This is a genomic window from Hymenobacter cellulosivorans, from assembly GCF_022919135.1.
Taxonomy (GTDB): domain Bacteria; phylum Bacteroidota; class Bacteroidia; order Cytophagales; family Hymenobacteraceae; genus Hymenobacter; species Hymenobacter cellulosivorans.
The window spans coordinates 1492305-1549975 of sequence record NZ_CP095049.1 but is presented as its reverse complement, the minus strand read 5'-3'; the positions used below and the strand labels follow the sequence as shown (position 1 = coordinate 1549975).

Annotated in this window: 49 protein-coding genes (2 of these 49 cut by a window edge); 21 read left to right on the top strand and 28 right to left on the bottom strand. The window is 59.2% G+C overall.

Annotated elements, in window-relative coordinates; genetic code table 11:
- From MUN80_RS06665 to MUN80_RS06635, 7 genes are all read left to right on the top strand, one after another.
- Nucleotides 1-441, top strand: partial view of a TonB-dependent receptor gene (locus tag MUN80_RS06665; protein WP_244721326.1) — the end only. The gene continues 2055 nt to the left of window position 1, outside the view; only the last 441 of its 2496 coding nucleotides appear in the window; the start codon falls outside the window, past its left edge; it ends in the stop codon at nucleotides 439-441.
- 128 nt (nucleotides 442-569) lie between these two features.
- Complete coding sequence (locus tag MUN80_RS06660; protein WP_244721323.1) at nucleotides 570-1532, top strand: cation diffusion facilitator family transporter; 963 nt, start codon at nucleotides 570-572, stop codon at nucleotides 1530-1532.
- On the top strand, nucleotides 1529-1861 hold the full coding sequence (locus MUN80_RS06655; RefSeq protein ID WP_244721321.1) for a hypothetical protein: 333 nt from the start codon (nucleotides 1529-1531) through the stop codon (nucleotides 1859-1861). The genes MUN80_RS06660 and MUN80_RS06655 overlap by 4 nt, the downstream gene beginning before the upstream one ends.
- A 49-nt stretch (nucleotides 1862-1910) precedes the next feature.
- Complete coding sequence (locus MUN80_RS06650; protein WP_244721318.1) at nucleotides 1911-3179, top strand: MFS transporter; 1269 nt, start codon at nucleotides 1911-1913, stop codon at nucleotides 3177-3179.
- Between the two features lie 115 nt (nucleotides 3180-3294).
- The gene (locus MUN80_RS06645) at nucleotides 3295-3744 is read left to right on the top strand and encodes a DUF6526 family protein (protein WP_244721315.1); all 450 of its coding nucleotides are present in this window, start codon (nucleotides 3295-3297) and stop codon (nucleotides 3742-3744) included.
- A 145-nt stretch (nucleotides 3745-3889) separates the two neighbouring features.
- Nucleotides 3890-4192 carry a DUF4286 family protein gene (locus tag MUN80_RS06640; protein WP_244721313.1) on the top strand — a complete coding sequence of 101 codons (303 nt, stop codon included), beginning with the start codon at nucleotides 3890-3892 and terminating at the stop codon, nucleotides 4190-4192.
- Nucleotides 4193-4305: 113 nt separating this feature from the next.
- Nucleotides 4306-5559 (top strand): sterol desaturase family protein, encoded by a 1254-nt coding sequence (locus MUN80_RS06635; protein WP_244721309.1) that lies wholly within the window; start codon nucleotides 4306-4308, stop codon nucleotides 5557-5559.
- On the opposite strand, the gene MUN80_RS06630 is transcribed toward MUN80_RS06635, so the two are convergent.
- From MUN80_RS06630 to MUN80_RS06565, 14 genes are all read right to left on the bottom strand, one after another.
- Entirely contained in the window at nucleotides 5493-6020 is a 528-nt protein-coding gene (locus MUN80_RS06630) for a GNAT family N-acetyltransferase (RefSeq protein ID WP_244721306.1), read from the bottom strand. The two genes, MUN80_RS06635 and MUN80_RS06630, sit on opposite strands and share 67 nt — an antisense overlap.
- Nucleotides 6021-6183: 163 nt before the next feature.
- The gene (locus tag MUN80_RS06625) at nucleotides 6184-6423 is read right to left on the bottom strand and encodes a hypothetical protein (protein WP_244721303.1); all 240 of its coding nucleotides are present in this window, start codon (nucleotides 6421-6423) and stop codon (nucleotides 6184-6186) included.
- A 79-nt stretch (nucleotides 6424-6502) separates the two neighbouring features.
- The gene (locus MUN80_RS06620) at nucleotides 6503-8740 is read right to left on the bottom strand and encodes a prolyl oligopeptidase family serine peptidase (RefSeq protein ID WP_244721301.1); all 2238 of its coding nucleotides are present in this window, start codon (nucleotides 8738-8740) and stop codon (nucleotides 6503-6505) included.
- 114 nt (nucleotides 8741-8854) lie between these two features.
- Nucleotides 8855-9532, bottom strand: a complete 678-nt coding sequence (locus tag MUN80_RS06615; protein WP_244721294.1) for an OmpA family protein — start codon at nucleotides 9530-9532, stop codon at nucleotides 8855-8857.
- Nucleotides 9533-9553: 21 nt separating this feature from the next.
- Complete coding sequence (locus MUN80_RS06610; protein WP_244721290.1) at nucleotides 9554-10126, bottom strand: hypothetical protein; 573 nt, start codon at nucleotides 10124-10126, stop codon at nucleotides 9554-9556.
- A 3-nt stretch (nucleotides 10127-10129) separates the two neighbouring features.
- Entirely contained in the window at nucleotides 10130-11587 is a 1458-nt protein-coding gene (locus MUN80_RS06605; RefSeq protein WP_244721287.1) for a hypothetical protein, read from the bottom strand.
- 451 nt (nucleotides 11588-12038) lie between these two features.
- Nucleotides 12039-13628 (bottom strand): hypothetical protein, encoded by a 1590-nt coding sequence (locus tag MUN80_RS06600; RefSeq protein ID WP_244721279.1) that lies wholly within the window; start codon nucleotides 13626-13628, stop codon nucleotides 12039-12041.
- A gap of 26 nt (nucleotides 13629-13654) precedes the next feature.
- Entirely contained in the window at nucleotides 13655-14068 is a 414-nt protein-coding gene (locus MUN80_RS06595) for a hypothetical protein (RefSeq protein ID WP_244721276.1), read from the bottom strand.
- Between the two features lie 34 nt (nucleotides 14069-14102).
- A complete protein-coding gene (locus tag MUN80_RS06590) occupies nucleotides 14103-17573 on the bottom strand; it encodes a hypothetical protein (protein WP_244721273.1) in 3471 nt (1156 codons plus the stop codon).
- 160 nt (nucleotides 17574-17733) lie between these two features.
- On the bottom strand, nucleotides 17734-19182 hold the full coding sequence (locus MUN80_RS06585; RefSeq protein ID WP_244721270.1) for a hypothetical protein: 1449 nt from the start codon (nucleotides 19180-19182) through the stop codon (nucleotides 17734-17736).
- 163 nt (nucleotides 19183-19345) lie between these two features.
- Complete coding sequence (locus MUN80_RS06580; RefSeq protein WP_244721267.1) at nucleotides 19346-19645, bottom strand: hypothetical protein; 300 nt, start codon at nucleotides 19643-19645, stop codon at nucleotides 19346-19348.
- Between the two features lie 198 nt (nucleotides 19646-19843).
- The gene (locus MUN80_RS06575; protein WP_244721265.1) at nucleotides 19844-21217 is read right to left on the bottom strand and encodes a hypothetical protein; all 1374 of its coding nucleotides are present in this window, start codon (nucleotides 21215-21217) and stop codon (nucleotides 19844-19846) included.
- A 390-nt stretch (nucleotides 21218-21607) separates the two neighbouring features.
- Nucleotides 21608-22249 (bottom strand): DUF4272 domain-containing protein, encoded by a 642-nt coding sequence (locus MUN80_RS06570; RefSeq protein WP_244721263.1) that lies wholly within the window; start codon nucleotides 22247-22249, stop codon nucleotides 21608-21610.
- A 92-nt stretch (nucleotides 22250-22341) separates the two neighbouring features.
- On the bottom strand, nucleotides 22342-23340 hold the full coding sequence (locus tag MUN80_RS06565; RefSeq protein ID WP_244721260.1) for a sugar phosphate nucleotidyltransferase: 999 nt from the start codon (nucleotides 23338-23340) through the stop codon (nucleotides 22342-22344).
- 195 nt (nucleotides 23341-23535) lie between these two features.
- Between MUN80_RS06565 and MUN80_RS06560 the strand changes: the two genes are divergently transcribed.
- From MUN80_RS06560 to MUN80_RS25945, 3 genes are all read left to right on the top strand, one after another.
- A complete protein-coding gene (locus tag MUN80_RS06560; RefSeq protein ID WP_244721257.1) occupies nucleotides 23536-24114 on the top strand; it encodes a LemA family protein in 579 nt (192 codons plus the stop codon).
- 63 nt (nucleotides 24115-24177) lie between these two features.
- Complete coding sequence (locus tag MUN80_RS06555; RefSeq protein WP_244721255.1) at nucleotides 24178-24657, top strand: TPM domain-containing protein; 480 nt, start codon at nucleotides 24178-24180, stop codon at nucleotides 24655-24657.
- Nucleotides 24654-25487 (top strand): TPM domain-containing protein, encoded by an 834-nt coding sequence (locus tag MUN80_RS25945; RefSeq protein WP_262922042.1) that lies wholly within the window; start codon nucleotides 24654-24656, stop codon nucleotides 25485-25487. Before MUN80_RS06555 ends, MUN80_RS25945 begins: the two co-directional genes overlap by 4 nt.
- 73 nt (nucleotides 25488-25560) lie before the next feature.
- On the opposite strand, the gene MUN80_RS06545 is transcribed toward MUN80_RS25945, so the two are convergent.
- The 3 genes from MUN80_RS06545 to MUN80_RS06535 all read right to left on the bottom strand — a co-directional run bounded on the left by MUN80_RS06545 (nucleotide 25561) and on the right by MUN80_RS06535 (nucleotide 31538).
- Nucleotides 25561-28035 (bottom strand): T9SS type A sorting domain-containing protein, encoded by a 2475-nt coding sequence (locus tag MUN80_RS06545; RefSeq protein WP_244721252.1) that lies wholly within the window; start codon nucleotides 28033-28035, stop codon nucleotides 25561-25563.
- 109 nt (nucleotides 28036-28144) lie between these two features.
- Complete coding sequence (locus MUN80_RS06540) at nucleotides 28145-28759, bottom strand: 3'-5' exonuclease family protein (protein ID WP_244721242.1); 615 nt, start codon at nucleotides 28757-28759, stop codon at nucleotides 28145-28147.
- Nucleotides 28760-28970: 211 nt separating this feature from the next.
- The gene (locus tag MUN80_RS06535) at nucleotides 28971-31538 is read right to left on the bottom strand and encodes a T9SS type A sorting domain-containing protein (protein ID WP_244721238.1); all 2568 of its coding nucleotides are present in this window, start codon (nucleotides 31536-31538) and stop codon (nucleotides 28971-28973) included.
- A gap of 321 nt (nucleotides 31539-31859) precedes the next feature.
- On the opposite strand from MUN80_RS06535, the gene polA reads away from it, so the two are divergent.
- The gene (polA, locus tag MUN80_RS06530) at nucleotides 31860-34724 is read left to right on the top strand and encodes a DNA polymerase I (protein WP_244721236.1); all 2865 of its coding nucleotides are present in this window, start codon (nucleotides 31860-31862) and stop codon (nucleotides 34722-34724) included.
- A gap of 159 nt (nucleotides 34725-34883) precedes the next feature.
- The gene (locus tag MUN80_RS06525) at nucleotides 34884-35303 is read left to right on the top strand and encodes a DoxX family protein (protein WP_244721235.1); all 420 of its coding nucleotides are present in this window, start codon (nucleotides 34884-34886) and stop codon (nucleotides 35301-35303) included.
- Nucleotides 35304-35401: 98 nt separating this feature from the next.
- Here MUN80_RS06525 and MUN80_RS06520 read toward each other — a convergent pair whose 3' ends face one another.
- Nucleotides 35402-35863, bottom strand: a complete 462-nt coding sequence (locus MUN80_RS06520) for a lipocalin family protein (RefSeq protein ID WP_244721234.1) — start codon at nucleotides 35861-35863, stop codon at nucleotides 35402-35404.
- Between the two features lie 170 nt (nucleotides 35864-36033).
- Here MUN80_RS06520 and MUN80_RS06515 point away from each other — a divergent pair, with 170 nt between their 5' ends.
- Complete coding sequence (locus MUN80_RS06515) at nucleotides 36034-37029, top strand: YpdA family putative bacillithiol disulfide reductase (protein WP_244721232.1); 996 nt, start codon at nucleotides 36034-36036, stop codon at nucleotides 37027-37029.
- Between the two features lie 82 nt (nucleotides 37030-37111).
- Here the strand turns inward: MUN80_RS06515 and MUN80_RS06510 are convergent, their stop codons facing one another.
- From MUN80_RS06510 to MUN80_RS06495, 4 genes are all read right to left on the bottom strand, one after another.
- Nucleotides 37112-37588, bottom strand: coding sequence for a hypothetical protein (locus MUN80_RS06510; protein ID WP_244721230.1), 477 nt, complete (start codon nucleotides 37586-37588; stop codon nucleotides 37112-37114).
- 225 nt (nucleotides 37589-37813) lie between these two features.
- On the bottom strand, nucleotides 37814-39292 hold the full coding sequence (locus MUN80_RS06505) for an SGNH/GDSL hydrolase family protein (RefSeq protein WP_244721228.1): 1479 nt from the start codon (nucleotides 39290-39292) through the stop codon (nucleotides 37814-37816).
- A 21-nt stretch (nucleotides 39293-39313) separates the two neighbouring features.
- Entirely contained in the window at nucleotides 39314-40564 is a 1251-nt protein-coding gene (locus MUN80_RS06500) for an OmpP1/FadL family transporter (protein WP_244721226.1), read from the bottom strand.
- 131 nt (nucleotides 40565-40695) lie between these two features.
- The gene (locus MUN80_RS06495) at nucleotides 40696-41508 is read right to left on the bottom strand and encodes a cyanophycinase (RefSeq protein WP_244721223.1); all 813 of its coding nucleotides are present in this window, start codon (nucleotides 41506-41508) and stop codon (nucleotides 40696-40698) included.
- Nucleotides 41509-41959: 451 nt separating this feature from the next.
- Between MUN80_RS06495 and mgtE the strand changes: the two genes are divergently transcribed.
- From mgtE to MUN80_RS06475, 4 genes are all read left to right on the top strand, one after another.
- Nucleotides 41960-43345, top strand: coding sequence for a magnesium transporter (gene mgtE, locus MUN80_RS06490; protein ID WP_244721221.1), 1386 nt, complete (start codon nucleotides 41960-41962; stop codon nucleotides 43343-43345).
- A gap of 77 nt (nucleotides 43346-43422) precedes the next feature.
- Nucleotides 43423-44361, top strand: a complete 939-nt coding sequence (locus MUN80_RS06485) for a magnesium transporter CorA family protein (protein WP_244721219.1) — start codon at nucleotides 43423-43425, stop codon at nucleotides 44359-44361.
- Nucleotides 44362-44423: 62 nt separating this feature from the next.
- Nucleotides 44424-44960 (top strand): hypothetical protein, encoded by a 537-nt coding sequence (locus MUN80_RS06480; protein ID WP_244721217.1) that lies wholly within the window; start codon nucleotides 44424-44426, stop codon nucleotides 44958-44960.
- Nucleotides 44945-45181, top strand: a complete 237-nt coding sequence (locus MUN80_RS06475) for a hypothetical protein (protein ID WP_244721214.1) — start codon at nucleotides 44945-44947, stop codon at nucleotides 45179-45181. Before MUN80_RS06480 ends, MUN80_RS06475 begins: the two co-directional genes overlap by 16 nt.
- Nucleotides 45182-45184: 3 nt before the next feature.
- Here the strand turns inward: MUN80_RS06475 and arfB are convergent, their stop codons facing one another.
- Both arfB and MUN80_RS06465 read right to left on the bottom strand, forming a co-directional pair.
- Nucleotides 45185-45592 (bottom strand): alternative ribosome rescue aminoacyl-tRNA hydrolase ArfB, encoded by a 408-nt coding sequence (arfB, locus tag MUN80_RS06470; RefSeq protein ID WP_244721211.1) that lies wholly within the window; start codon nucleotides 45590-45592, stop codon nucleotides 45185-45187.
- Nucleotides 45593-45641: 49 nt separating this feature from the next.
- Nucleotides 45642-46070, bottom strand: coding sequence for a hypothetical protein (locus MUN80_RS06465; RefSeq protein ID WP_244721209.1), 429 nt, complete (start codon nucleotides 46068-46070; stop codon nucleotides 45642-45644).
- 274 nt (nucleotides 46071-46344) lie between these two features.
- On the opposite strand from MUN80_RS06465, the gene MUN80_RS06460 reads away from it, so the two are divergent.
- Entirely contained in the window at nucleotides 46345-48402 is a 2058-nt protein-coding gene (locus MUN80_RS06460; protein WP_244721206.1) for a M13 family metallopeptidase, read from the top strand.
- Nucleotides 48403-48587: 185 nt separating this feature from the next.
- Here the strand turns inward: MUN80_RS06460 and MUN80_RS06455 are convergent, their stop codons facing one another.
- Nucleotides 48588-49058, bottom strand: coding sequence for a nuclear transport factor 2 family protein (locus MUN80_RS06455; protein WP_244721203.1), 471 nt, complete (start codon nucleotides 49056-49058; stop codon nucleotides 48588-48590).
- 167 nt (nucleotides 49059-49225) lie between these two features.
- Here MUN80_RS06455 and MUN80_RS06450 point away from each other — a divergent pair, with 167 nt between their 5' ends.
- Nucleotides 49226-49927: a head GIN domain-containing protein gene (locus MUN80_RS06450; RefSeq protein WP_244721201.1), complete on the top strand. Its 702-nt coding sequence runs from the start codon at nucleotides 49226-49228 to the stop codon at nucleotides 49925-49927.
- Nucleotides 49928-50002: 75 nt separating this feature from the next.
- Here the strand turns inward: MUN80_RS06450 and MUN80_RS06445 are convergent, their stop codons facing one another.
- Nucleotides 50003-52819, bottom strand: a complete 2817-nt coding sequence (locus tag MUN80_RS06445) for a PA14 domain-containing protein (RefSeq protein WP_244724842.1) — start codon at nucleotides 52817-52819, stop codon at nucleotides 50003-50005.
- A gap of 439 nt (nucleotides 52820-53258) precedes the next feature.
- Here MUN80_RS06445 and MUN80_RS06440 point away from each other — a divergent pair, with 439 nt between their 5' ends.
- Nucleotides 53259-54257 carry a DUF3667 domain-containing protein gene (locus MUN80_RS06440; RefSeq protein WP_244721198.1) on the top strand — a complete coding sequence of 333 codons (999 nt, stop codon included), beginning with the start codon at nucleotides 53259-53261 and terminating at the stop codon, nucleotides 54255-54257.
- A 1-nt stretch (nucleotide 54258) separates the two neighbouring features.
- Here the strand turns inward: MUN80_RS06440 and MUN80_RS06435 are convergent, their stop codons facing one another.
- Nucleotides 54259-54837 carry a hypothetical protein gene (locus tag MUN80_RS06435; RefSeq protein ID WP_244721196.1) on the bottom strand — a complete coding sequence of 193 codons (579 nt, stop codon included), beginning with the start codon at nucleotides 54835-54837 and terminating at the stop codon, nucleotides 54259-54261.
- 163 nt (nucleotides 54838-55000) lie between these two features.
- On the opposite strand from MUN80_RS06435, the gene MUN80_RS06430 reads away from it, so the two are divergent.
- A complete protein-coding gene (locus tag MUN80_RS06430; RefSeq protein ID WP_244721192.1) occupies nucleotides 55001-55948 on the top strand; it encodes a 3-oxoacyl-ACP synthase III family protein in 948 nt (315 codons plus the stop codon).
- 9 nt (nucleotides 55949-55957) lie between these two features.
- Here the strand turns inward: MUN80_RS06430 and MUN80_RS06425 are convergent, their stop codons facing one another.
- Nucleotides 55958-57671, bottom strand: the 3' portion of a protein-coding gene (locus MUN80_RS06425) for a T9SS type A sorting domain-containing protein (RefSeq protein WP_244721189.1). The gene runs 395 nt beyond the window's last position; only the last 1714 of its 2109 coding nucleotides appear in the window; its start codon lies off the right edge, out of view — the gene reads right to left on this strand; it ends in the stop codon at nucleotides 55958-55960.

Sequence of the window (57671 nt, the reverse complement as noted above, 5' to 3'; positions counted from 1 at the left end):
TTTTCCATGGTACGAGCCCAGCAACTCAACCAGCCTGAAGGTCAGCAGTATCTGCCCTTTATTCCCGCCGACCGGCTTCAGTCAACCGTGCGGGTGAATTTTCGCAAGGTGGGCAATTCCCGGCTGGGCAACCTCTACGCCCGGGCCGGCGTGGAGCACACCTTCGCCCAAAACCGCTTTTTCTCCGCCTTCGAAACCGAAACCCGCACGCCGGGCTACACGCTCGTCAACCTGGGTCTGGGCTCCGACGTGGTGAATGCCCAGGCGAAAACCCTGTTTTCGCTCTACCTGACGGCCAATAACCTCTTCGACGTGGGTTACCAAAGCCACCTGAGCCGCCTGAAGTACGCGGCTTACAACGTGAGCAACGGCCGCCGGGGCGTGTTCAACATGGGCCGCAACGTGAGCCTGAAGCTGGTGGTACCGCTGGCGTTTAACTAAAGCCCGCCGCTGGCTTTAAGCGTCGGATAACTTTGAATCCGGCTCTGAAAGGCACTTTCCCGAATACCCCGCAGTTGGCAGCAAGCAGGTAACTTGCTGCCAACTGCTTTTAAGACTTCCCGCACTGTATGGCTCACTCGCACGACCACCACAGCCACGACCATCACCACTCGCACGCGCCGGCAGAGTTTGGCCGGGCCTTCGCAGTGGGCATTGCGCTCAATATTGTATTCGTCGTCGCCGAGGTTATCGGTGGGCTCTGGGCCAATTCTTCGGCGCTGCTCTCCGACGCGGGCCACAACCTGAGCGACGTGCTGAGTCTGGCACTGGCTTGGGGCGCGGCCACGCTGGCCAAGCGGCGCAGCTCAGCCCGTTACACTTACGGCTACAAGGGCGCCACTATTCAGGCTGCTCTAATCAATGCGGCCTTGCTGTACGGGGCCCTGGGCGCTATTCTGTGGGAAACTATTGAACATTTGCGCCACCCGGAGCCCGTGAATGGCAAACTGGTCATGCTGCTGGCCGGCCTGGGTATTGTCGTCAATGGTTTTACGGCTTGGCTGTTCAGCAGCGGGCAAAAGGGCGACGTAAACGTGCGCGGGGCCTACCTGCACATGCTCACCGACGCGCTGGTATCGGCGGGGGTAGTGGTGGGCGGCGGCCTAGTGTTCTGGACCGGCTGGCTCTGGCTCGACCCGGCCATCAGCTTCGTTATCCTGGGCTTGATTGCCTACAGCTCCTGGGGGTTGTTGCGCGAAACGGTACAGCTCAGCCTGCAGGCCGTACCCGCCGGCATCGACCTGAATCAGGTGCGCACGTTTCTGCTGGCCCAGCCCGGCGTCACGGAAGTCCACGACCTGCACGTATGGCCCCTGAGCACCCAAGACACCGCCCTGACAGCCCACGTAGTGCGGCCCACCGGCAGCTCCGACGCTAACCTTTTTCTCAAAAACCTGCAGCACGACCTAATTCACGAGTTCAACATCGGCCACTGCACCGTCCAGATTGAACAGGACACAGCCGTAGCCGGTCACCACGGCTGCTGCGACGCCGAGGAAGACAGCATCGTCACCACAAAACAATCCGCGTGATACCCAAAGAGCACTTCCGCCAAATTGACGCCGTCGCGCTAAAGCTTGTGGGCGCAATTGAGGGGTACTGCCCGGTACAGGCGGAAGGCACAGTAAATACTTATCCGTTTTACTTCCGGGCCCGCTGGGAGGAATGGGCTTTTTCCATTGCGGAAACTAGTCTTATGGACGTCGTAGACATGCAGTCTTTCGAGGGTGGTGAAGATTATGGCTTCCTAGTTTCTGGCTTGGTTCCAGGTAAGTACGATGCCAGTTGGATGGATTACGACGTAGCCGAAGCCATAATCAAAGACTGTTGCCGCCAGTATCATGAGTTGCGGAGCGCGTAAATCTTTGTAATCTGCATTTCCAATCCTGCTCACTCCGCCCCGTTCCTGCATGGCCATTACGTCCCCCCGCCCCGATTCGGCCCCCAAAACAGCTTCTCTATTCAGCGCCATTGTCATCGTGGCCTCGCTGGGTTACTTCGTCGATATCTACGACCTGATTTTGTTCAGCATCGTGCGGGTGCAGAGCCTCAACGAGCTGGGCATCACCAAAGCCGCCGATGTTACCAACCAGGGCCTGTTTCTGATTAACATGCAGATGGGCGGCATGCTGCTCGGCGGCATCCTGTGGGGTATCCTGGGCGACAAAAGGGGCCGGCTCTCGGTGCTCTTCGGCTCAATTTTGCTATACTCCCTGGCCAACCTAGCCAACGGCTTCGTCCAGACCATCGACCAGTATGCCTGGCTGCGCCTTATTGCCGGCATAGGTTTGGCCGGGGAGCTCGGCGCGGGTATCACGCTGGTGTCCGAAACCCTGCCCAAGGAAAAGCGCGGCTACGGCACCATGATAGTGGCCACCGTGGGTGTATCCGGCGCCATGCTGGCCTACTGGGTAGCCACCTACGGTTGGCGCCCGGCTTATTTCGTGGGCGGCGGCCTGGGCTTGGCCTTGCTGGCGCTGCGGGTGGGCGTGTACGAGTCGGGCATGTTTGAGCAGGTCAAGCAGTCTGAAGCCTCGCGGGGCAACTTCCTGAGTTTGTTTACCAACGGTCCGCGCCTGGCCCGCTACCTCAAGTGCCTGCTCATCGGCGTGCCGCTATGGTTTGTAGTCGGGATTCTGATTACCCTGGCTCCCGAGTTTGGCAAGGCCCTGGGCATTACGGGCGAGGTGACGGCCGGTCTGGGCGTGTTCTGGTGCTACTTTGGCTTGGTCTTCGGCGACTTTGCCAGCGGCACGCTCAGCCAGGTGCTGCATAGCCGCAACCGAGCGCTACAAGTGTTTCTAGTGCTTTGCGGGCTGCTTTGCGCGGTATATCTATTTGCCATCCGCGGCGCTTCGCCTACGGCTTTTTACGGGGTGTGCTTCGTGCTGGGCTTCACCGTAGGCTTCTGGGCGTTGTTTGTGACGGTAGCCGCCGAGCAGTTTGGCACCAACCTGCGGGCCACGGTGGCTACCACGGCCCCTAACTTTGCTCGGGGCTCGGTGGTGTTGCTGGTGCCCATCTTTAAGGCTCTTTCGGGGCTGCAGGTAGGTGGGCAGCCGCTGGGCATTATTGGCAGCGCGGCTATTATCGGGGTCATTTCGTTGCTGGTGGCTTTCTGGGCCGTCAGCACCCTGCCCGAGAGCTACGGCAAAGACCTGGACTACCTGGAAGAATAACCTGCCGGCGCTAACCCAGAGCGGGGCGGGCCGTTAAGCAAGTCAGTACTACACTCCGGCTTTCTGGCCGGAGTGTTTTTTATAACCCTTTCTCTAACCTCTATTCTTCTGCATCATGGCCGATAAGCCTACCAAAAACAAGCCCATGTATTACTCCTGGCACCATTTCGTGCTGGTGCCGGCCGCCCTGGTACTGGCCGGCTACGGGATTCGGCGCTATCTGAACGTGGCCGGCAACGACGACGAAATTTCCCGTCTGTGGTTTACGGTCATGCTGCTGGGCGTCGTTACACTGGGCGGGCTCATCATGCTGCGCCAGCATTATGCGCTGAGTTTGCAAGACCGCCTGATTCGGCTCGAAGTGCGGCAGCGCTACTTTGAGCTGACCGGTCAGAGCCTGCGCCCCTACGAAGCTCGGCTCCAGATAAAGCAGATTCTGTCTCTGCGCTTTGCCGGCGACGCCGAGCTTCCGGCTCTGGTAGCCGCCGCAGCCCAGGAAAACCTGAGCCCAAAAGACATTCAGGCCCGGATTCAGGACTTCCAGTTCGACTACCTACGGGTGTGATTTCGGGGAAGCTGGTGGGGTAAATATTCAAGCAGTTGGATTTTTCCGCCGACTTTTGTGTTAGTCTGTTTCGCCGTGGCTCCGGCTGCGGCTTCCCATTGCCTGAACCTCCGAATCTGCGCTTCTTAGTACCCCAATAACTCATATGATTCTTTACAACGTCACGACCAGCCTGGACCCGGAAATTGCCGAGGAGTGGCTGGTATACATGCGCGACACGCACATGCCCGAAGTAATGGCCACCGGCTTTTTCCTGAGAAGTCAGCTGTGCCGCATGCTCAACGAAGAAGACAACGGCGTCACGTATGCTTCCCAGTACTACTGCGTTAGCATGGAACAGCTCGAAGAATACCAGCAGGTAGCTGCTCCGGCCCTGATTCGGGAGATGGAAAAGCACTTCGGAGGTCGTTACGCGTCTTTCCGCACCATGCTGGAAATAGTAGATTAAGTCCAGCTTGCTGCTAATCAGCCTAGTGAAAGGGGCCGTTCCTGTCAGGAGCGGCCCCTTTTTAGTATATTTCTTTTCCAACCTGCTTCCTCCCACCCTAACTATTCCCACCCATGAGTATCAACCCTATCGTCTTATCCATTCCCATTTATTTCACGCTAATCGGGGTAGAACTGCTCGTCGAGCGGCTGCAGCACACCGAGCGGTACCGGTTTCACGACGCCATTACCAACATCAGCTGCGGGATGACCTCCCAGATTACGGGCGTGCTGCTCAAGGTCGGGGTCATCGGCATGTACGAGCTGCTCTACACTCACTTTGCCCTGTTTCACATTCCGCAGACCTGGGTCTGGGGCATCGTGCTCTTCATCTTGGCCGATTTGTGCTACTACTTTGCCCACCGCTACTCCCACGAAATCAACTTCTTCTGGGGCGGCCACGTGGTGCACCACCAGAGTGAAGATTATAACCTATCGGTAGCCCTGCGCCAAAGCTCGTTGCAGGGCTTTTTCACCTTCTTGTTTTACCTGCCCCTGGCCGTGCTGGGCTTCGAAACTGAGTTTTTTGTCTACGTTTCGGCCCTGGTTACACTCTATCAGTTCTGGATTCACACCGAGTTTATCGGCAAGCTGGGCCCGCTGGAATGGGTTTTCAACACTCCCTCTCACCACCGCGTCCATCACGGCCGCAACCCCAAGTACATCGACAAAAACTACGCGGGCACCTTCATTGTCTGGGACCGGATGTTTGGCACCTTTCAGCAGGAGGAGGAAACGCCGGTCTACGGCATCACTACGCCGGCCCGGTCCTGGAACCCGCTGTGGGTTAATTTCAACCACTATTTCCAGATGCGGGAGCAGCTGCGCGAAACGCCTGGCTTCTGGAATAAGGTGCGCGTCATGTTTGGCCGGCCCGGCTGGCGTCCTGCCGCGTTGGGCGGCCCCTACCAGATTCCGGAAGTCGATGCGGCCACGGTGCAGAAGTACACTACCAGCGCGCCCCGCACCGTCAATTTCTACGTGCTGCTCCAGTACGTAGTGCTGCTGGGTGTGGCAGCCGTGTTCATGTTCACCCAGAAAGATATGGAGCCCGCCGTGCGCTACTCGGTAGCCGCTTGGTGCATGTGGACGGCCGTAGCCTGCGGAGCCCTCTTCGAAGCCAAACGAACCGGCTACTTGCTGGAGCCGGTTCGTGTTGTTGTTTCGTTGGCTTTGCTGTTGTTTGCGTTGCGCAGCTCGGCCTTATTCATGTCCGCCGCAGCCGTCGGCACGGCCTGGCTGGCAGTTTCACTGCTCTGGGCTTACTCGTTCCGCAAGGTGTTTGCCTCCACGGCTGCTACCACAGCCGCGTCGCACGCGTATGCCTGAAGCTGCTCGGCCGAGAGGTTGCCGTTGAACCACTCCGGGTCGAGGTTGGCCCCGATGTGCTTGTAGAAGCCAATGGCGGGCTCGTTCCACTCCAGCACCTGCCACTTCAGGCGGTGGGCCCCGGTGCGCCGGGCTTCGGCCACCACGGCATCAAAGAGCTTCTTGCCGATGCCCGTACCGCGGGCCGCCTCAGTCACGACGAGGTCTTCTAGGAACAGCATCCGTCCTTTCCAGGTTGAGTAGGCGGTGTAAAACAACGCTATGCCCAGAATGCCCTGCTCGGGAGTTTCGGCCACGAAAAAACCGAAGATGGACTCGGGCCCGAACCCGTCGCGGTGCATATCGACCAGCGTGTTGGTGACTTCCTCGGGGGCCCGCTCATAAATAGCCAGCTCCACGATAAGCTCGTGCACGCGGGCCAGGTCGTCGGGCGTACCGCGCCGAATGGTGATGTTTGCCATGAATCAGAAGAGGGTGAACTGGAGTGGAATTATAAAAGAACGTCATTCCGAGCTTGCCGAGGAATGACGGGCAACTGTAAAGCAAAAGCCCTTTACACACCAACGCCCACCTGCTCAGACGAAAGGGCAAGTGGGCGTTGGCTGAAAAGCCCGAAGGCTGAAATTACATCTGAGGCTGCATTTTCTTGATGTCCTCGGTAGCGTTTACCGAGTTGATTTCGCGGGTAGCAGCGTTTTGAGGAGCCGTTTTGCCGCCCGTCGTGTCGGGAGCTGCCGGAATGGGAGGCAACGCTTGGGTGGTTACATCCTCATTGGTTTCGTTATCGGGGTTTTTGCACGAGGTAACGGACAGCGTCAGCAGCGAAGCGCCGGTCAGCAGACCGAGCAGGAACTTTTTGTTCATAGTAAGCCGAAATAAGACAGGCGTTTGGGACTTTGGGGCCGCAAGATACGAAGCGACTCCCGCGAAACCTACCTACGGCTTACCGCCCCATTGGATACGGATTGACGCCCATGTTCTGGAAAGCAAACGACCACACATCGGCCCACTCCTGAATCTGCAGGGCCGTGCTCTTGCCCGCGCCGTGCCCGGCATTCACATCGACGCGAATCAGCTGGGGGTTGGGGCCGGCATTCATTTCCTGCAGCGTGGCCGCAAATTTAAACGAGTGCGCCGGCACTACCCGGTCGTCGTGGTCGGCGGTGGTAATCATCGTGGCCGGGTAAGTGGTACCGGCCCGCAGATTGTGCAGCGGGGAGAATTTGTAGAGGTTCTTGAACTGCTCGAAGTTGTCGGAAGTGCCGTACTCGGGCGCCCAGTTCCAGCCGATGGTAAACTTCTGGTAGCGCAGCATGTCCATCACGCCCACGGCCGGGAAAGCCACGTGGGCCAGCTCGGGCCGCTGGGTCATGATAGCGCCGACCAGCAGGCCGCCGTTGGAGCCACCGGCAATGGCCAAGTGCTTGGCGTCGGTGTAGCTCTGTACGGTGAGGTATTCGGCGGCGGCAATGAAGTCGTCGAATACGTTCTGCTTGTTGGGCGTCATACCGGCCTGGTGCCAGGCTTCGCCGTATTCGCCGCCGCCGCGCAGGTTAGGAATAGCCAGGATGCCGCCGTTTTCGAGCCACAGCATGCGGGCCACGCTAAAGCCGGGCGTCAGGGAAATGTTGAAGCCGCCGTAAGCGTACAGATACGTTGGGTTTTGGCCGTTGAGCTTGATACCCTTCTTGTGCACGATAAACATGGGCACTTTCGTGCCGTCCTTGCTGGTGTAGAATACCTGGGTGGTCACGTAATCCTCGGGCTTCACATCCACCGTCGGGGCCCGGAATACGGTGCTTTGCTTCGAGTCGAGGTCGTAGCGGTAGATGGTGGTCGGGTAGGCAAAGGAGGTGAAGGCGTAGTACACGCTCTTCACGTCGCGGCGGCCACCGAAGCCCGAGGCCGTGCCAATGGCGGGCAGCTCCACATCGTTCTGAAATTCGCCCTTCTCGGAGTAAACCTTGATCTGGCTGCTGGCGTCCTTGAGGTAGGTCACGATGAGGCGGCCGCCCACATGCTCCACGTTTTCGAGCTTATTTTCTCCTTGCTTGATTACCTCTTTCCAGTTGGCCTCCTGGGGCTTTTTGGGGTCAATCAGCACAATGCGGTAGCGCGGCGCCTTATAGTTAGTCAGCACCAGCAGCTGCCCGCCCACGTTGCCAATCACCGAGTTGTTGTGCTCGTAGCTCGAAATCAGCGTCGTAAATTTGGTGGCCTGCTTCGGGTCAGTCAGGTCGCGCACGGCCAGGCGGTTGCCGTCATTCTTGCCGTCGGTGGTGTAGAGCACCAAAAACCGTTCGTCTTCGGTAGTGCCCACCGTGCGGAAGCCCAGGGGCATGGTCTTGTCTTCGTACACCAGCTTATCGGTGCTCTGCGCGGTGCCCAGCTTGTGGTAGTAGACCTTGTGAAACTCGTTTTTGCCCGAGAGCTGGTTCTGACCGGCTTTGGGCGCGTCGTAGCGGCTGTAGTAGAAGCCGTCCTTGCTCCAGGCCGCCCCCGATACTTTCACCCACTGCAGCTCGTCCTTGAGCGGCTGCCGGGTTTTGAGGTCCAGCACCTTAAGCTTTTGCCAGTCGGAGCCGCCGCCCGAGGTGGCGTAGGCCATGTAGCGGTGGTCGTTGGAGAAGTAGGTTCCGGCCAAAGCCGTGGTGCCGTCGGCCGAAAACTTGTTGGGGTCCAGCAGCAGGTCAGGTTGGCCTTCCTGCCCATTTTTCTGCACGTACAGCACGCCCTGGTTTTGCAGGCCGTCGTTTTTGGAGAAATACAGATTCTCGCCTTCTACCTGCGGAATGCCGAACCGCTCGTAGTTCCACATCTTGGTTAGGCGGTTCTTAATCTGGTCCCGGAAGGGGATTTTCTCCAAGTAGCCGAACGTGACCTTGTTCTGGGCCGTCACCCACTCCTTGGTTTCGGGCGAGTCAAGGTCTTCGAGCCAGCGGTAGGGGTCCGTAACAGGCGTGCCGAAATAGTCGTCGGTGTGGTTGGTTTTGCGGGTTTTGGGGTATTCCACGGTGAGTTGGGGCAAGCTGGCCGCCGCGCCGCGTCGGGTGGGGCCATTGGTTTCAGCAGTAGGCAATTCGGTCAGGGGCCGGCGCGCGGCTACGTCGTTGGCCGGTTGAGTCGACTTACAAGAGGCCAGCGCCGACAGCGCCAGCAGCGAATAGGATAGTTTGCGCATACGATACGAAGCGTAGAAAGGAGGATGGGCCCGAATATAAACCCGGAACCCGCAATGCACGCAGATTTAGGCTTTTTGTTTCGGCCAAGCAGTAGCGCGAAGCTCCGCTTTGCGCTACTGCCGCGTTATGCGCCCAATCTTCGGAATCACCTGAATCAGGAAGCGCTTGTTCTGGCCCTCCTGAGCGCCCCGGTAGCGGCCGGTGCCGAAGAAACCGCTGCCGCCGATGATGAGCTCGACGCCGCTGTCCTGGCTGAAGTCGAGGCCATTCTGTTTCCAGAAGTTGAGCAGATTCAGGGCCCGGCGGTAGCTAAGCTGGTAGGTGAGCTGCTCTTCGGCGCGGTTGCGGGCATCATTGCCGGCGTAGCGGGCAGCCATGCCTTCCACAATAACCAAGTAGCGCACCGGCTGCTCGGTTTTGATGGTTTTGAGCACCGAGCGCAGCGTGCGGCCGGCCTGCAGCAGGGCGGGCTTGTAGGCTTCCTGAATTTCGTCGCGGCCCGACTTGAACTGCACCGGCACCAGCAGTTCGTGCCGCTCCAGGGCCGGGTCGTATTTGAAGTAGCGGCCCTCGAGGCGCTTCAGGGAGTTGCGAATCTTGGTAATCTGCTCTAGTTCCTCGGCCTTGGCTTTGAGCTCCCCGTTGGCCGTTTTCAGGTCGTGCTCCCGGTCCTTGAACAGCTTGAAGCTATACACGAACAAGACCAGCATCACCACGAAAAGCGACGTCATCAGGTCCACGTAGCTGGGCCAGAAGAAGTCGTTGGAAGAGCGGTTTTGCGAGTCGTTCATGGTGGGTTATTAGGTGGGCAGCTAATCTAAATTCTGATAGTAGTCATACAGCTTGGCGGCTATTACCTCAGTTTTCGTAGCAGGGCGCAAGGTAGCTGAACCCATATATGTGTCCCCATTTACGCGCCGGCACTGATGCACATCACTGATAACTACTTCGCCTTCCGGTTCCGAATACCAAGCTTCCAGCGGCTCAAGCTGAATTTCCTCCGACCAGCCTACTTTATACACTACCAACTCGTAGAGCGCATCGTTCACGCATTTAATAAAGGTGTGCAAATCACGACCAGCATGCCATAGTAGCTCCGCACTTGCGGTCCAAACCATGACCAACTCATTGATTTTACGCTTGCATTCGGCCAGGGCGTAGGCCGAAACTGGTAAATCCGCTGTTTGCGCTTCCTGAAAAAGCCGAATAAATGTTGTGTGCTCCGGCTGAAGCCTATTCTGGCTATAATGGTCAAGTATACCCTGAACGTGATTTCTAATGCAGCTCTTTAGCTCTGTCAAGAAGGTTTCCGGCTGATCCGTCGTAATAGAGCCCACCGTTTGCAAACAGACTATTGCTTGCTGAATACGAGAACTGATTTGCATTGCTCACTGCGGCCGCACGCCACCAAACAGACTATCCATAAACCGCTGAAACCGGTTCTTGGACGTGGCCTTGACCAGCACCGTGTTCAGGTTCGACAGCTCGGACAAGAGCTTAGCCTGAATCTGGGAGTCCAGCTCGATTTTGCGCAGCAGCTCCCGCTGAGTGGCCGTTACGTCACGGTTCAGGGCTTCTTGCTGGCCGTTGAGGTTCTTGAAGGGCTCCAGGTACTGGCGGATTCGGTCGAAAACGTTGTCTTCGTTGAGCTTCTGGAAGTGCTGCTGCCACTTTTCGTAGGCCTGCTGGGCGTCCCGTTCGTGGAAGCTCAGGCGCTGCTGCATCAGGTCGGTGAGGCGGCCGGTGGCTTCGTCGAAGTATTGCTCGGTGCGGGCCGCCAGGTTGCCCATTTCCTTCTGGTGGCGCTGGAAGAAGTCGAGCTGGGCCTGCACTAAATTGTCGTGCTGTCCAATGTACTGGCCCACGTTGTTGATGCCTCGCTCGAAGCCCACGAGCCGGTCCAGAATGCTGCTCACGGCCCGGGCCGTTTCGGTGCCGTCTTCCAGCATCTGGTTGAGCCGCTCCTGGTAGCCCACAAACTGCCCAAACATCTCGGCCGACTGGCTTACCTTCTCGAATACGGCTACGTTGGCGGAGGCCATCTTATCGAACCCGATTTCGTTGAGCCGCATCAGAAAGTCGCGCTGCACCTTCACGTTTTCCGTGAGCGTGCCAATGACGGGCTCGAACACCGTGACTTTGCTGACAAAATCCTGGTTGAAAGCGTCGAGCACCGCCTTCAGGTTCGACAGACTGCCGGCCATATCCGAGTGCAGAATGGGTAGCAGCCGGGCCTGCAGGAAGGTGTAGTAGTTGTTCTGGGCCTGGTCGAGCTGCTGGTGGGCGTTGCGCACGAGGCCATTGCCGAGCAGCGTAAGCAGCAGGCCTACGAAGGAGCCGGTCATGGCAATCAGCACCCCGGTCAGGAAGGGCGTCAGGGCTTCGTCGTCCGATACGCCGTTGCGGGCAATACCTACGAGACCCAGAATTACGCCCAGAAACGTACCCAGCAAACCCAGGTAGAGCGGGGTAGCCACGTTGGCCTGCACCGCGTTTTCCAGCACCTGACTCTGGCGCTCGGAAATGTCTTTGAGGATGCTGAAGTCGGCCGCGCCCTTGTTGTAGCGCAGGTAGCCGTTGGTGTCGTCGACAATTTCGCGGAAACCCTCCGATACGTTATCAACCTTGATAATGTCAACCAGAAACGAATCGGCTGGCGCGTCGGCGGCGTAATCGGGCAAATCTATTCCAGCCGGCGTTACGAGGCGACGCTCCACACGCAAGGCGTCACGGGCCGGGTAGAGTTGGCTGAGTCGTAGCGCCTGGGCACGGGTTTGCAGAAACGTGCGAATCTGCAGGCCCACGACGATGGCGACGACGACGACTTCGAGGATGATTTCGAGCATGAATACTTGAACGGGAGCGAAATGCAAAGGTCAGCGCAAATGCGCTGACCAGCGAGTCAATATGCAAAAAAGGTATCGTTTGATAACAGCCAATCATCGGGCAAAAAGCCATTATAGGGCCACGCTACGCGGCTAATTTGGCGGCAGGCCCGGGCTTTCTCCCGAATACGTCGTTTTTGATAGAGCTGAATACGTGCTAAATACTGGTTACGCCGACTTTCCAAATCCTGAATAGCCGCCAGCAACGTATCGGCAGTCGGCATTGGCTGAAGGCCTATTCCAAACCGAAGTTGGTAAAACTTCAGCAGTTGCGTTTTATACCAGTCCGGGGGGAGCGGCTGGTGTTGGCCTATCAGCCGACAACAACAAACCAGACAGGAGCGGAACGAGCTTATTCGCCATGCCAGAGGCAAATCAGTACGCCGGGCCCGGTTCAGACTTCCCCGGTAGCTCATTCAAAGTGGATAGCAGCTTTTAGCTCAATCTGCCAGGCTCCGTTGCCTTTAATCAGCGTCCCGGCCTTGTCGGTCACGATGCGCGACACCGGGCCATTCGGCTGCTGGTAGGCACAAGCCTCACGCAACGAATACTGGGCACTTTGAATAGCGTAGGCGTGGACGCTGGTGTTGGAAGTCACCCGGAACGTGGCCCGCTCGGGCACTTTCGGGTCAGGCGTAATTTCGTAGATACTGTCGTGCTGGGGCTGATCCTGTAGGTCGTAGTCGCTAAATCCCCCATTCACGGGCACCTTCACATAGTAGCGTGTCGGGGCAGGCGTAATGGGCGCTGCAGCCACGGGGGCCGGAGTTTCCCAGGTTTCGGGGCCGGGCAGCTGTACCGGTGGCACGAGGCTGTCGAATTCGTCGCGCGGGGCTGAGGCTGGGGAGCCGGATGGAATTGGCTGCGGCGTATGGGCCGTTTCCTGCATCGGCATTGGTGGCGCATACGTTGTCGGTGCCGATTCAATATTCTGAAACTGGTTTTGCGCCGGGGCGGGAGGTGCGGAAGCTACAGGAGCCGGCGCGGAAGCTACCGGACGAGCCGGCGCAGGAGCTTGCGCTGGGGCCGCAGTAACCGGCCGGGCCGGGCCCGTGGCCGGACGAGGTTGAGCGGCTGGCTGCGGAGCGGGTTTCTCCACCTTGGCTGGCTGCGCTGTTGGTTGCTGCTTGGCAAGCTCTTCCGCCACGCGCTGCTGCACAATTCGCTCAATTTCGCGCTGCAACTCCGGCGTCATACGCTTAGGCACACCGGCTGCCGCTATTACCCCAGCTGAGGGCGCACTACCGCTCATAGCTGCCGCCTTCACCGATTCCAGTTCACTACGGTGTCGGTCGGCGCGGGTGCCTAGGGCGCTAATGCTGCGCCGCAGCATCACGTAGAGAAAGATGCTCAGCAAAGACAGAATCAGAGCCAGCGGAGCGAAAAGCTTATTCATCAGGCTTTCACTGGCCGCAGCCGGGCGAGGTGCCATCGTATTAGCTTCTACGGTCCCCTGCCCTGCTCCAGCATCCGCAGCAGCTAGCGTGGCTTCGTCGGCTACGGAAGTGTCTTCGGTATCGGCCCCACCGGCAGTTACGTCGCTGTTCAGATCAGCGGGAGGGGTTCCGTTCGCCAGATACGTATCGAGCTGCTCTTTCAGCGTGTTGAGCTTAGCCATCCGAGCCGCGTCGGCTTTGCGGGCGGGTGAGGCCTGCAGCTTGTTGATGATTTCGGTGGTTAGCTTCTGCAGGCGCGACTTATCCGAGCCCAGGCCTTTGTACATCGTGCCCTTGCCTTCGAGCGGCTGATACAGCATGCTGTACACCTTCTGGCTGTCGGCCTTGATGCTGGTCACGAATTCCGGCAACGACCCGCCGCAGTTCAGGCTGCTCTTTAGGTTGGGGCGGTTGTTGTCGTCGTACACGTAGCGCACCGTAGCGCACCAGATCTGTACCTTCTGCTCGTCAAGTGTGGGTTGGCCGAGGGGCGTTTGAGCGGACACGCTGGTAGCCGTTAGCAGCAGAGCACTAAGGAGGGAAACAAGGCGGCGGGGAAAAGTCATATGGAAGGGAAAGGAAAGTAGACGGGCTACAACATCTGATAATGGTGCGTGAAACGTAGGGCCGTATCACCATTCATCTGTTGCAGTTTTTGATAAAAGGTACTCTTATCAAGCGGGCCAAGTATATTCTTGCGTGCGGTATTTCGGTCGGCACCAGATACTACTCTAGCAATGTAGTAATGGTCTTCACCAAAGCCTTTCAAGACTACATACCTCTCATTGGCTCCTACTGCTTCAAGCATCTCCGGGATTAACGCTTCCGACACCTCATCATCAGTTTCCTTGAAATACAGATAAACTGCACTCATAGGCTGTTGCCAATGCTCATACCCTGAAGTGTAATACTTGCCAGTAATGTGTTCCTCTTCAAACTCACTGCCCCAAAAGCAAGAGCTCAGGGGCAGGAGAAGAAGCAGAAACAACTTGCAGATGTATTTCATAAGTCAGCAGCACTAGCAACTACTGATTTGATTCCTACCCGTTCGAAATCAGCTCCCGGCTCAGGTTGTACAAGGCCTGCTTCATCGGGTAGAAGAACAGCGTTTCGGGCAGGGTTTCGCCCTGGCCGAGGTTGCGGCCAATCTGGTGCAGGCCCAGGTTGAGGCTGTCCTCAATTTCGCGCAGCAGGATTTCCTTGATGCGGGTGCGGTCCACGTCCACGCCCACCTCGCGCATGAGCGGGGCCACGTCGTCGTTGTCGAGCACGATTTCCAGGAAGCGCCGGGTGTTGTCGATGACGCTCTGCTTAAGGTCGGCATCTACTTGCGGCATTTTCAGGCGGGCCGTGTCGATGTCCTGGCCTTCGGTAGCGCCGTTAAGCTTCACGGTCCGGATCTGGTCGAAGTCGGCGGCACTGGTGGCGCTTTCCTCGAAGAGCACGCCGCCGTTGGTAGTGGCTTCCTTAGGGTTGTCGGCCAGAATAACGCGGAAGTTCTGGGGCGCTTCCTGGCCCGTAGCGGCCTTGAACACAGCTTTGCTGATTTTCTCAATGGCGGCCATGCTAGCTCCGCCGCTGAGCAGACGCAGGTACAAACTGCCCTTACCCGAGAAGCACAGGTAGCGCGGGGGCTTGAGGCCGAGGTGCTGCACAAGCTGAGCCACGTGGTAGACGATGGCCGTGTAGTGCAGGTAAAACAGCACCCGCAGCTGCCGCCCTTTGCCCAGGCCCAGGCTCTGGGTGAAGCGCAGCGCGTCGTTGTAGGTAAACAGCAGGCTAGTCACGTCGGCTGAGCCGAAGTCAGGGTTTTGCAGGGCCGCCCGCAGGTAGCCCTTGTACTCCTGATTTTCCTCCGAGTCCGGCAGACTTTCCACGTACTGCACGCCGAGGCGCAACAGACCATTCTGCTTGGGTGCACCCTGCACCCGGGCGTAGCCGTCACCCCACAGGTCGTCGCCGGCAAAGCGAAACGACGAGCTGAAAGCGGGCTTCTGCTCGGCGAAAATCAGGAGGTCAGTGGTGCCGCCGCCAATGTCGATGTTGATGACGTTTTCGTCGCGGTTGGGCACTACCTGGTTCGTAGCCGTGAGGTAGTAGTACGGGGCCACCGATTCCGAAATGCACTGAGTGGGGCGGCGGGCCCGGAAAATTTGCTGGAAGGCCTCGTCCCAGACCTGCTGGAACTGGTTGCGCAAAAACATGTCGAAGCTCAGCGGGGCAAACCACACCACGCGGGTGTCTTCCAGAATGCCGCCCTGCATGGCCGCCTTGTGCTTCATCAGCAGCAAGATTTCCTTGAAGAAGGCCGCAATCCGGTTTACGCCCTGGGGGTCCAGCTCGGCGCTCCACTTCAGGTTGGTCACGAAGCGGTTCTGGGGCGGCTGCCCGGTTTCGGTGTTGATGCTAAAGCCGATGTTGATGTTGCTGAGCACTTTGCTCGGCTCGTTGGCGTAGGAGTTCGTCTCGCACACAGCCGTTCGAATCGGGAATTCATACACCGAGCCGGCCTCGCCGATGATGCTGGGCACGAATTCGCGGTTCTGAATCAGCGGAATGTCGAACAGCTGGCCGGGGCCGCGCATGTAGCGCTGGAAGGCCGAGTAGCCGGTGTCGGGCAGCGGGGCGTTGAGCAGCTCCATCTGCAAATCATTCTCGCCAATGGTAAACGGACGCGGGTGGGCCGAGGGGCCATCCGCATAGGCCACGTGGGTGTTGCTGGTGCCAAAGTCGACGGCGAAGGTGAAGCGGCGGGTGCCGCGGTCCAGCTCCCGCCAGCGCGGCACGATGAGGCCCCGGGCCGGCGGCGCCCCGTGGAAGGCCGGCGGGCAGGTCAGCTCGGCCAGGTCGAAGTGCGTCCCGGTGATTTCGTAGTAGGTGCTGCCAGCCGTGGAAACGCTCTTCTGGGTGCGCTCAAACTTAGTAGCTTTCTTAGCCGCGCCTTGGTCGGTGAGCCGCTCCCCGTTCACGAAGAACGTGAGGTCGTAGCGGCGTTGCAGCATCGTGGGCGAGTTGTCGGCGTCCACGAGCATGACTTTGTAAAAGTCGTTGTACTCGGGCTGGGCCCGCATCTTGTAGAACGGAAACACGCCCATCCCGATGTTGGCCTTCACGATACGGCCCTTCTCCGGGATTTCGCGACCCTGCGCGTCCTTGGGGTTCTGGGGGTTCTGGTAGTAGCTCCGCTCGAAGGTGATGAAGCGGCCGCCCTGCACCGGAATCCGCAGCGCGATGCGCACGTGGTTCAGGTCGATGGTAAAGGTGAGCAGCTCGGCCAGGTCGTGGTCGGAGAAGTACTCGAAGAAGGTCTGACGCAGGGGCAGCAAGTACGGAAACCGCGCCCGGCCCTGGGTGTCGGCCCCGTACTGGAACGTGACCTTACCGGTGTGGAAGCGCTGGGAATTCAGCTCGTAGGGCAGCTCTACCAGGGCATCTTCCAGGAAGTCGCCGACGGTCAGGTACGGGTACTTAAAGCCTTTGCCGGGCAGCACGCGGTTTTCCAGGGTCAGCTCGTCGGCGTAGGGCACCGGCGTGCGGTCGTCCCAGGGCTGGCCGTTGAGGTAGTTGGCCCCCTGCATGGTCAGGTTGGGGCGCAGCACCAGCGGCGTGGGCCGGCTTTGGTTGGTCTGGCGGGTGGGCGCAATGAACAGGTCCGAGCTGGTCACGGCCGACTGGTCGGCGCGGCTTGGCAGGGGCACGTGCTTCACGCTGGCCAGGTTACCCTGGAAGTCGGCAATGGCGGGGTACTTGGTGGCAAACTGCTGGGCTGTATGGTCGCCCCGCATCTGCATCTGGTTGATGATGCTGCGGTCGAGGCCGGCAAATACGCTGCCGGCAAAATCGCGGCGCTGCAGCTGCGGATAAGCCAAAAACAGCTCGTAAACAAACTCCCGGAAAGCCGGGGACCGGTCCTCGAGCAGTACCACCTGGTTGTCGAAGTAGTGGCCGCGGGCTTGGGCGCGTTCTAAGTCAAGCTGACGCACGGCCGGGGCCGTGAAGAACATCGTCAGCGGCGACGTGCCACCGAGCAGCTGGGGCCCGCCGGGCAGGTTTGGCGACTCGTAGAACACGAGGTACATGTCCGAAAAGTCGCGGAACCGGTCGTCCTGCAGGAATAGGCGCAGGGTTTCGCCCAGCAGGCGGGTACCCTCGTCGCCCTGCATCCGCCGCAGCTCCGACTCCACGTTCCAGCGGCGCAGCGTGATTTTGCGGCCAGCCTGGGTGTAGAGGTTGTAGTTGTAAAGGATTTCGAACAGGTCCCAGAAGTGCGACACCAGCTCGTGGTAGACCGAGCCGGGGTTGCGCTGCCCTTCCCTCGCGAGGAAGTCGAAGGCCGTTTCGAAGAGGTGCATCCGCGCAAAGGGCGTCGGGATGCTGACCGCCACGTTCTTGGCCCGCCCACCCGTAGGGTCGGTTACGGTATTGATTTCGGTGCTGGTGATGGGGGCGGTTTTCTGCCAGCCCTGCACCTGCTGGGAACCGTTGTTATGAAGACGAAGAACTTTGGGCATTGCATGGACCCCACCCCCGGCCCCTCCCCTCGGGGAGAGGGGTGCCAGACAAGGTATTCGGGGAGTTTGTTTTTAGACTAAAAACTAGAAACTAGAAACTACTGCTAGAGCCCCTCTCCCAGCGGATTTTCCGCATCAAGGAGAGAGGATTGGGGTGGGGTTACACCACTTTCACCTTTTCCTCAAAGGCTTTGTCGGTTACTCGGTCGAACAGGGCCACGAGTTTCTTGAAGTTGTCGGGCTCCTGCACGGACTTAGCTGCGTCGTTAAGCTGATTGAGGAAGTAGTTCTGGCTGAGACCTTTGTTAAAGAAGTCGTTCCACTTCTTTTCCACGGGCTTGCCGGCAATCATGGCGTTGAAGTCGTCGGTGGTTAAGTCGAAGGGGCGGAAGGCGCGGCGGTTTTGGGCCAGCTCCTTCAGCCACTCGTCCACGCCGTACTCGGGGCTGTGCAGGAAGTTGTTGAGCTCCTTGAAGATGGGCTCGTTGCGCAGGGCGTGGTCCAGGTTCAGGTTGTCGAAGTAGGGTGCCTTGTCGGTGGGCAGATGCTGCTTGTGGTAGCGCGAGAAGTAGAGCAACTGGGTCAGGTTCTTGGCTACCAGCTCCCGCGACTCATCGGGCAGGTGGCTGAAGTTGAGCTCCTGGGTGTCGACGCCGAGGCCGTACTCGTGGAAGTGCGGGCCGCCGTTGCGTAGCTCAGCATCGGTGTACTGCATGAAGTCGACCACGCTCAAGGCGGCCAGCAGCTCGATAAGGTGGGCCTTGTTGCGCTGGGCCGTGCCGCCGGGCTGGTTTTCGTAGGGCGTGTCGGGCGTATCGGCCAAGTAGTACAGCGCGTCGAGGCCTTGCAAGTTGTGCTCGTAGTAGCTGAGCGCCGCCTTGGTTTTGGTCAGGAAGGAGTTGGAGTCGATGATGGAGTTGTCCTCGCTCTGCAGGGCGAAGTAGGGCATCACCGTCACGGCCCCGGTGAGGGCGTCGCGCAGGTAGCGGGCGTTGCTCAGGCGGGTGTTCTGGTCCTTGAGGTTCTTGAGCAGCAGCGGGAAGCCGGCCGCGCCGGTACCGCCGAAGATGCTGGAAATGAAGAACACCCGGTCGCCGGCCTGGAAGTTGTCGGCGAAAAAGCGGATTTCTGGCGACTCCACCACTTTGTTCAGCACGATGCTGCCCACGTTGGGCGAGCCGCGGAAACCGATGGTGAGCGGGCTTTCCAGGTTGTCCTGAGTGAAGAGCAGTTCCACGAGGCCCTTGGAATCGACGGACAGCTGGTCGTAGCTCAGGTACTGGCGGAAGCTCTGGTTGATGCCGCCGAAGTCGAACACGAAGGTATCTTTCACGCCGCCGTTGTTGTCGGCCGAAATGCTGCTGAGCGTGCTGATATCAGTCTGGAAGAAACCTTCGTCGCGCTTGCCCAGGCGCTGGTAGATCTGCTGGTAGCTCTTGAGCATGTCGACCGTGCGGTTCATGTCGCCGTTGTGGGCGTCGGGGTCGATGATGATGGGCACCACCCGGTCGCAGTTGGCGAGCTTCACGCCCGAGGCCAGCAGCATGGTCAGGGACCGGATAACGCGGGAACCAGTGCCGCCAATGCCGAAAATGAACAGTTTAGCCATGTGTAGTCTGATGTTTGGCGAATCTCCCCGGCGTAGATGATGCGGGGATGATGCTGATTGGGTAGGCTCGGCGGAGTTTGTTGAACGACAATCGTTCTGAGGGTTCAACCACCCCGCCCTTCGGGTACCCCTTCTTAGATAAGGAGGGGAGTTGACGTTCTACTTAAAAAGGAGTCGTGCTGGCGTTGGTCGAGCCGCGCTTGAGGATGACCGAGAACAGAAAAAACCAGAACAAGCCCAGAATAGCGTTCCAGGTCGACATCCAGTAGATGTAGCTGTGCGAGGCCACGGCCTGGGAATTGGCCTGCCAGATACCGATGATGAAGGCCAGCAGAGCGTTGATAACCAGGAAGGTTACCCAGTGCCGCACTTTATTGAAGGTGGCCACACCCATGGCCCGGTTAATCAGGTAGTAGAAAATCAGCACCATGGCCAACGACAGGCCAATAGTGAGCAGACCCACGTTGGGAAAAATCACCTCCCGGTACACCGGCGTTTCGGACGGGGGCTGGGGGAGCCGATGAGTTCGTAGATAAAGCGGAAGAAGCCTTTCATAGAGCAGAATGTAGGGCAAACGGTGGTTTGCGGAGCGTGAAACGAGGGTGAGAAGCGGTAGTGTGGGTGCCGATGATACGGGAATCTACGGAGGGCGTTACTGAGACTAGTCGGCGGGCTGCAGGGTGAGCGGAATGGTGAAAACCGGGGCTTTGTCCTGCTCAGAAGTGGTTACGGCCTCCACCCCATCGAGCAAGGAGCTCAGGGCAAAGGTCTTGGCGCCAGCCTGGTTGATATTGCTGTCGTTTTTGGTGGTCCACTGCCCTATCCAGGCCGGGCGCTGGTTCTGGAGCACGAGCTGGAGTGGGCGGGCAGCCTTGCCGAGCTTGGTAACGCGCACTTTCACGAAATGCGTGTACTGGTTTTCGGCCCCGCTGCTATTTTTCGTCTGGTCGTTGGCGGCAAACACGTCGATAATCTTCGCGTCGGTGTCCTGGGCCTGGAGTTTCAGGTTGGGCTTGAGGTACTTCACGTCACGGTACAGGCCGGGCAGCTGTTTCAAATCCAGGCCGACCACGAACTCCACCGGCTCCTTGGCCGACACGCTGCTCACGGCTACCGTGTGGTAAGAAGCCCCGGCGGCCCGTTTGCTGGCGTCTTTCTCGCCGTAGTACCAGGAGCCTACGTTCTGGAAGCGGCTCAGCAGGGACGAAGCCGGCACGGGGTATTTTACCCCAAAGTGGGCCTGCTGGGCGGGCTGCTTTTCGAGCAGGGCATTATCGAAGCGGCGCACGGCATCGGCGGGCCCGATTACCCAGAAGTAGTAGGGAATATCCGTGTCGCAGCAGCTGTTGATGCGCTTCACGCTCGAGGTCAGGGCCGGATAGTAGGTGCCGCGGAAGTCGGAGGTGTAGCCGTACACCGACACGGCCAGATCTTGCTGCTGGGCCCGGTTGAGGGCGTCGGTAATGTCGGTGCTGATGTAGGGAATGGCACCGGCGTTTTTCGGGGAGTAGATAAAGTCCGAAATCAGCACGCTCACCGAGTTAGGCGCGTAGTAGTTGGCCACCAGCGTATCAAGCACCGTGGGAATGTCGGTGCTGCTGGCCGGCTGCTGAATCCCGCCGCGCACGGTCTGGGAGAGTTGCTGGTAAGAGTCGCGGTAGGGTTTCTCCTTGATGCGCAGGAAGGTTTTGCGGGCCGCCGAGCTACGGTTTACTTCCGACAGAAACTGCGCCACATGCTGCTGAAACCGGGTATTGGAGCCACTGGCGCCCGTTTTGGGCATGAAGCCTTCCATCGAGCCCGACACTTCCAGAAACACGTTGACCTGAGTTAAGGGGCCGGAGCTAGCCGCGGCGGGAGCAACTTCTGCCGCCGTAGTTTCTTTGGGCGCTACTGCCCCGGGGGCTTCGGCAGGGGGCACTTCAGTGGGCGTTTCGGTCCCGGCTTCCTCCTTGATATCCTTGCGGGAGTAGCAGCCGGGTAATAATAGCAGGCCCAGGGCCAGAGCCGGAAGCAGACGGAAAGAACTGGTCAAATGCATTCGAACAAATTAAGAGCCGTCGACGGAGCGCCGCCCTCTGCGTACTGCCAGCGCGGCCGGCAGGTTGTGGGTGGAACGTACGTAAGGCTATAAAATTTTACGGCAAAAACCGCATATAGTCCAGGCGAAGCCAGCAATATGGTGCGCCTCAGGTGCTTAAAACTGTGCCAAAAGGCCCACCCTGCCGTTATTACTACCTTATCTACCCAACGCGGGCCAGCTACTACTGCTTACGAAACCTTGGTAGAACCACCCCAGCAGTATCTCCGCTTCCGCAGAAGGCAAGCCAAAAGCCCTGGCTTGTTGCAGCAATAGCAACGAAGTCAGGGCTTCAGGCCATTTAGGCAACAACTTAAGTGCTAAGCAGCCAGCTGGAATGACCTGCTAGGTACTCATCTCCACGTTGTCCCAATCCAGGGCGCGGTTGAAAACCCACTCCAAGGCTTTGCGCCGCTCATAGACCAAGCTTTCGGATATCACCGCCTCGCGACCGTGCAGGCGCTCATCCACGCAGTACCAGTGTAGGCGGTAGTAGTAGTCGAGCATGCGGTAGAGGTCCTCCGTGGGCCGCAACTGCCGCACCTGAGTTAGTTTGCTGTTGTCCTCATTCTGCTCCAAATTAGGCAGCAGCGAAGCCATATTGTCGCCGCACCACTCGGTGGGTTGCAGCTCGTCGGTCATTCCAGTAGCCCACATCAGGGCCCAAAGGCTTTCCAAACTCCAGCGCAGGTTGATCAGCTCCTGCTCGGTTAGTTCGTCGTTATCCTTTTGCAGCAGCGCTTCTTCTTCCGCCGAAAGAAAGACCAACAAATCGTACTGGGTTAGCCAGTCGCGGATAATATCGACGGGGGCCTGGAAAGATATATTAATCAGCGCGTTCAGCACGCTCATGCGGCCCTGCACTTCCGCGGCCGAGCGCACGGCCGGCGTATCCAGAATCGGGAGCCAGTCGCAGATGCGGCCGCCCAGCATCAGCACTTTGCCTTCCGATTCGGTTTTAGTTTGAAACTTGAATTCCTCGCTCATATTCCCTTTGGAATGGATTGTGGGCTAAAAAAACGCCGCCACCTGGAGTTTCACCCAAGTAGCGGCGGCAACAGGCGCAGCCTCGGGCTGCTTTAGCTGTAGTCAATTTCGGTGTTGTCGCCGATGTTCAGGCTGTGGTTCAAACCGCGAAACGACGCGTCGGAGCCCACGATACAGTCGTGCATCACAGCCTGGCGCAGCTCGGAGTAGGAACCGATAATGGAGTCGCTCAGGATGGTGTTTTTCACGATGGTCCGGTCGCCAATGGCTACGTTGGGCCCGATGATGGAGTGGGAAATCTGGCAGTCCTTGCCGATGCTGACCGGTGGAATGATGATGGTGTCGGGGAACTCGGGGTACTTGTTGCCCAGGAATTCGGGCCGGTTCAGCAGCTTGGCATTGGCTTCGAGCAAGGAGTCCTTGCGGCCGCAGTCAAACCAGTGGTCCACGGGCGCGGTGGTCATCTGGGCCCCGTCCTGAATCATGAGCATCAGGGCGTCGGTAAGCTGAAACTCGTTGTGGGTGCGCAGGTCCTGCTCGATGATGCGCTCCAGGGCCGAGGCCAGCCAGGCGGGGTCGGCAATCTTGTACAACCCCACCAAGGCGTAGTTCGACTTCGGAATCCGGGGCTTCTCAATGACTTTGGTTACCCGGCCGCTGTTGCTGGTTTCGACCACCCCGAATATCGACGGGGTCTTGACCTCCTTGATGGCCAGCACGTTGCCCTCCGTACGTAGCAGCTCGCGCAGGTCCACATCCACGATGGTGTCGCCGAGCATGATGAGCACGCCGTCCTGGTCGTGGCGGAAGGTGTCGCGAGCCAGCCACAGCGCGTGCCCGATGCCTTCGCGGGGCTCCTGAATGACGAAGGTAGAGCGCAGCTGCGGGTAGTAGCGCCGCACGTAGCTCTCGATTTTTTCGCCCAGGTAACCGATGATGAACACGAACTCTTCGATTCCGGCGTCCTGCAGGCGGTCAATGATGTGGCCCAGAATGGTATTGCCGGCCACCGGTACCAGCGACTTGGGCTGGGTGTGGGTGTGAGGGCGCAACCGGGACCCGATACCAGCGACGGGGATAACAGCTTTCATGTGGTATGAAACATGCGTAAGTCCGCAAAATAGTGAATCATTGCGGGAGCGGACCATAATACAACCGCAATGACCTGAATTCGTACTGGGAACCCGACAGCAACCGTGCCCTGGGCACCCGGTTTGGCTATCTGCCCTATTTGTCTGACACCCTTCTTTCTTCTTTTTCTTCCAACTCCCTTATTTCCTTTTCCTATGAAACGTCTTCTTCTGTACTTAATCGGATTGGTCGTGCTGCTGAGCCAGTCGTCCTGTGGCTACAACACCATGGTGTCGAAGGACCAGGCCGTGAAAGCCCAGTGGGCTAACGTGCAGAGTGCCTATCAGCGCCGCTCCGACCTGATTCCGAACCTGGTGAACACCGTAAAAGGTGCCGCCAACTTTGAAAAAACGACGCTGACCGATGTAATCAACGCCCGCGCCAAGGCCACCAGCGTGCAGCTATCGGCCGAAAACCTGACGCCCGAAAACATCAAGCAGTTTCAGGAAGCCCAAAGCCAGGTGAGCTCCGGCCTGGGCCGCCTGCTGGCCGTGTCGGAAAACTACCCCGAGCTGAAGGCCAACGCCAACTTCCAGGAGCTGCAGGCCCAGATTGAGGGCACTGAAAACCGCATCAACGTGGAGCGCAACAAGTTTAACACCGTCACCAATGACTACAACGGCACGGTGAAGTCCTTCCCCAACAACATATTCGCCGGGATGTTCGGCTTCAAGGAAAAACCGTACTTCGAGGCCGACGCCGCTTCGCAGAAAGCACCTACGGTACAGTTTTAAGGTCGTTTTTGGCTTCTGGTTTTTGGTTTTGGCCCTTTTATTGGCCGAAGTCAAAAACCGCAAATGAATCACCAAAAACCGCACACCATGACCAATCCTATTACCCCGGAGCAGGAAGCCGCGTTGGTGGCCGCCATCCGGCAAGCCGAAATCACCACTTCCGGGGAAATTCGGGTGCATCTGGAAGATACCTGCCCCACGCCTGAACCCCTGGACCGCGCCGCCCAGGTGTTTGCCGAGCTGGGTATGCACAAGACTGCCCAGCGCAACGGCGTGCTGTTTTACCTGGCCTGGCAAACCCGGCAGTTCGCCGTCATCGGCGACTCTGGCATCAACGCAGCCGTATCCGACGACTTCTGGGAAACCACCAAGGAAACCGTGCTCGACCATTTTCGGGCCGGCAAGTACGTAGTGGGCCTGGAACGGGGGGTGCGCATGGTGGGCGAGCAGCTCAAGCGTTACTTCCCCTACAACGCCAAGACCGATAAAAACGAGCTCGACGATTCTATTTCCTACGGCGACCCTGCGCCGCCTCACGTATGAGCAACCTCTCCCCCGCGCCCGTGCTGCGGCACTGGTTCCGTTTTCTGCTGCTGCTGGTTGGCCTCACGCTGAGCGTAGCCAGCCGAGCCCAGCAAATACCACCCCGCCCCAATCCGCCCCGGCTGGTCAATGACCTGGCCAACATGCTGCAGCCCGATGAGGAAGCCGCGCTGGAGCGGAAGCTGGTGGCCTACAACGATTCTACGTCCTCGCAGATTGCGGTAGTAACCGTGCCTAGCCTCGGCGACGACGACATTGCCAACTACTCCCAAAACCTCTACGAAGGCTGGGGGATCGGGCAGAAGGGCAAAAACAACGGTGTGCTGGTACTGGTGGCCCAGCAGGAGCACCTTGCACGCATTCAGACCGGCTACGGCCTGGAGGGCGCCATTCCGGATGCCCTGGCCAAGCGCATCATTTCCAACACCATCGTACCGGCGTTCAAAGAGGAGCGCTACTACGAAGGTCTCGACCGGGCCACCGACCAGCTCATTGCCCTAGCTAAGGGTGAGTACCAGGCCGACCAAACCCCGCCGCAACAACAGCGGCGCCAAGATTCCAGCGGCTCGGGCTGGATGTTCTGGCTGGTCATCGGCGGCATCGTGCTCTTCATCCTGCTCAGCAGCCGCGGCGGTGGACGAGGTGGCCGGGGCGGTGGATTTCGCGGCGGCATGATTCCGCCCATCATCTTCGGCGACTTCAGCGGCGGCCGCGGCGTGTTTGGCGGCGGAGGCGGCTTCGGCGGTGGATTTGGAGGTGGCGGAGGCGGTGGTTTCGGCGGTTTCGGCGGCGGCTCCTCCGGCGGCGGCGGCGCCAGCGGCAGCTGGTAGCTTCCTTCCTATTCCAACTAAAAAGGCCTGAACCAACGTGGTTCAGGCCTTTTTGCTTTGCTAAGTAGTTCGTTTACTCAACCACTACACGGCGGGTTACTGGCCCATTGGCGTAGTTCACACGCAGCAGATACACGCCGGCTTTCACCTGCCGCAGCGGTACGCTCAACTCGGCTTGCGCGACGGACTGACGCAGCACCGTGCGGCCTAGGTTGTCGAGCAGCTGCACCGACTCGGGCTGGGCAGCGGCATCGAGCGAGAGGTTCAGCGTTTCGTGGGCGGGCACGGGCCAGGCCTGGGTGCGGGCTTCGAGTTGGGCGCTGGCTACGTGCAGCACGTTCGGGGCTGTGAGGCGGGCTAGACTCACTGTCGGCTGGCCATTTACGGTGTTGAAGTACCCACCGACGACAATGTTGCCATCAGACTGCATCAGGATATCATTCAGGCCTCCGCCATAACCAGGAGTAGTGAAAAAATTCACGCTACCAAAGGTGACAGCTCCAAAAGATGGATCCGCTTGTCCATTAGGCAGCAGTCTACCCAGCTCCTGCCCATTAGCGCTGAACAAAATACGGCCGTTGGGTTGTAAGGCGAAGGCCCATATCGCACCGTAACCATTCGCTATGGGTGGGGTTGCCGTGAAGGTAGGGTCGTTGGCCCCATCGGGTAGCAGCCGGAATAGGCCATACGGTACAGTTGCCGGCTCACTAGACCGGAAGTAAGTTCCCAGCACGATCTTGCCGTCGGGCTGGACTACCATTGCCAGCGTATACAATTCCAGCAGTTGCTGAACCGGAGAGGAAAAAGAGGGGTCAATCAGGCCATTGGGCTGTAGCCGTATTATAGATTTCAGAGGTTGACGGTAACCGTTCTGCATCACCTCGTAGAAATACCCGGACACTAAGATCTTACCGTTCGGCAATTCAGTAATTACTGGTTGTGCTGCCTCAGTTAAGGTGAGCGGTGTAAAAGTGGGGTCAGGCTGCCCGGTAGCCAGCAGACAACTCACCCGGCCAGGATAATTATCGTTGATGACAATACGGCCGTCGGAGAGCAGGCAAAACGTGTAAACACTCGTATTTGCCACGGGCTGAAAGGTATTATCTGGGGCTCCCGTAGTCAGCAGGCGGTCAAGTTGCCGATCCGTATTGCTGGTCGTGACGGGGTTTATTCCTTGGAGCAGGATTTTGCCGTCGGGCTGAAGCTTCACCTTGCTCACCGTAAACCGTGGGGATGCCAAGCCGGTAAAAGCAGCATCCACGCTCCCATCAGCATTGAAACGGGCTAAGTTGGTAGCCCGCACCCCGTTCACCTCATCGAAGTAACCTCCAACGATTAGCTTACCATCTGTTTGCTGCGCCACGCTACTCACGCTACCCTGCTCCAGCAGTACGGGGTTGAAGGCCGAGTCAAGGGTACCGTTGGCATTGAGCAGTACTACAGCATTGCGCCGCCCTGGAAGTCGGAAACTTCTCCCGGCTACCAGAACCTGTCCATTGGCCTGCAGTTGTATTGAGTTGATCTTGTAGCCAAAGTCGTCATGGTTATATTCGGGCTTCTCCGCCAAAGAAAGCAGTGGCGAATTAAAGGAGGTAGCAAGGGTGCCGTCGGTATTGAGCCGTACCAACGTTTGCAGCGTAGTGCCGTTATTGGGGCCTTCCAGCGCAACAAGAATATGACCATCAGGCTCTACCACTAGTTTTTCCCCATCAAACAAGTCCGATTCGTACGTGTACCAGAGCATTCTGCCAGGCGCGGTAAAGGTCGGATCCAGTGCCCCAGAAGGCATCACCCGAATTAAGGTACTACGTCCAGGCCCCTTGTAGCCGATCAGGATACGACCATCAGGCTGCACCCCAATCGTGGTCACCCTTCTTACATCAGCAGGTGGGGTAAAACCAGTATCCGTAGCGCCGTTCGGTAACAGCCGAACTATGCCACCGTAATAAAACCCAACCAGAATTTTCCCATCAGGCTGCAGGGTTATTTCCAGCGCGTAACTTCCAGAAGGCGTATCTGCGTTGAAGGTTGGGTCAACCGCGCCATCGGCTTGTAAACGCACAATGGATTTCACTGCTACGCCATTATAGCTGGTAAAGTCGCCTCCTATCAGCAGTTTACCATCAGGCTGCACGGCCGAACAATTGCTGGAGCTGTTCCCACTGGCCAAACCTGCATTGAAGCTGGCATCGGCGGTACCATCAGCATTGAGCCGCATCAGGTCCTGGCGCGTCAGGCCGTTGAGCGTAATAGTACCATCACCGACGAGCAGGAGCTTGCCGGAAGTCAGTACCCGCACATTGTAGATATAGCCGCGGAGCGAAGCTACATTAGCCGCAAATGCCTGGTCCACGGTATTATCGGCATTGTAACGCACCAGCAGCTGCGTACCCACACCAGCATCGGTGCGGGTGTACTGGCCTACTACTAGGCGTTTGCCATCGGGCTGGGTAACGGCCGCCCGCGCATCAGAAGGCGAGTAGAGCGTGGTTGGCTGAAAGCTAGCATCCACCGTCTGACCACTAGCACTGCCAGTAGTCCAACTCATTATCCCACAAGTTAACAGAGCGAGTAAGCGTATTCTCATCAGATAGTATGAGGTTAGGTAAAAAGGCCCGCAATATACCTTTAAAGCCTGACCTACCGACTGCTCTTCCCTACTCCCCTTCTTGCTCCGGGGCTACCTGCTTATATAGCGGCAGCTCATAAAACGGCCGCAGCAGCTGCACTACGTCCAGGGCATCGGCTAGGGCCTGGTGGGCCACGGTATTGTCCTCGAAGTGGGCCCGAGCCTTGCAGATAGTCATCGTGGGCAGGCGGGAGTCTTTACGCCAGTTCAGGTAAAAGGCGGCGGGGTCGAGCATCGCCGGCTCAGCCCGCACCAAGGTACCATAACCGGGCAGCAAGCGCAGGAAGCCCAGGTCGAAGGAGGCAATATTCTTACCGGCCATTGTCACGGCCACGCAGTCTTTCTTGTCGGGCCGGAAGCCGTGGAGCAGCAGAAACTCGCGCAGCTGGGGTAGCAGCTCGTCGGGCAGGCACAGCTCGGGGTTGGGCTCCTTGCGGGCCAGCTCTTCCAGCAGGCGGGCATTCAGGGCCAGGGCCCCGGCCGTGCCCGTGTATTCGGGGTGGCGCACCACCCGGCGAAAAGCCGGCAGCTCCGCTAAGGGCCGCAGGTGCTTGGTGTCTTCTACCACGGCCGCCAGCTCCAAAATCTGGTGGCGGGCGGGGTTACCGCCGGTGGTTTCGAGGTCAAGAGAAATGTAGCGCATGTACTCTCAGTACGGGGCCCGGCCGGTCAGTGTTGAGCGCTTCGGCTTGCGTCGAGCGGCTCCAGCCGCTGGTTATCCAGGCAAATAAGTTGGCACCGGGCCCGGCTCTGCAATAAGGACTTCTTGCGGCAGCCAACTCCAATTCTAAACGACACAAAAAAGCCGCCCCATGTGTAGAGCGGCGGCTTTTTAGGTAGCACAGAAAACAGAGCTATTCCAATACCACACGGCGTGTCACAGGGCCATCGGCGTAATGCACGCGCAGCAGATAGATGCCCGCCCGCAACTCCTGCACGGGCAAGGTTAGCTCGGGGCTGGCTACGGGCTGGCTCAGCACGGTTTTGCCTAGCGCATCGAGCAGCACTACCTGGCTGGGCTTCGCTGTAGCCTCCAGGCTCAGGTGCAGCGCGGCATGAGCGGGGTTGGGCCAGGCCTCGGTACGGGCCGTGCTCTGCCGGCTGCTTACAGCCAGCACGTTCGATGCCGTCAGGCGCGTGAGCGGCGCCCGGCTCTGCCCGTCAATTAGCAGGTTAAGGCCACTGAGCAGAATTTTCTCATCGGCCTGCAGTACCAGCGCGCCGGGTGAGGGGAAGCCCAGGAAACCATTAGTAAGCACATTGGCGAAGGAAGCATCGTAGGAGCCATCCGGGTTAAAGCGCACCAGAGAGCCGCGGGCCACACCGTTCACGTTCAAAAAGCTGCTGCCGGCCAGCACCCGGCCGTTGGCATAACGCGCCAGGGCCACTACTGCGGAGCCCGTCAGGGTGGGCAAGGTATAGTTCGTATCGACTGTGCCGTCGGCGTTAAGCTGGACCAACTGCGCCGCTGAGGCGCCATTGTAGCTGGTAAACGAGCCGCCCGCCAGCAGCTTACCATTCGGCATGGACTGTAGTACTTGAATAGTCATGGGGGCATTGGATGGCGCTACACCCGCCGCAAAGCTATTGTCCCGGCTGCCGTCAGCATTGAGTCGAACCAAGCTGGGTTGGTTTGCCTGGCCGGCCCCGGCTATGTAGTGCTTGTTGTCGGGCAGATTCTCGATGGCGTATACCGTCGAAGCCGGCACGATGCTACCTGCCTGCGTGGCATAAGCCGCATCAATAGCGCCATTGGGCAGCAATCGGTGAATGGTGCTGGTATACCCTCCGATGCTCAAGCTAGAGCCGCCTCTGAGCACTTTGCCATCCGTTTGCAGGGCCATAGCATACACCCCAAAAACAGTAGCTGCTCCCCGCGGATCGGGTGCTGGAGCTGTAAATGTAGCATCCGGCCGACCGTCGCTCAGCAAACGAGCTACCTGATTGCTGGCCACCGAACCCGTGGCGGTAAACACACCGCCGACCACGATGCGACCATCCGTGGCAATGGCCACCTGGCGCACCTGCCCGTTTACGCCCGTCAGATCAAAGGCTGGGTCGAGCGTGCCGTCGGAGTTGAGGCGAGCTACGTTGGCGGCCGCTTGCCCGTTAATCTCCCAGAAACGGCCCCCAACGACCAACTTGCCGTCGGCTTGCTGCTTGATGGCCAGCACGGTACCTGTCTGCATCAGCCGGGGCAGTGGGGTAGATTGTGCCTGGCCATTGGCATCGAGCACCAGCATATTCACATTGTGGAGGCTGCCGTAGCGGCTGAAGCTGCCGCCAATTAACACCTGGCCGTTGGCTAAGGGCCGCACACTGAGCACCCGGCCATCAAGCTTATTGCCAATGGCAAACTGCGTATCCGGCTGCCCGTTGGCTAAAAAGCGCGTCAGATAAGAGTTATTGGCTCCACCGTAGTTGCCAAAGCAACTGCTCAGAAGTACCCGGCCGCTGGCATCTACGGCCAGCTCATCGCTGTTGCTGGTGCCATAGCTTATGCAGCCCGGGTTAGAGGTTAGGGCAAAAGAGGCATCTTCCTGACCGGTGGGCGTGAGCCGCACCAGCTGCTTGGAAAAGTTTGTCGTGGCGGCCACGATGTTATTGGTGCGCGGATCGAGGGCTACGGCCAGCATATCGAAGCCGCTGGTCATGGTGCTGGATACCGGGTTGAAAGTGGTATCCAGGGAACCGTCGGGGTTGAGGCGAAGCAGCCCGCTCCGGCCCGAGCCGTTGTAATTCATGAAGTTGCCGCACACCAGAAGTTTGCCATCGGGCTGCACCACTACGCCCCGCACGATGGGCGCCACGGCATCAGAGCGCGTGAAGCCGGCACCCAGGGCCGTGGCGAATGCCTGATCGACGCTGCCGTTGGCATTCAGCCGGACCAGGCCTTTGGCTACCACGCCGCTGTAGCTGACAAAGCTGCCGCCGACCACAATCTTGTTGTCGGCTTGCACAGCCACCGCCGCTACGTCGAGTGCCGCCGGACCTGAGCCGGCGGGGCCGCTGCCCGGCATGAAGTCTGCCACCGGTGTACCATTGGCATTGATCTTAGCCAGCGTATGGGTGGTCCGCCCAGCTACGGTAAGGTTACCGTAGCCTTGCAGAATAATTTGCCCGTTGGTCAGAAGCCGGACCTTGGTGATAGTGGAGCGGCTGTAGGTCGTGTTGTTGAAGTCGGTATCGGCCGTGCCATCGGCGTTCAGCCGGGCCAGGCCGGCTACCTCGTCGCCGTTTACCCGGGTAAAGTTGCCGGCCACGATGAACTTGCCATCGGCTTGCTGCACCGCATTGTCTACCGTAGCCGATTGCAATACGGTGGGCCGGATGAATGTTCCATCAAGGGCTTGCGCACTACCCTGTGTAGCTCCCAGAAGGCTGCACGCCAGAATAAGGCCTGCTTGTAGTAGTTTCCTCATATAATTGACAATTAATTTATTAGCAAAGCTAGCGAAAAGCAGGACGTACCTACTGAAAAGCGCCGTGGCAGAATACCACGACGCTTTTATTTAGGGTACCGCTGCTTGCTGACGGGTACTACCGGCTGAGCTTCCTAGAAACGCGCAGACAAGCAGGAGTCAAGGTATTTTCAGCAATAGGCGGTAAAAACAGCTTGGGTTTTCAGCAAGTTAAGCCGGCGGCGGCGGTTCAGCCTTATTCTGCGTAAAGCAGCTTGGCAAACCATCCTTCGGGCGGCTGGTTTTCCTTCTCCGGCTGCCTTCCCTACCTTCGCTCCTACTATGACCGACGCCACCCAACCCCGCAAAAAGCTCTTCCTGCTCGACGCCTTTGCCCTGATTTACCGGGCCCACTTTGCCTTTAGCAAGAACCCGCGCATCAACTCCAAGGGCATGAATACCGGCGCCGTGCTGGGCTTTACCAACACGCTGGTGGAAGTGCTGCAAAAGGAAAAGCCCACCCACATCGGCGTAGCCTTCGACGCGGCCAAGAAGACCTTCCGCCACGAGCAGTTTGCCGAGTACAAGGCCCAGCGCCAGGCCATGCCCGAGGACATCGGCACAGCCATTCCCTACATCAAAAAGATTATCCAGGCCTTCAACATCCCAATTCTGATGGTGGATGGCTTCGAGGCCGACGACGTGATTGGCACCTTGGCCCAGCGCGCCGAGGAACACGGCTTCGAGGAGGTGTATATGATGACGCCCGACAAGGACTACTGCCAGCTCGTCACCGAGAAAATCAAGATTTACCGGCCCGCTTTCATGGGCAACTCGGCCGAGGTGCTGGACCTGGACCACGTGCTGCAGCGCTTCGAAATAGACCGAGTTGACCAAGTTACCGACATCCTGGGCTTGCAGGGCGACGCCTCCGACAACATTCCCGGCATTCCCGGCATTGGCGAGAAGACGGCCAAGGCCCTGATCAAGCAGTACGGCTCGGTCGAAAACCTGATTGCCAACGTGGACCAGCTCAAGGGCAAGCAACAGGAAAATGTGCGCAACTTCGCCGAGCAGGGCCTGCTGAGCAAGGATCTGGCGACGATTCACGTCAACGTGCCCATTCCCTTCGAGCCCGAGGAGCTGTGCTGCTCCGTGCCCGACGAGGAAAAGCTCACTGCCCTGTTTGATGAGCTCGAATTCCGCCAGCTGGCTGCCCGGGTGCTCAAAACCGGCCCGGCCCGCACCTCAGCCACGCCCATCAGCCCGGCCAAAGGCAAGAAAAGCCTCGTGCCGACCGGCGCTGGGCACCAGGCCAATCTGTTTGCCGCGCCCGTAGGCATCACTGAGTTTATTGAGGAAGACGAGGACACTGGCCCTATCGTGCGCCGCACCCTGGCCGAAGTACCCCACAACTACCACCTCATCGACACGCCTGCGCTGCGCCAGGACCTGCTCAAGTTTCTGCTGCTGCAAAAGGAAGTCAGCTTCGACACCGAGACTACCGGCCTCGACACGATGACGGCGCGCCTGGTAGGCCTATCCTTTTGCTGGCTGCCCGGCGAGGCCTACTACGTGCCCGTGCCCCACGTCGACCAGGACGCGGCCCAGGCCCTGGTCGACGAGTTCCGGCCTTTCCTGGAGCACGAGGGCATCACCAAGATTGGCCAGAACATTAAGTACGACCTGACCATTCTCAAGCACTACGGCATCCGTATCGGCGGGCCACTGTTTGACACCATGCTGGCTCATTACCTGCTGGAGCCCGACATGCGCCACAACATGGACGTGCTGGCCGAAACCTACCTGCACTACACCCCAGTTTCCATCATCGAGCTGATTGGACCCAAGGGCAAAAAGCAGAAAACCATGGCCGACCTACCGCCCGCCGAGGTGGCTGACTACGCCTGCGAAGATGCCGACGTGACGTTGCAGCTCAAGCATGTCTTCGAGCCCAAGCTGGCGGCCCTGGGCTTGCTCAAGCTGCTCAACGAAGTAGAAAACCCGCTGGTGCCGGTGCTGGCCGACGTGGAGTACGAAGGCGTCCGGATTGACTCCAGCGCCATGGGCGAGTACTCGGCCCAGCTCCAGGGCTACATCACCGACATCGAGAAGCAGATTTTTGCCGCCGCCGGCCAGGAGTTCAACATTGGCTCGCCCAAGCAGCTCGGTGAAATCCTGTTCGACAAGCTCCAGCTCGGCGGCGGTAAAATCAAGAAAACCAAGACCGGCCAGTACGCTACCGGTGAGGAAGTACTCAGCGTGCTGGCCGCCGAAAACCCCGTGGCCGCCCTGATTTTGGAGCACCGCCAGCTTACCAAACTCCGCAGTACCTACGTAGAGGCCTTGCCTCAGCTGGTGTGCGAGGCCGACGGTCGGGTGCATACAAGCTTCAACCAGGCCGTTACGGCCACCGGCCGCCTGAGCAGCACCAACCCCAACTTGCAGAACATTCCGATTCGGACCGAGAAAGGCCGGGAAATCCGCAAGGCTTTCGTGCCGCGGGATGATGAGCACACGCTGGTAGCGGCCGACTACTCCCAGATTGAGCTGCGCATCATGGCCGACTTCTCCAAGGACGCCACCATGATTGAGGCCTTCCGCCAGGGCATCGACATCCACAGCAGCACGGCCAGCAAGGTATTCAAGGTGCCGCTGGAGCAGGTTGACTCGGAAATGCGCCGCAAGGCCAAGACCGTCAACTTCGGCATCATCTACGGTATTTCGGCCTTTGGCCTGGCCCAGCGCCTGGGTATCGGCCGCAAGGAAGCCGTGGACATCATCGACGCTTACTTCCAGGAGTTCCCGGCCGTGAAGCAGTTCATGGATGCCAGCATCAATAAGGCCCGGGAGCAGGAATACGCCGAAACCCTGCTGGGCCGCCGCCGCTACCTGCGCGACATCAACTCCCGCAACGCCACGCTGCGCGGCTTTACCGAGCGCAACGCCATTAACGCCCCCATCCAGGGTACCGCCGCCGACATCATCAAGATTGCCATGATCCGCATCCATGAGTGGCTGGACAAGGAAAACCTGGGCACCAAGATGATTCTGCAGGTACACGACGAATTGGTGTTCGACGCGCCCAAGTCGGAGGTCGACTACATCATTCCGCGCATCAAGGAGCTCATGATTGGGGCCCTGCCCCTGAGCGTGCCGATGGAAGTAGAAGTGGGCACGGGCCAGAACTGGCTGCAGGCCCACTAGCAGTAGCCCAACCTTACCCTGAGGCCTGGGTGAAATGAAAAGCCCGTTCCGTAGCAGCAAGCGCCGCGGAGCGGGCTTTTTTCGCCTGCATTCTACCCGATGCACCACAAGGCCGCGTATAGCCGAACACCACGTTTCCACTGTCGACCTGAAAATCCTATGCCTCAGCAGACTTCTACTTCCACCGCTCAAAACCTGGCCCGCGTCCTGCTGGGCTCCTTCATGGTCGTGGCCGGTGTCAGCCACCTCACCGTTGCCCGCCGCGAGTTTCAGGCCCAAGTTCCAGACTTTGTCCCGTTCGACAAGGACACTGTGGTACTGCAATCGGGCGTGGTTGAAATTGGCCTCGGGCTGGCCCTGCTGCTCTGGAAGCGGCGGCGCCGGGAAATGGGCCTGGGCTTAGGAGCTTTCTACGCGGCAGTATTTCCCGGCAACATTCACCAATACACGCACCACCTTTCCGCCTTCGGCCTCGATACCGACGCCAAGCGGCTGGGCCGGTTATTTTTCCAACCCGTGCTCATCGGCACGGCTTTGTGGTCGACAGGGGCCCTGCAAGGGAAGAAGCGGAAGTTATAATTCAGACGTACGCCCCTAAGCGGCTATCCGGCAATGCTCAGCTCAAAGCCGGAACCCGCGCGGATTCTGGCCCTGGCCTGGGTTACATAACAGCTTGCTTATTGCCCGCTGAACGTAGTCGTGGTAACCACCGTCTGGTCGGGCTGCACTACGGTGCTTTTCAGCACGAGTTGGTTTTCTTCCAGCGTCACGATGTCCATCTGGATGCCTGCAATGCGACTGTAGCGGTTCAGCTGAATAGTTAGTGTGCTGTAGTCGGAGCGGGCATCCCAGCTGCCGGCCGACTGCTGTTCAGTATCGGGGCAACGGCTGGCGCCCTCGTTTAGGACCAGGGTTTTGTCGGAGCTGAAGCGCAGGTAATTGTCTTTTTCGCAGGGCTGCAGCAGCGCGTAGCCGTCGACGGTGCCAGTCTGGGAGCCCGTCGAGGTAATGGCAATGGCCGTTATCTGCCAGTTTTTGCCGGTCAGCAGGGCGGCTTTCAAATCGGTCTTTTCCTTTTTGCAGCCCGCTCCCAGACCCAAAACCACGAACACGAGCAAAAACAGACGTAGACGGTGCATAACAGGCCAACTGCGGAATGAACAGCCAAGTTACGCAGTTTCAGCTGGAACTAAGAGTGGACCGAGTTACGCGCGGCCGGGCTTCCGCCTAGCTCCGACGGTCGGGCTTAGGCTGCCACGGTTCGTTTTTCTGTAAACCAGAAGCCCCGGCAACTGGTATTAGACCTGATATGCTTGAAAATGCTAATTCTGCCGGAGCCACGCCGGCTGCCTACGATGCCGTGGTTATCGGGGCCGGCCCCGTGGGCCTGGCCTGTGCCCTGGAAGTACAGCGCCGGGGCCTCACCGTCTGCGTGGTGGACAAGGGCGCGCTGGTCAATTCCGTGGTGGGCTACCCTACCAACATGGAGTTTTTCTCCACGCCCGAGTTGCTCGAAATCGGTGGCTACCCCTTCCCTACGGCCCACTACAAACCGCTGCGCGAAGATGCCCTCGACTATTACCGCCGCGTGGCCGTTTCCGAAAAGCTGCCGCTACGCCTCTACGAGCGGGTATTAGGCCTGGAAGGTCAGCCCGGGGCCTACGAAGTCGTGACCGAGAAAGGCCGCCTGGTCGCGCGCTACGTCATTGTAGCCACCGGCTTCTTCGACGTACCCAACCGCCTGCCCGTACCCGGCGCCGATGCGCCCCACGTGAGCTATTACTACAAGGAGCCCTACCTCCACATGGGTCAGTCGGTAGTGGTGATTGGGGCCAAGAACTCGGCGGCCAAAGCGGCGCTGCAGCTCGTGCGGGCTGGTGCGCACGTAACGCTGGTCGTGCGTGGCGCGGCCGTCTCGGAGTCGGTCAAGTACTGGATTCGGCCCGATCTGCTCAACCGCATTGCCGAAGGCCGGATCAAAGCCTTGTACAACACGACGGTCCTGGGCATTTCGGCGGCTGGCGTTGCGGTGTCTACGCCCGAGGGAGAGTTGCTGCTGCCCGCCGACTACGTATACGCCCTGACTGGCTACCGCCCCGATTACAGTCTGCTCGAAGCCCTGGGCGTATCGTTTCAGGACGACGCGGCCCGCACGCCAACCCACAACCCTGAAACGTTCGAAACTAACCGACCCGGGGTGTTTCTGGCCGGTACCGTCTGCGGAGGCCTCAATACCAGCCGCTGGTTTATTGAAAATGGCCGCCACCACGCGGCCGTCATTGCTAGTCAATTGGGGGTTAAATAGCCAGCAAGTTAAAAGCAAAAAAGCCCGTACTGCTAGCAGTACGGGCTTTTTTGGGCATTAGGGTCTAACCCTACATCTGACCTTAGAAAGCATTGAATGTGTAGGTTTCTGTATCAACCACGGTGTTTGGAGCCGTGCCGTAGGTTTGCGTGATGCGCAGCTTCATCATTGTCGAGTTCAGCTCTAGCAGCTCGAAGGGGATAATCAACCCGCCCAGGTCGGGCGAATCCAGCAGGAGCTTGGTCTGGTCGGAGTTAAAATCCCAGGTGCCGTTGCTCTGCTGGTCGGTATCCGGGTCGCACTTGATGGCCCCTTGGTCTGCTACCAGCGTCTTGTTAGGGCTGAATTTGGTGAAGTTGTCTTTCTCACAAGCGTCGTAGTCGGCAAACTCATCGTAGGTCGTGGTTTTGCCGCCGGTGGTAGTACTACTGACATGAGCAATTAGCCGCCAGTTGCGGGCCGTGAGCAGGGTGTCTCTGGAGGGGGCCGCGTCCTCCTCTTTTTTACAGGCCGTAAAAGCACAGGCCAACGCCAGAATGGCAATAGGTAAACGTTTCATAGAAAAGTAGATAAAGGGTAAACGAGCTCTTTGCGCCAGCCGGTGAAAAATGTTAAAAACACTTTCCTAATCCCATTTTCTCACGGTACACAACTAGCAGCGTACAAAGGTAGCCTAATTGAGCAGGCAGCCAAGCTGGCGTTTTTGGCTGTTTAGCAATAGCAAAAAAGCTCCTTCCCGGTACCGGGAAGGAGCTTTTCCAAACTTAGCTTGGCCGTGTAGGGGTTACGGGAACTCCACCCCCCGATACGCCGCAGCATTCAGTTGGGGCACGCTGGCGCCATAGGTAGCATTGATGACCTTAATCATCTCGTTAGCGACCAAAGCATAGCCGCGAGGCGTAGGATGCACCCCGTCCAGCGAAAACAGGTTGCCGCTTACAAAGGCCGCCGTGTTGTTGATACCGTTGGTAATAACCCCGGTCCGGGCAATGCTGGTAAAGTAGGCATTGGCATCAAATACGGCCAGGTTTTTAGCCTTGGCAGCCGTCATGATGACGTTGTTCAACTCCGTGGTACGGTCGACAACTGCTTTCGTCTCGGCAGCATCCAATACCAGGCTGCTGGCCAGAGCATTAGCCGAAGCAGCCAATGCTGCTGTGGTAGGCGCGTCGGCGTTAGGAATCACTAAACCAATACCATTGGGGAATGGGCTGGTGGTCGAAGGCGTGTTGATTACGCCACGTGCAGGCAGCAGCAGCAAATCGTTGGCGGTAGCTTCCCGATTAGTACCTGCACCTGTGCGGATATAGAGGCCAAAGCGGGTACCGGACGGCAACGGCGAGCCAGCAGGCAGTTTCAGTAGGTTTGCAATTACCGGAACCAAGGCCGGAGGAATTGGCGTAGCGCTAACCTGGGCAATTACGGCCGCAGTTGGGACGGTCGTAAACAGTGGCACGTTGGTTACGTTTGGAATCGTAGCTACCAAGCCCTTCGCGCCCCCAGTAGTCAGTGCATCCAGCATCTGTCCGTACTTGGTCGTAAACTCCGGTACGGCTGTCAAAGGAGCACCAGTACCACCAGTGCTGGCAAAACCGAGCACGTCGTTATTGCCCAACCAGTTAGTGAAGAAAGTCGGGTTTACCGCGCTTACCTGGCTCTTTACGTAGTCGAGGTACGAACGGGTATCGGTGGCCGAAGGCAGCAGACGCTCAAAGTAGGAGTTGAACGTCAAAGGGTTGCTGGTACCGGTGAGGCGGCCGTAGCTTGCCGTCGTGATATCCGCAATGCGGATGCCCGGAACGCCCAGGTTCTGGTTGTCAGTAGCACCGTAGCGCTCTAGCAGTGGCACACCCGCAGCAGTATAGGCCCGGCCGGTGGCAAACTGCCCAGGGGCTACATAAGTGCCATTATTGTCTTTGGCTTCGGGGTTAATCTGAGGCGTTCCGTCGGCATTAAACCCGGTTATTGTCAGATAGCCACTACCGTTGGCCGCCTTGAACAAAGGCTGCACAAAGTCGCCGCCCCCAACCTGCTTAAACTGCATGGCCAGCAGATTCGGGTAAGAGCTTTGCTGACCTTCCAGGTACAGACCATTATCCGAGTAGCCCGCCGTCAGGGAGTTGCCCACGGCGATGTAGCGGCTGAAGTCGGCCGTACCGGCACTGGCCTTGAAATCGTCTTCCAGATCGGGCTGGCATGCCGTTAAGCCCAGCCCCAGCAGTGCCACGAAGGGCACATACTTGCGAAACAGTATCGTATTCATGAGTCGAGAGGCGAAGGATGATTAGAAGGTGTAATTCAGGCCCAGGCCCGGAATCACGATGTTGGTTTTGTAGGTACCGGCCACGCGGTCCGTGGTCTGGTTGTTCTGCAGGTCTTGGGCCGTCTGGGTGCGCTTTTTCAGGCTCACAAACTGCGTGGAAGCATCCACGCTGAAATGCTCGCCAAAGGCGTAAGACACGCCAGCCGTACCGCTGATACGGTCAGCATCGGGGGTTTCGGGCGTTACGTAGCCATCTTTCACCGGCGAGTTGTCGTAGGCACCACCAATGCGGGCCGTGAAGGCGTCGGTTACTTTGTACTGGCCACCCACGCGGAACGTAAAGGCATCCTGGTAGAAACGCTTGGAGCTCGAAACCGTCGAGCCGTTGATTTGCTGGTCGAACCTGAATTCCAGGGTGCGGTAGGCGCTCCAGTTCACGTAGTTGATGTCGACGCCGAAGGTCAGCTTCTCCGTGGGCATCAGGCCTATCCCCAGGCTGGTGGTAGCGGGCAAAGGCAGCGTAGCGGCAAATTTGGTAGCCTGGAAGCGCGAAGCAAACGTGGGCGAGATATTGGTAAACGTCACGTCGCCATCCTCAACCTGAGCATCAATCTTGGAGCGGTAGCTAATACCCAGCGTCAGCTTGGACGAGGGCTTGAAGAAGATACCCGCATTGTAGCCGAGCTTGGTTTTGGCCTTGCCATCAAGCTCAATGTGCCCGTAGGAGTCCGGCAAGGGTACATCACGCTGCAGGTTTACGGCGCCATAGGCCAGCACCACCAGGCCCGCACCCACGCTCAGCTGGTCGGTCAGGGCGTAGCTGAAAGTAGGCTGCACAAACACGGACTTCAGGTCGATGTCGGTCAGGGAAGTGCGACCTTCCCAGCCCTCGGCGTACTGGAGCTTGCTGCCGAAAGGCGTGTAGACGGCAATACCCGCGCGAAATTTGCCTTCGGCCGGGCCGTAGCCGGCAAACAGGCTGAAGGGAGTAACAACCGAGTTGCGCAGCTCGCGCTGCGTGCTGCTGCCTTCCGCCACGAAGGCGTTGCGAGCAAACGTGAGGTTGCCACCGAGCTGTACGCCTCGCTCCCGGACCATTGCCAGGGCGCCAGGGTTGTAGAACATAGCGGCCTGGTCCAGAGAAAGACCTACACCTACGCCGCCCATGCCGTTGTTCTTTATCCCGGCCAGCGACACTTGATAGCCACCTGCCGAGGCTGCCGTACCCGAGAGTAGCGCACCACCCGCGAGGAGTAGAGTTTTTAGATTCATAACACAGAAAAAAGGGTGAGAATGACGGGTTGTGGGACTAAATGTAGCGAGAAAAAAGAATTAAGTAGTAGGCGTGCCGACTATTTCTACTACCGGCGAATTGGCAGTAAAACGTCTCAAAAATGCAGCTATTATTCTTGGTTCACTACTTGTCGGGTCTTCAAGTTAAGCCGCTGTCCGCTTACGAGCAGGTGCACCCGAAAATCCTGCGCGGCCACGGGCTCCCCGCGGCCGATACGGCCCAGGTTGTTGCCGTGCATGTGTTTGCCATCAACAACCATCACGACGCCGTCGCCAAACACCTCGGCTTCCTGCCCGTGCCGGATAATAATTCCGGTTTCCTCGGCCAGCCCCAGCCCCAGGCACATGGAGTGCGTGAGCATGGCGTGCGCCAGCCGTCCGAAGCGGCCACGCTCCACAAAGTGCTGATCAATCAGCACGTTGCTGAGCAAGCCCAGGCCGTGGTCGGTGCGGATTCCGCCCTTGCGTAGGGCCCGCCAGCCGTAGCCCGACACGAGCATGTGCTCGGGCATCACGGAAGCGCCAGCACTGGTACCGGCCACGATAAAGCCATCCTGGGTGTGGTAGCGGTGGGTAAGCTCGCGCAAAAATTCGGTGTCGCGCAAAAATTCAGTTATCATCTCCTGGTCGCCGCCGGTGAAGAATACCAGGCGAGCTTCCTTGAGCCGGCGCAGGTAAGCGGGCTTGTCGGCGGAGTGGCGCTCATCAATTTTGACATGGCACACGTTGGTGGCGCCTAGCTCGCGCAGGGCTTTGGCATAGTTGTGGGCCGTAGCCGTAGCGTCGCTGGCGGCCATGGCCAGGATCAGGATGGAGGCCTCGGGGTCAGCTAGCATATCGACGAGCAGGGCCAGCAGGGCATCATCGTCGCCGCCACCGAGGGCAACGAGCGTTCCGAGGGGTGACGCAGATGACTGGGGCATAACGAGCAGGGCTAACGGGTTCAAATGTACAGGGGATATTAAAATCCCAACGGCGGGTAAGGCCCGGAGTTACGACCGTTGAGCTCGGGACTTTCGCCGAACCGCGCTGGGGCGGCCTAGTTGGCTGAGGCCGCGAACTTTACCACGCCGCATTTTTTGGCGCCGACCCGGCTTATAATTCCGCTTGACAGCCCCGTAGGGGGCCCTGGAGGCCGGCCGGGCGCCCGTGCAAGCGTAGCCAGCCGCACCAGGCTGGGCAGCAGCTACGGCGGCGCTTACCGCGGATAAATCCAACCGTTAGCGGGCAGCTTGGGAATTGCGGCGGGGTGTTTGGGGTTAGGAAAAATGACGGAAACCGGCGCGGCCGGCCCATTTTTTTGGCCTACTTTTGCGCGCCGAATTATTCACTCAATCTGCTGCCTAGCGAAGCACCTCCCTCCTGACTTATTCCATGAATCAGCATCCAACTACTGACCAGATTACGTCCCTGATTCAGGAGGGCGAGTTTTTTAAATTAAAGGAAGCTCTCAAGTCATTTGAACCCTCGGAGCTGGTCGAGCTGATTGAGAATGAGGAGGAGCGGGAGCAGCTTATCGTGTTCCGGCTGCTGCCGCTCAAGCTGGCCACCGAGGTATTTGAATACCTGGACCTGGACATTCAGCGCCACTTTCTGGCCAACCTTTCCCAGGACAAGATTTCGGACATTCTCAACGAGATGTCGCCCGATGACCGGACGGCCCTGTTGGAGTTTCTGCCCGACGACTTCGTAAAGGAGCTGATCCAGACTTTGTCGGAGCCCGAGCGCAAGGTGACGCTGGAGCTGCTGGGCTACCCCGAGTACTCGGTAGGCCGCCTGATGACGCCCGACTACATTGCTATTCGCGAAAACTGGACCGTGCAGCAGGTGCTCGACTACATCCGCCGCCACGGCGGTCAGTCGGAAACCCTGAGTATGCTCTACGTAACCGATAACCGCGGCGTGCTCATCGACGACATCCGCATCCGGGAGTTTCTGCTGGCCGACCCCGACAAGCGCGTGAGTGAGCTCATGGACCGCCGCTACGTGAGCCTGAACGCCATGCAGGACCAGGAAGCGGCCATCGACGTGTTCCGCAAAAACGACCGGGTGGCGCTGCCCGTGGTCAACGACGAGGGCGTACTGTTCGGCATCGTCACGATTGACGACATTCTCGATATCCGGGAAGAGGAAGACACCGAGGACATTCAGAAACTCGGGGGCTCGGAGGCCCTGGACGAGCCCTACCTGGCGACGTCCATCTGGAGCATGGTGAAGAAGCGGGCCGGCTGGCTCGTGATTCTGCTCATCGGCGAGATGCTGACCACTTCGGCCATGCACCACTTCGAGGACGACTTGCAGAAGGCCGCCGTGCTGGGCTTATTTATTCCGCTCATCATTTCGGCCGGCGGCAATGCCGGCTCCCAGGCCACTTCCCTTATCATCCGGGCCATGAGTCTGGGCGAATTCACGCTTTCGGACTGGTGGCAGGTGATGCGGCGCGAAATCATTTCGGGCCTGCTACTAGGCAGTATTCTGGGCGTAGTCGGCTCGCTGCGCATCATTCTCTGGGCCAACTACATTGACCCCGGCTACTTTGGCCCCTACTGGCTGCTGATTGCCGTGACAGTGGGCTTTTCCCTGTTGGGCATCGTGCTGTGGGGGGCCTTATCGGGCGCTATGCTGCCGATGTTGCTCAAGCGCGTGGGCCTGGATCCGGCCACCTCGTCCGCCCCTTTCGTGGCAACGCTGGTAGACGTGACCGGGCTGATTATCTACTTCTCGGTGGCAACGATGGTGCTGCGCGGCACCTTGCTCTAAGCGGCAGCCGTATGAAGGGGGCAGCCGCCCGCTCCGGGCCCGGAGCGGGCAGCTGCTTTTTTTATGCCCTCTAGCTTATGACGGAAGATCTTCTCACCCGGCAGGATTGCCACTTCGGCTGGCTCGACCTAACTGGCCCTACCGTGGCTGAACTGCAGGCCGTGGCAGCTCAATACGACCTGCCCGATTCGCTGGTAATCGACTGCCTAGAACCAACGCACCTGCCCAAGTTCGAAGCCACGCACGGGCTGAACTTCGTGATACTACGCGTGTTCAGCGTGCCCGACAACCCGCAGGCGGATACCATTCAGGAGCTGAGCACCAAAATTGCCATTTTCTACACGCCCGACTACCTCATTACGGTACACCGGCGGCCCCACCCGGTGCTGAATGAGCTGAAAAGCGTGGCCCGCACGCCCGGCGGGGAATGCAACTCGCCGGTGGAAGTGGCCATTCACCTGGTGCGCTACGCCCTGAACAGCTACGTGCAGCCCGCCCTGGTTTTGACCCGGCAGCTCGATGCCTACGAGGCAGAAATCTTTCTCAAGCGTGAAGTGCCCGATGCTTTGCAGGGTTTGTATTTTCTGAAGCGCAAAGCCTCCGCGGCCCGGCAGCTGCTGCTCCTCACCCGCGACATTCTGACCATGCTGCGCCGCCAAAGTCTGCGGGCCGCGGCGGGTCATGAGCTCAATGAAGCCGACGCCATCCTGCTGCAAGACACCCAGGATTTGCTGGTGAAAGTAGAAACGCTCTACCAGCAGCTCGACAACGGGGCTACCAACCTGGTGAACCTGTATTTGTCGTTGGCCTCGCAGCGCACCAACGAGACGATGCGGGTGCTGACCGTGTTTTCGGCCTTTTTCCTGCCCCTGACCTTTATTGCCGGGGTCTATGGCATGAACTTTCAGTACATGCCCGAGCTGACTTGGCAGCTTGGCTACCCCGGTGCCATAGGGGCTATGCTGCTGATTTCGGTGGGTATCTACTGGTGGTTTAAGCGCAAAGGCTGGATTTGACGAACCCGGCGTAGCTTCGCGGCCTCTCGGTAGGTTTCTTTCTTCTTTTACTCGCGGCCGGTATGGCTTTGCATCACTACATGTTGGGTTACAAGTTGCGCCGCCCGCTGCTGATCCGGCTGCTGCACGGCGGCTTGCTGGCCGGTATGGGCGGGCTCGTGGCGGGTTGTGCCGCCGTGGGGCGGGTGCCCACCCTGGAGCCCGGCGACTATCAGTTCTTGCGAACCAACGACCCAGCTCTGACCACCGCCGTGGGCGCTGACCGGGCGCTGTACGTGGAGCAAAACCAGGACTCGCTCCGGTTTTTTGCCCAATCCAAGACCGACGTCGGGCCGCACCGCTTTAGCTACGCCGTGCGCCGCGGCCGGCACGTCATCCTGGTGCAGCGCAAGTTCGACCTCGACGTGTTTACGATTCCCTTCAAGGCCCGCCCGCCCAGGGTCCGGTGCCGGTACAGCTCAATACCAACTTCAACGCAGCGTTGTACTTCGGTCGCCGCCTCGACTTCTACCACGTCAACGGCCGGCAGCTGCTTGATGGGCACCACGTTCCCCAGATTCGAACGGTGGGTTTGGGCTACGGTTTGTTTACCGGCCTAGGCTCCACGGCCGTCAGTGCCGACGTGCTGCGTCAGACCGGCACCGGCGTTGAGTACGAAGGCTTCGTGGTTCACGCCGGGGCAGCTACCATCTACGACGCGCGCATTTTCAACCTGGGTCTGGCCGTGGGCTTCGACCAGCTCCTGGGTCCCGATGGCAGCCAGTGGCTCTACCAGCGCAAGCCCTGGTTCGGCGTGCTCTTCGGCCTTGATTTAAACTAGAAATTAGAAGTCCAGCTTGCCGCGGCCGGCTTTCTTTTCGCTGTGCTTTTTCTTGGACTCGAGACGGGCCCGCACGGCACCCTTGCTGGGCTTGGTCGCCTTACGAGCCTTGGGCTTGTGCAGAGCTTTGCGCAGGGTTTCGTAGAACTTCTGCACCACGATTTCCTTGTTGCGTAGCTGGCTCCGGTCTTCCTGGGCCGAGAGCAGCAATTCGCCCTCGGTGGTAAGCTTGGAGGCCAGCTTTTCCAGCAGGGTCTGCTTTTGCTCGTCGGTGAGCAACTGGGAGCCACTGATATGGTAGCGCAGCTCGACCCTGGACTCGACCTTGTTCACGTTCTGCCCGCCCGGCCCGCTGCTGCGGCTGGTCTGAAACTGGAGTTCGGGCAAAAAGGCGGCGACGGGAGGAAGCATGGGGCAGAAACGGCGGGAATAACGGCAAAGGTAGAAGAATGACAGCGGGCTACAGCTGCTGCCAGAGCAACGCGCCCAGCACCACGGCCCGAATCGTCCAGGCCAGGGTCCGCAGCCAGTTGGTGCGCACCAGCCCGTCGATGGTAATGTAGTTGTAGCCGTCCTGGGCTAGGCGGTTATGAAACGGCACCGAAATAAAAAAGGTCACCAGCCAGATAACGATGACCAGCGCCAGGCTCCACCACACGGCCGGCCCCAGTGCCTGCCCACTCCAGGCCAGCCAGCCGCTCAGCAGCAGCTCAGCCACCATCGGGCCCATGACCACCCAGCCCATGCGCCGCAGGTGGGCCTGATGAAACGCCCCGAAGCCCGCCGCTGATACCTGGGCAAAGCCTGGGTAATGCACGAGCTGTACCATCCAGATAACGCCGGTGAGGTACGCGGCCAGGGCAAAGTTGAGCAGGAGCAGTTTGAGCATACACAAGGCAAATTGCCGGAACGGGACCATAGGAACCGATCCGGGCGCAAGGGTTACCCAGCAAATACGGCCCGCTGACGTTCCCGTTGAGCAACCTCCCCCCTACCCGGCGCGACCCTTATACCGGCTACTGCCAAGGGCCAACTTGCGGCCCGTGGCCGGTAGCGCCCCACTGCCTGACTCTGAAGCCCGAAAGATGAGAACTTACCGGCGCAGGAGTGCGGGCGGCGCAGTATATTGCTTTCCCTATTCTTTCTTTACTCACCCTTCCCCTATGCGCTCTTTTTCCTTGCTCCGGCCCTGGCGGCTGGCGGCTCCCTTGCTGGGTCTGGCCTTGGCCGGTTGTAACTCCGGCGCCAACTCTGGCAGCACTGGCCAGCCCGACCTATTGCAAGCCAACCTCGACACCACCGTGCGCCCCGGCGACGACTTTTTCACCTACGCCAACGGCGGCTGGCTCAAAAAGCACCCCATTCCGGCCTCCGAAAGCTCCTGGGGCATCGGCAAGGAAGTGCAGAACGAGGTGTACGCCCGCCTGCGCGCCCTCAACGAGGAAGCCGCCAAGGCCAACGCCACGGCCGGTACGAGTCAGCAGAAAATCGGGGACTTCTGGGCCACCGGCCTCGACTCCGTGACTATCGACAAGCAAGGCATTGCGCCTCTGAAGCCCGAACTGAACCGGATTGCCGCCATCAAGTCGGTGGCCGATGTGCAGAGCGTGGTGGCCCGCCACAAGGTACTGGGAGTGAATTCCCTCATCGGCCTTTACGTAGGGCAGGACGCCAAGAACAGCGACAAAATGGCCCTGCACCTGTATCAGGCCGGCCTTGGCCTGCCCAACCGCGACTATTACTTCAACAAGGATACCCGCACCAGCAATATCCGCAAGGAGTACGTGCGCCACGTGGCCCGTATGCTGCAGCTCACTGGCCAGGACTCCGTCACGGCCCAGCGCCATGCCGCTCAGATCATGCAGCTCGAAACCCAGCTGGCCGGCTCCTCGCGCAAGCTGGAAGATTTGCGCGACCCGTACGCCAACTACAACAAGCGCAGCGTAGCCGACCTGGGCAAAATCACGCCCGGCCTCGACTGGAAACCCTGGCTGGCCCAGATGGAGCTCAAGACCGATACGGTGATTGTCGGCCAGCCCGAGTTTTACCAGAAAGCCGGGCAGCTGCTCAAATCGGTGCCGCTGGAGCAGTGGCAGGCGTACTTGCAGTGGCACTTGGTCAATGCTTTTGCCGGCCAGCTCAGCCGCCCCATCGACGACGAGCATTTCCGCTTTTACGGCACAGTTTTGCAAGGCAGCAAGCAGCAGCGGGCCCGCTGGAAACGGGTGCTCGACGAAGAGGAAAGCGGCATGGGTGAAATCCTGGGCCAGCTGTTCGTGAAAGAGTACTTCACGCCCGAAACCAAGGAGCGCTACGCCAAAATCACGGAAAACGTGGTGGCCTCCTTCCGGGAGCATATTCAGGCCCTGGACTGGATGAGCGACTCAACCAAGCAGAAAGCTCTAGTGAAGCTCACCAAGATTACGCCCAAGGTAGGCTACCCCGACAAGTGGCGCGACTATTCGACCCTGGAAATCAAGCGCGACTCTTACCTGGCCAACGTGATGCGCGCCAATGAGTGGCAGTACCGTTACAATATCAACAAGCTGGGCAAGCCCGTGGACCGTACCGAGTGGGACATGACGCCCCAGACCTACAACGCCTACTACAACCCCAGCAATAACGAAATCGTGTTGCCGGCCGCCATCTTCGCCATTCCCGGCCTCGAGGATAAAAACGCCGACGACGCCATTATCTACGGCTACGCCGGGGCCAGCACCATCGGCCACGAGCTCACCCACGGCTTCGACGACGAAGGCAGCCAGTTTGATGAAAAAGGCAACCTGCGCAACTGGTGGAGCAAAAAGGACCGGGCCGCCTTCCAGCAGCGCGTCAACGGCATCGTGCGCCAGTTCAACGGCTACACCGTACTGGACTCCTTACACATCAACGGCAAGGCTACGGCCGGCGAGAACATTGCCGACCTGGGCGGCATCGTCATTGCCTTCGATGCTTTCAAAAAGACCGAGCAGTATAAGAAAGGCGAGAAAATCGGCGGCCTGACGCCCACCCAGCGTTATTTCCTGGGTTATGCCCTGGGCTGGCAAAACCACCAGCGCAACGAGGTATTGGCCCAGCGCATCCTCACCGACGTGCACTCCCCCGCCCAGTACCGCGTTAACGGCCCCTTCGCCGACGTGCCCGAGTTCTACGAAGCCTTCCAGGTAAAGGAAGGCCAGAAGCTTTGGCGCCCCGACAGCGCCCGGGTGAAAATCTGGTAGGGTTCCCGAGCTATTGGGGTTTACCAGTCCTTGCGAGCAGCCCGAAGCAATCCGTCCTCTGCTAGTAACAAACGTTCTTTTACCAGAAAAGCCCTTTACTGCTCGCGCGGTAAAGGGCTTTTCACATTAGGAGAACTCAGCACATTCCAGAGGACGGATGGCTTCGGCCCACGCAATAACAAACTCTAAACCCCTCGGGAGGCTTTGAACTGCGCTAGTCCTTCGGCAGCCGACTTCCGCACTTTCTGCTGCAAAAAAGGCGTCCAGCCCAGCAGCCAGCCGATGGGCCCCAGGGCCTGCCGACTCCAACGCCAGAAGTTGAAATGGTCGTGGTGCGTCAGGATTTTGCCATCCTTGAAGGTGAAGCGGGCGTTGATGTGGTTGTGCACGCGCCGCTTGGTTTGAGAGAAAGAGTAGTAGGCATCCCACACGGCCCGCCCCCCGTTTTCGTCAGCCTGCAGATGGTTGTAGGTCAGCTGCATATCCTTACCACGCTCGATGAGCATGCGCCACATCAGCCCGATATCAGCACCCCGCAGAGAAAAGGCAGCATCGTCGAAGGTGGCTTCGGGGTGGTAGCAGGCAGCCATAGCCGCATGGTCGCGGCGCTGAAAGCCCTGGTAGAAACGGTGTAGCAGTTCTTCGTGCGGGTGCATAGTGGCCTAGTAGCAAAAAAGGAAGGTCCTAAAGGTGGAAATTTTACGTCAACTCTCTGCTACCTTTCCCCAACGTCGGCCTGCTCTCTACCCGGCGCAGGCAACGACTACCGTGCTCGGTGCATCTTGCCAATCATACCTACTATTTCACCCCGCAATCAATGCCAATGAAAACGTTTCGCCGCTTATTATCGGGCTTATTAGTCGCCGTTGCCGTTTTATTTCACGTAGTGCCGGCCCGGGCCGCCGGCCGGGAAGTACGAGAAGTAGCAGCCTTTACCGAAATCAGTTTGGCTAACTCAGCTACGGTAATTGTTACCCAAGGCAGCCCGCAAAAAGTGGAAGTGGAAGGCTCCCCCGAAGACCTAAGCCGCCTGGAAACGACCGTGAGCAATAGCAAGCTACGGATTGGCACCACGCCAGGACTCAAAAACCCTACTTTCGGCAAGATAACGGTGTACATCACCGTACCGACTATCAACAGTTTGACCGTAAATGGCTCGGGCACACTGCGTGCGGGCAGCATTCAAGCCAGCAAGCTGCAGCTGGCGGTCAGCGGCTCGGGGCGACTGGAGGTTAGCACCTTGCAAGCTACCGAACTGCACTCCAGTGTTTCGGGTTCGGGCACTATCAGCGCGGCCGGCACCAGCCCTACGCACTTCGTTGACATCAACGGCTCGGGCTCGGTCAAGGCCAACGACCTACGCTCCGAGAGCGGCAAGGTCAGTATCAGCGGCTCGGGCAACTGCCATTTGAACGTAACCGGCAGCCTCGATGCTAGCCTGCGTGGCTCGGGCAACGTGGTCGTGACCGGCAACCCAACTATCAACAGCAAAACCCTGGGCAGCGGGCGGGTCCGGCGGGGCTAAAGCCACTCGCCTACGTACAACAAAAGACCGGTTGCTCTCCATGAGAACCGGCCTTTTGCTGTAAGTGAGGCGTTGTTATTCGATTACGACCTTCTGCGTAACCACGCCGGTAGCTGCCGTCAGCCGCAGCTGATACAGGCCCGTAGCCAGGCCAGGTATGCGCAGGTCGTATTCGGCAATGGCGGCGGCCGGCAGCTGCTGCCGGTACACCACTTGCCCCTGCAGGTTTACCAGCTCCAGCCGGGCAGGTTCGGCGGTCGTTTGCTGCACCCGCACCGCAAAGCTGCCGTGGTTCGGGTTGGGAAAGACAGCCGCGGTTAGCGCATTAGGCTTCGTTACCTGCACCACCGCAACGGGCGAAACAGACTCTTTGCCGTCTTTGTCAACCTGGCGCAGCCGGTAGTAGCTCAGGCCGGGCAGCGGGGCCCGGTCAGTGAGCCGGTACCGCTGCAGCTGGCTGCTGCTGCCGATGGCCGGGCGGCTTTCCACTAGCTCAAAGACCACCCCATTGCGGGAACGTTCCACCACATACTTTAGGCTATTGACTTCCTGAGCCGAGGCCCAATCAACGGTTACGGAGCCGCCGGCAGCCGTGGCCTCAAAGCGGACCAGCTGTACGGGCAAGGGTACGCCAGTGGCAGCGGTGCAGGTATTGCCGCCGGGCACCACTTGTCGGGCTATGCCGGGCCCTTCGTATTCCAGCACCAGCCGGTTGGCCCCGGTATCCTCCCCGAACAACACCACGAAGTCGTGCAGGCCGGCGGCCAGCGTCAGCGTCACCGACTGCGTGGTAGGCCCGTGGCGGCCGCCGTTGTTGATGGCGGCCTGGGGCAGCCGCGGCGGCGAAACCCGGGCGGCATTATCCAGCCACAGGTAAGAGGCATCATCGGAAGTCAGGTAGAACGTGTATTCACCAGCTGTGGGCAGGGCGAGGCTGCCCCGGTAGCGGGCACTGTAATGGTCCGGGTCGAGCAGGGTGTTGTCGGCGGGCGGCAATACGTTGCCCCAGCTGTCGTCAGTGCCGTAGTTCAACCCCGATTCCAGGCGCGTAATGAGGGGCGTGTTCGTTTCGAAAAAGGCCGGGTCGTCGTCGAAATAGCCCGTGTAGTACTCCCCGTAGAGCCCGGCCGTGGGCGGACTGCCATTAGGGGCACTCTGGTTGCAGCCCGCTGGCGGGGCCGGCGCCACGGTAAAGACAAAGGCATCCTGGAAAGTAGCGTTGCCCGCGGCATTAGTCACGGCCACATCAATGCTATAGCTACCCAGCGGCACGGTGCCATCCACGGCTAGCCGGCCATTGTCGGCGTCGATGGTAATACCAGCGGGCAAGGCGGCAGCATTAGCCAGAACGAAGACGGCAACGGCGCTGGAGGAAGTCAGCCCTGGCAGCGGCGACACGCCGGTAGTGCCTACCACCCGGGCCGCCATTTTGGGCGAGTATGACAGATTGGAAACCACGTCCCGCAGCGGCTGAATACCCGAACACAATACACCCGTGGGCACCACCTGCCTCGTTACGCCCGGCCCTTCATATTCCAGTACCAGCGTGCTGCCGCCCGTGGCGTCGCCATACAGCAGGCGCACGTTGTGCAGGCCCGCGGCCAGATACACGTTGGCCGCCCGGGTTTGGGGCGCGTGCAGCCCGCCGTTGTCGATGGTCACGTTGGACAGGCTTAGCGGGGAACCCAGGGCGGCGTTATCGAGCCAGAGGTAGGACGCATCGTCGGAGGTCAGGTAAAAGGTATAGAAGCCCGGCGTAGCAATGCGCAGACTCCCGCGCAGCTGGGCGCTAAATTCGTCGGGGTCGGTGGGGGTGCCGGCCGCAGCCACGCCGGTCAGGTCGCCGAAGCTGCCATCAGCCGCAAAATTTACCAGGGGCTCAATACGGGCCAAGCCGGCAGCAGCGCCGAAGAAGCTCACTGAGTTGTTGAAATAGCCCGAGTAATACTCCGCGTACAGGCCCGAGGTGGCACTGTTGCCGGCCGGGTCGAGGCCGTTGCAGCCGGGCGGTGTACCCACGATGACGTCTACCGTCAGCACATTGCGAAACGTACTGGTACCGTTGGCATTCGTCACGGCTACGGCCACATTATAGGTACCCAGCGGCGTGCTGGCAGCCATGGAAATCACCCCGGTCGTGGGCTCAATGGCGATGCCGGCTACGCTCGGGCCCATCAGGGCGTAGTTGGTCACGGCCGAGCCACCGTCGGTTACGGTGGGGGCCGCCGACGACTTTGTGCTCCCGACGAAGGCCTGCAACGTGGTTGGGAAATAGGCCAGGGCCTGGGGCGGGCGGGGCGGCTGGGTGGCCGTGCAAAACAGGCTAGCTGGTACGGGCTGCCGCGTAATACCGGGGCCTTCGTATTCGAGCACGAGGATATTGTCGCCGGTAGCCTCGCCGTAGTGAATGAGCAGGCTGTGGGCACCGGAGGTGAGCGTCACGGTCTGGGCCTTTTCCTGCCGCGGGTGGTAGCCGCCGTTTTTGATGGTTGCTGCGGCGGTATCGGCGGGCAAGGCTACGGCAGCACCGTCGAGCCACAGGAAAGAGGCGTCGTCAGAAGTCAGGTAGAACGTGTACTGGCCCGTGGTCGGAATACTGATGCTGCCACGCAGGCGCAGGGTGAAGTTATCGGGGTCATCGACGGGGCCGGTAGCCACGGTGCTCAGATTGCCGAAACTCAGGTTATCGGCAAAGTTGACCTGGGGCTCAATGCGGGTGAGCCGGGGCGGGGCGGCGTTGTCGGTGAAGAAGGAATTGTTGTCGCTGAAGAAGCCGGGGTAGAACTCAGCATACAGGCCGGCCGCGGCCGGTTGCCCGCCGGGGTCAGTGCCCGAGCACCCCGCCGACTGCGCCCAGCCTGACCTGCCCGGCAACAGGGTCAACAGCAACACAATGCCCAAGCACCAGCGAGAAGCAGGAATGAGAGTAGTTGACAAGTTCATACTTTAGCTTTATATAGTACAACAAAAGAGCTACCTACCAAAGCTACTGATTTTGTAATTATTTGCAAGTTTTTAATTTTTATTTGGATTAAATAAATTATAAACGATTGGTTTTATGCATCCTGTTAGCTGGTTTGAGTACCCGATTTTTCCGGTTAGTCTACTTCCCAGCCACCTTAAAGCCAGCAGTATTGACTTTTATATATATAACAATGCTATTATTCCAGCATGAGCTTAGGCTCTGGCTGGGCTCGGTCTTGTCCAACATGGGATGGAGCTTAGGGCAGAGCTTGTTGCAAACGCTGCTACCCGACGTTGGGCTATTCCAGAACTCCGGTGTTTATTTGTAAAGACCTATATGCCGCCAGTTGCGCGGCCCTATCTGTTTATGGACCATTCGCATTCTAAGCTGCCCGCCTGCGCCAACTGCGGCTACTCATTTTCGGCCGAGCAGCCCGACGAATTCTGTCCCCGGTGCGGGCAGCAGAACCACGAAGTCAGCCTCTCCTTCGGGCATGTGCTGGAGGAGTTTCTAGAAGGCATCTTCCACTTCGACAGCAAAGTATTCCGCACGGCTAAACTGCTCTTGTTCAAGCCCGGGGAGCTAACCAAGCAGTTTTTGCAGGGCCACCGCATGCCCTACGTGCCGCCCATCCGGCTGTACGTGTTTATCAGCTTCGTCTTCTTTTTTCTGCTTTCCATCAGCATCAAGCCTAGCTCCACGCGTCCGGCCAAGGAGCTAATTCAGGATGCCCGCCTGCGGGCCTCGGCCGATTCGGTGCGCCGCAACACGGAACGGCAGGGTATGATTGTGGTTACCGACGGCGACAGTCCGCTCACGGCGAGCATGGGCATGACCTTTAACCAGGCTGAGCTGCTCAAGCTTAGTCAGGACCCCACGCCGGCCCGCCTCGACTCGGCCATCCGGAGCAAGAAGCTGGAGCCGACGTTTCTGCGCCGGACTGTGCTGCGCCAAACGGTACGCACGTTGAACGTTTCGCCTGAAGACCTGACGCGCAAGTGGCTTAAGAACCTGCCCATCCTGATGTTTTTCCTGATGCCACTGTTCGCCCTACTGCTCAAGGGATTATACATGCGCCAGCGCCAGTACTACCTTTCCCACCTTATTTTTTCCATCCACTTCCACTGCTTCATCTTTGTGCTGTTTATCCTGAACCTGGGCATAACCCGGTTCAGCAGCGAAGACTCGTTTGACCTGGTGCTGATGGTGCTGCCGGCGGTGTATTTCTTCCTGGCCCTGCGCAACAACTTTGGCCAGCCAGTAGGAAAAACCCTGGCCAAAGTGCTGCTCATGATGGTTAGCTACGGCCTGGTACTCATGGCTGGTATGATGCTCTCGGTGCTGGCCAGCGTGCTGCTGCTGTAGGCTAGAAGTCGAACAGGCCCCGGCGCTCGGTGGTCTTGGCCTTTTTCTTGGGCTTGTCTTTCTTCTTGTCCTTGTCTCCACCCAGAATACCGTCGAAGAGGCCGGTTTTCTTTTCTTTCACAAACACGTAGCGCACGGAAAAGGCCGTGGGAAACCGCGCCCAGTCGGCGGAGTTGAACTCCACGCTGGGCTTGAAATCGAAGGACAGCACCACCGGGACAAAGGCCACCTTATACTCGGCGCCGATGATGCCGTCGAAGCCACCGAATGCGCCGTCGTCTTTGTGGTTGCCGAGGTGGCCGCCGGCTCCGAGGTAATAGTTGAGGCTGGGCCCCAGGATGCCGAAGTGCCGCTCGGCCAGCACCGTACCCGAAAACTCACGGTTGCCCACAATGCCAATGCCTTCCAGCGTCACCTTGTCCAGGATTTTCTGCTGTACCGTTATGCCGTAGTTGCCGGCTCCCAGGCGCAAGCCCGCTGCGGTCCGGTATTTCTGAGCCTGGGCCGCAGGAGCGAGCAACAGACCGGTAACCAGGGCTGCGCCACCGAGGCAGCGCGGAAAGGCAGATAAAAAAGTCATAATCTTTATGGGAACTACTACAAACTCAGGTCGACCATTAAGCGTTTGAACGCGCAGAGGTTTGCCAAAGTACGCGCCCACCGGGCAAATGGTCCATTTTTCACCCTGCTTAGCGTACCTTGCCGCCTCTTTCACCTGTCTTCCTACGTTTCTTTTTCCACCCGTGTACATTCATCAGGTGGCGGCCTATCTGCCCGCCCAAGTTATTACCAACGAGCATTTCACCCGCCTCAACGGCTTGTCGCACGAGTGGATTATTGAACGCACGGGAATCCGGGAACGGCGCAAAGCAGCCCCCGGCGAAAACACCAACACCATGGCCATTGAGGCCACCGAGCGGGTGCTGACCGACGCTCCGCTGTTTCCGGCCGCCGCCGTCGACCTTATCGTGGGGGCTACGTACACGCCCCACGACACGATTTTTACCCTGGCCCACGCCGTGCAGCGTGCCATTGGCGTGACTGATATTCCGGTGGTCAGCATTTCATCGGCCTGCTCTTCCTTGCTCAACGCCATTGAAATCGTGGAAGGCTATTTTGCCATGGGCAAAGCCAGCCGCGCCCTGGTAGTAGTATCGGAGCACAACACGGCCTATAACAACGAGCAGGACACCGTAGCGGGCCACCTCTGGGGCGACGGAGCTTCGGCCTTGCTCATCAGCAAGGAGCGTCTCTCCCCTGCTGATTTGCTGGTACGGGACTTGATTACGGCCGGGGCCGGCGGTATTGGCAAAGCCAACGAGGCCGTGACCCTGACGCCGGTAGCCAAGGGCATCATCATGCCCTACGGCAAAGACGTGTTTATCCATGCCTGCCAGTACATGGCCCGCGTAACCCAGCAGATTCTGGAGCGCAACCGCCTGACCACCGACGACCTGAACTGGCTGATTCCGCACCAGGCCAACCTGCGCATCACCCGCAACGTGCTCCAGACTCTGGGCTTGCCCGAGGAGCGTGCCGTGTCCAACATCGACCGGCTGGGCAATACGGGCTGCGCCGGGGCCGCCATTGCCTTGTCGGAGCAGCTGGACCAGATCAAAGCCGGGGAACGAGTCGTTGTTACCGTGTTTGGTGGTGGCTACTCCTACGGGGCTATGCTGCTGGAACGCTAAGGCCCACGGCTAGTTGAGCTTCACAAAGTTGGCGCTGCCGGAGTTGCCGCCCTGGTCGCGCCAGCGCAGCACGTACCAGCCCGGCCGCAGACTGGCTACATTGATAGACAGCGAATTGGTGCCGGCCCGGCTGGTGACGCCCTGGGGCACGTAGCGGCGCCCGACAGCATCGTAGATGAATAAGGATAATGTGCTTTCTACGGTGCCCGTAAACAGGAATTGCAGCTGATTACCGGTCACCGGGTTGGGGTAAATCTGGAGCGCCTCGCGGCTGCCGGTGCCATCTTGCACCAGGAGCGGGGCCACGTTGTCGAGGTTGCCATCGGGGCGGCGCACCCGCAGGCGGTAGTAGCTCAGGCCCGGCAGCGGCTGGGCATCAACGACGCGGTAGCTGTTGCCGGCCGCGCCGGCGGCCACGGTAGCTACGGCTTGCCAGGCCGTGGTATCGGCGGCCCGCTCTACCACGAAGCCGCTCACTAGGCACTCAGCCCGCGTCGTCCAGGTTACTTCCGCACCCAAGCCACTCACAACCGCCGCGGCGACTTTGGTCAGCGGAGCTGGCAGCATGGGCGAAGGACCGCAGCCCGCCGCGGGAAAGCTGCGGGTACGCAGCACTCGCCGGGCCCCGGTCTGGTCGTTGGCCGTCAGCGTGCGGTTGGTACGGCCCTGCCCTACGCCAAAATACATGACGGCCGCGGCCGTGATGACGTGGTTGAGCTGCTGGGCGTGGCCCAGTTCATGCAGCACCACGGTTTCGAAGTCGAACTGCGTCAGGCTGGGCAGGCCGGAGCCGTATTGCCAGCTTACCCCATCATCAAACTGCATGTCGATTTCGCTGACCTGAAAGCTGATGGTGCCGTTGCCATTGGTACAGCCCTTATAGTAGCTGGTTGTGCGGCCCAGCACCCGTTCGGGCAGCTCGTTGCCTTTGTCGAAGCCCACCGAATTCTCCCCGTCGGAGCCGGTGGTAGTGGTGGTACGCGGGGCACCAATGATCCAGTTGATTCCGGTTCGGCAGCGCCAGCCCGTTACCAAAGCCCGTTCGAAGGCCGCCGCGGCGGGCTGGTTGCTCACGAAGTTTGGCTCAAACCGGAACGTGTAGCCACCTTCCCCATTCTGGTTGACGTGGTTGGGCCGCACGATGGTCGAGCTATTCTGGGCTTGTACGTTGGTAAGCGCATAGGGCACGATCAGCGTGGTGCTGCTCTGTACCTGCAGGCCCGAGGCCGTCGTTACCCGCAGCGTGCCCGTACCCGCCGGATTTCCCGTGGTACTGTAGGAAGGCACGCGCACCCGAATCTGGGTATCCGTCCAGCTCAGGTAATCGGTAGGCTGAGGCTGCACAAAAGATGCGCCCCCATCGTCGGCATTGCGGAACTCCACTTTGCCCGCGCCCCGGACCGCCTCAAAGCCCGAGCCGCTAATGGTCAGTACACCGTCTATGCCGGCTGGTACCGTGGTTGGACTCAGCGTGCTGATTACCGGGGCCTGGCCTTTGGCCGCCACCACGGGCTGACTGCGCCGCAACTGGGCCTGCCGCAGCGTGGGGTTGGGCTGCATCACGCGCCGCGGCTGACCGAGGGCCGCTGTCAGCTCGGCGTAGAAACCGGCCCCGATAAGCGGGTAGCGACGAAACGGCTCGGTGGCCGACGCATCGGTGAGGTCGTAGCGAATAAAGCCCTGCGCACTGGCGTAGGGCGTCCATAGGGCGCCGCCGGGGGCC

Excerpts from the sequence above, each read along its gene's own strand:
- MUN80_RS06660 (WP_244721323.1), top strand. The coding sequence starts at position 570 with ATGGCTCACTCGCACGACCACCACAGCCACGACCATCACCACTCGCAC.
- MUN80_RS06650 (WP_244721318.1), top strand. The coding sequence starts at position 1,911 with ATGGCCATTACGTCCCCCCGCCCCGATTCGGCCCCCAAAACAGCTTCT.
- MUN80_RS06645 (WP_244721315.1), top strand. The coding sequence starts at position 3,295 with ATGGCCGATAAGCCTACCAAAAACAAGCCCATGTATTACTCCTGGCAC.
- MUN80_RS06640 (WP_244721313.1), top strand. The coding sequence starts at position 3,890 with ATGATTCTTTACAACGTCACGACCAGCCTGGACCCGGAAATTGCCGAG.
- MUN80_RS06635 (WP_244721309.1), top strand. The coding sequence starts at position 4,306 with ATGAGTATCAACCCTATCGTCTTATCCATTCCCATTTATTTCACGCTA.
- MUN80_RS06630 (WP_244721306.1), bottom strand. The coding sequence starts at position 6,020 with ATGGCAAACATCACCATTCGGCGCGGTACGCCCGACGACCTGGCCCGC.
- MUN80_RS06625 (WP_244721303.1), bottom strand. The coding sequence starts at position 6,423 with ATGAACAAAAAGTTCCTGCTCGGTCTGCTGACCGGCGCTTCGCTGCTG.
- MUN80_RS06620 (WP_244721301.1), bottom strand. The coding sequence starts at position 8,740 with ATGCGCAAACTATCCTATTCGCTGCTGGCGCTGTCGGCGCTGGCCTCT.
- MUN80_RS06615 (WP_244721294.1), bottom strand. The coding sequence starts at position 9,532 with ATGAACGACTCGCAAAACCGCTCTTCCAACGACTTCTTCTGGCCCAGC.
- MUN80_RS06610 (WP_244721290.1), bottom strand. The coding sequence starts at position 10,126 with ATGCAAATCAGTTCTCGTATTCAGCAAGCAATAGTCTGTTTGCAAACG.
- MUN80_RS06605 (WP_244721287.1), bottom strand. The coding sequence starts at position 11,587 with ATGCTCGAAATCATCCTCGAAGTCGTCGTCGTCGCCATCGTCGTGGGC.
- MUN80_RS06600 (WP_244721279.1), bottom strand. The coding sequence starts at position 13,628 with ATGACTTTTCCCCGCCGCCTTGTTTCCCTCCTTAGTGCTCTGCTGCTA.
- MUN80_RS06595 (WP_244721276.1), bottom strand. The coding sequence starts at position 14,068 with ATGAAATACATCTGCAAGTTGTTTCTGCTTCTTCTCCTGCCCCTGAGC.
- MUN80_RS06590 (WP_244721273.1), bottom strand. The coding sequence starts at position 17,573 with ATGCCCAAAGTTCTTCGTCTTCATAACAACGGTTCCCAGCAGGTGCAG.
- MUN80_RS06585 (WP_244721270.1), bottom strand. The coding sequence starts at position 19,182 with ATGGCTAAACTGTTCATTTTCGGCATTGGCGGCACTGGTTCCCGCGTT.
- MUN80_RS06570 (WP_244721263.1), bottom strand. The coding sequence starts at position 22,249 with ATGAGCGAGGAATTCAAGTTTCAAACTAAAACCGAATCGGAAGGCAAA.
- MUN80_RS06565 (WP_244721260.1), bottom strand. The coding sequence starts at position 23,340 with ATGAAAGCTGTTATCCCCGTCGCTGGTATCGGGTCCCGGTTGCGCCCT.
- MUN80_RS06560 (WP_244721257.1), top strand. The coding sequence starts at position 23,536 with ATGAAACGTCTTCTTCTGTACTTAATCGGATTGGTCGTGCTGCTGAGC.
- MUN80_RS06555 (WP_244721255.1), top strand. The coding sequence starts at position 24,178 with ATGAATCACCAAAAACCGCACACCATGACCAATCCTATTACCCCGGAG.
- MUN80_RS25945 (WP_262922042.1), top strand. The coding sequence starts at position 24,654 with ATGAGCAACCTCTCCCCCGCGCCCGTGCTGCGGCACTGGTTCCGTTTT.
- MUN80_RS06545 (WP_244721252.1), bottom strand. The coding sequence starts at position 28,035 with ATGAGTTGGACTACTGGCAGTGCTAGTGGTCAGACGGTGGATGCTAGC.
- MUN80_RS06540 (WP_244721242.1), bottom strand. The coding sequence starts at position 28,759 with ATGCGCTACATTTCTCTTGACCTCGAAACCACCGGCGGTAACCCCGCC.
- MUN80_RS06535 (WP_244721238.1), bottom strand. The coding sequence starts at position 31,538 with ATGAGGAAACTACTACAAGCAGGCCTTATTCTGGCGTGCAGCCTTCTG.
- polA (WP_244721236.1), top strand. The coding sequence starts at position 31,860 with ATGACCGACGCCACCCAACCCCGCAAAAAGCTCTTCCTGCTCGACGCC.
- MUN80_RS06525 (WP_244721235.1), top strand. The coding sequence starts at position 34,884 with ATGCCTCAGCAGACTTCTACTTCCACCGCTCAAAACCTGGCCCGCGTC.
- MUN80_RS06520 (WP_244721234.1), bottom strand. The coding sequence starts at position 35,863 with ATGCACCGTCTACGTCTGTTTTTGCTCGTGTTCGTGGTTTTGGGTCTG.
- MUN80_RS06515 (WP_244721232.1), top strand. The coding sequence starts at position 36,034 with ATGCTTGAAAATGCTAATTCTGCCGGAGCCACGCCGGCTGCCTACGAT.
- MUN80_RS06510 (WP_244721230.1), bottom strand. The coding sequence starts at position 37,588 with ATGAAACGTTTACCTATTGCCATTCTGGCGTTGGCCTGTGCTTTTACG.
- MUN80_RS06505 (WP_244721228.1), bottom strand. The coding sequence starts at position 39,292 with ATGAATACGATACTGTTTCGCAAGTATGTGCCCTTCGTGGCACTGCTG.
- MUN80_RS06500 (WP_244721226.1), bottom strand. The coding sequence starts at position 40,564 with ATGAATCTAAAAACTCTACTCCTCGCGGGTGGTGCGCTACTCTCGGGT.
- MUN80_RS06495 (WP_244721223.1), bottom strand. The coding sequence starts at position 41,508 with ATGCCCCAGTCATCTGCGTCACCCCTCGGAACGCTCGTTGCCCTCGGT.
- mgtE (WP_244721221.1), top strand. The coding sequence starts at position 41,960 with ATGAATCAGCATCCAACTACTGACCAGATTACGTCCCTGATTCAGGAG.
- MUN80_RS06485 (WP_244721219.1), top strand. The coding sequence starts at position 43,423 with ATGACGGAAGATCTTCTCACCCGGCAGGATTGCCACTTCGGCTGGCTC.
- MUN80_RS06480 (WP_244721217.1), top strand. The coding sequence starts at position 44,424 with ATGGCTTTGCATCACTACATGTTGGGTTACAAGTTGCGCCGCCCGCTG.
- arfB (WP_244721211.1), bottom strand. The coding sequence starts at position 45,592 with ATGCTTCCTCCCGTCGCCGCCTTTTTGCCCGAACTCCAGTTTCAGACC.
- MUN80_RS06465 (WP_244721209.1), bottom strand. The coding sequence starts at position 46,070 with ATGCTCAAACTGCTCCTGCTCAACTTTGCCCTGGCCGCGTACCTCACC.
- MUN80_RS06460 (WP_244721206.1), top strand. The coding sequence starts at position 46,345 with ATGCGCTCTTTTTCCTTGCTCCGGCCCTGGCGGCTGGCGGCTCCCTTG.
- MUN80_RS06455 (WP_244721203.1), bottom strand. The coding sequence starts at position 49,058 with ATGCACCCGCACGAAGAACTGCTACACCGTTTCTACCAGGGCTTTCAG.
- MUN80_RS06450 (WP_244721201.1), top strand. The coding sequence starts at position 49,226 with ATGAAAACGTTTCGCCGCTTATTATCGGGCTTATTAGTCGCCGTTGCC.
- MUN80_RS06440 (WP_244721198.1), top strand. The coding sequence starts at position 53,259 with ATGGACCATTCGCATTCTAAGCTGCCCGCCTGCGCCAACTGCGGCTAC.
- MUN80_RS06435 (WP_244721196.1), bottom strand. The coding sequence starts at position 54,837 with ATGACTTTTTTATCTGCCTTTCCGCGCTGCCTCGGTGGCGCAGCCCTG.